The sequence below is a fragment of the Acidimicrobiales bacterium genome, assembly GCA_035630295.1.
In the GTDB taxonomy this organism is placed as follows: Bacteria; Actinomycetota; Acidimicrobiia; order Acidimicrobiales; family Iamiaceae; genus Iamia.
Genome location: DASQKY010000043.1, coordinates 1 through 57,671, shown reverse-complemented (window position 1 = coordinate 57,671; position 57,671 = coordinate 1). Strand labels below are relative to the sequence as shown.

At 74.4% G+C, this 57,671-nt stretch carries 47 protein-coding genes and 1 pseudogene (1 of these 48 running past the window's edge); 31 read left to right on the top strand and 17 right to left on the bottom strand.

The window, feature by feature from the left end; translation table 11 throughout:
• Positions 1 to 820, top strand: partial view of a hypothetical protein gene (locus tag VEW93_12675; protein ID HYI62646.1) — the 3' portion only. The gene continues 593 nt to the left of window position 1, outside the view; 820 of the gene's 1,413 nt are visible here — the last part of the coding sequence; the start codon falls outside the window, past its left edge; its stop codon occupies positions 818 to 820.
• 6 nt (positions 821 to 826) lie between these two features.
• Here the strand turns inward: VEW93_12675 and VEW93_12670 are convergent, their stop codons facing one another.
• On the bottom strand, positions 827 to 1,765 hold the full coding sequence (locus VEW93_12670; protein ID HYI62645.1) for a GGDEF domain-containing protein: 939 nt from the start codon (positions 1,763 to 1,765) through the stop codon (positions 827 to 829).
• Positions 1,766 to 1,982: 217 nt separating this feature from the next.
• On the opposite strand from VEW93_12670, the gene VEW93_12665 reads away from it, so the two are divergent.
• Positions 1,983 to 3,176, top strand: coding sequence for a M23 family metallopeptidase (locus VEW93_12665; GenBank protein HYI62644.1), 1,194 nt, complete (start codon positions 1,983 to 1,985; stop codon positions 3,174 to 3,176).
• Positions 3,177 to 3,194: 18 nt separating this feature from the next.
• Here the strand turns inward: VEW93_12665 and VEW93_12660 are convergent, their stop codons facing one another.
• Genes VEW93_12660 through VEW93_12650 form a run of 3 tightly spaced genes read right to left on the bottom strand, consistent with a single transcriptional unit; the run spans position 3,195 to position 5,943 of the window.
• Positions 3,195 to 3,767 (bottom strand): J domain-containing protein, encoded by a 573-nt coding sequence (locus VEW93_12660; GenBank protein ID HYI62643.1) that lies wholly within the window; start codon positions 3,765 to 3,767, stop codon positions 3,195 to 3,197.
• A gap of 38 nt (positions 3,768 to 3,805) precedes the next feature.
• Entirely contained in the window at positions 3,806 to 5,089 is a 1,284-nt protein-coding gene (locus VEW93_12655) for a M18 family aminopeptidase (protein ID HYI62642.1), read from the bottom strand.
• A complete protein-coding gene (locus VEW93_12650) occupies positions 5,086 to 5,943 on the bottom strand; it encodes an NTP transferase domain-containing protein (protein ID HYI62641.1) in 858 nt (285 codons plus the stop codon). The genes VEW93_12655 and VEW93_12650 overlap by 4 nt, the downstream gene beginning before the upstream one ends.
• Before the next feature lie 262 nt (positions 5,944 to 6,205).
• Between VEW93_12650 and gltB the strand changes: the two genes are divergently transcribed.
• Positions 6,206 to 10,807: a glutamate synthase large subunit gene (gltB, locus tag VEW93_12645; GenBank protein ID HYI62640.1), complete on the top strand. Its 4,602-nt coding sequence runs from the start codon at positions 6,206 to 6,208 to the stop codon at positions 10,805 to 10,807.
• 10 nt (positions 10,808 to 10,817) lie between these two features.
• Entirely contained in the window at positions 10,818 to 12,269 is a 1,452-nt protein-coding gene (locus VEW93_12640; protein ID HYI62639.1) for a glutamate synthase subunit beta, read from the top strand.
• 60 nt (positions 12,270 to 12,329) lie between these two features.
• Here the strand turns inward: VEW93_12640 and VEW93_12635 are convergent, their stop codons facing one another.
• Complete coding sequence (locus VEW93_12635; GenBank protein ID HYI62638.1) at positions 12,330 to 12,842, bottom strand: RDD family protein; 513 nt, start codon at positions 12,840 to 12,842, stop codon at positions 12,330 to 12,332.
• A 177-nt stretch (positions 12,843 to 13,019) separates the two neighbouring features.
• Between VEW93_12635 and VEW93_12630 the strand changes: the two genes are divergently transcribed.
• The 5 genes from VEW93_12630 to VEW93_12610 are packed head-to-tail and all read left to right on the top strand — an operon-like array spanning position 13,020 to position 18,203.
• On the top strand, positions 13,020 to 15,845 hold the full coding sequence (locus tag VEW93_12630) for a nitrate- and nitrite sensing domain-containing protein (protein HYI62637.1): 2,826 nt from the start codon (positions 13,020 to 13,022) through the stop codon (positions 15,843 to 15,845).
• Positions 15,845 to 16,264, top strand: coding sequence for a roadblock/LC7 domain-containing protein (locus VEW93_12625; GenBank protein ID HYI62636.1), 420 nt, complete (start codon positions 15,845 to 15,847; stop codon positions 16,262 to 16,264). Before VEW93_12630 ends, VEW93_12625 begins: the two co-directional genes overlap by 1 nt.
• On the top strand, positions 16,261 to 16,617 hold the full coding sequence (locus VEW93_12620; GenBank protein HYI62635.1) for a DUF742 domain-containing protein: 357 nt from the start codon (positions 16,261 to 16,263) through the stop codon (positions 16,615 to 16,617). The genes VEW93_12625 and VEW93_12620 overlap by 4 nt, the downstream gene beginning before the upstream one ends.
• On the top strand, positions 16,598 to 17,206 hold the full coding sequence (locus VEW93_12615; GenBank protein HYI62634.1) for an ATP/GTP-binding protein: 609 nt from the start codon (positions 16,598 to 16,600) through the stop codon (positions 17,204 to 17,206). The genes VEW93_12620 and VEW93_12615 overlap by 20 nt, the downstream gene beginning before the upstream one ends.
• Before the next feature lie 46 nt (positions 17,207 to 17,252).
• A complete protein-coding gene (locus VEW93_12610) occupies positions 17,253 to 18,203 on the top strand; it encodes a glycosyltransferase family 2 protein (protein HYI62633.1) in 951 nt (316 codons plus the stop codon).
• On the opposite strand, the gene VEW93_12605 is transcribed toward VEW93_12610, so the two are convergent.
• The 3 genes from VEW93_12605 to VEW93_12595 all read right to left on the bottom strand — a co-directional run bounded on the left by VEW93_12605 (position 18,200) and on the right by VEW93_12595 (position 25,672).
• Positions 18,200 to 19,843 carry a bifunctional diguanylate cyclase/phosphodiesterase gene (locus VEW93_12605; protein HYI62632.1) on the bottom strand — a complete coding sequence of 548 codons (1,644 nt, stop codon included), beginning with the start codon at positions 19,841 to 19,843 and terminating at the stop codon, positions 18,200 to 18,202. The two genes, VEW93_12610 and VEW93_12605, sit on opposite strands and share 4 nt — an antisense overlap.
• 141 nt (positions 19,844 to 19,984) lie before the next feature.
• Positions 19,985 to 24,412, bottom strand: coding sequence for an alpha-(1->3)-arabinofuranosyltransferase family protein (locus tag VEW93_12600; protein ID HYI62631.1), 4,428 nt, complete (start codon positions 24,410 to 24,412; stop codon positions 19,985 to 19,987).
• Positions 24,413 to 24,454: 42 nt separating this feature from the next.
• Positions 24,455 to 25,672, bottom strand: coding sequence for a glycosyltransferase family 4 protein (locus VEW93_12595; protein HYI62630.1), 1,218 nt, complete (start codon positions 25,670 to 25,672; stop codon positions 24,455 to 24,457).
• A gap of 178 nt (positions 25,673 to 25,850) precedes the next feature.
• Between VEW93_12595 and VEW93_12590 the strand changes: the two genes are divergently transcribed.
• Entirely contained in the window at positions 25,851 to 26,639 is a 789-nt protein-coding gene (locus tag VEW93_12590; protein HYI62629.1) for a class I SAM-dependent methyltransferase, read from the top strand.
• A gap of 1 nt (position 26,640) precedes the next feature.
• Positions 26,641 to 27,372: a glycosyltransferase family 2 protein gene (locus VEW93_12585; protein ID HYI62628.1), complete on the top strand. Its 732-nt coding sequence runs from the start codon at positions 26,641 to 26,643 to the stop codon at positions 27,370 to 27,372.
• Between the two features lie 17 nt (positions 27,373 to 27,389).
• Here the strand turns inward: VEW93_12585 and VEW93_12580 are convergent, their stop codons facing one another.
• Both VEW93_12580 and VEW93_12575 read right to left on the bottom strand, forming a co-directional pair.
• Entirely contained in the window at positions 27,390 to 28,550 is a 1,161-nt protein-coding gene (locus VEW93_12580) for a hypothetical protein (protein ID HYI62627.1), read from the bottom strand.
• A gap of 32 nt (positions 28,551 to 28,582) precedes the next feature.
• The gene (locus VEW93_12575; protein ID HYI62626.1) at positions 28,583 to 29,671 is read right to left on the bottom strand and encodes a DNA cytosine methyltransferase; all 1,089 of its coding nucleotides are present in this window, start codon (positions 29,669 to 29,671) and stop codon (positions 28,583 to 28,585) included.
• A 178-nt stretch (positions 29,672 to 29,849) separates the two neighbouring features.
• On the opposite strand from VEW93_12575, the gene VEW93_12570 reads away from it, so the two are divergent.
• The gene (locus tag VEW93_12570; protein ID HYI62625.1) at positions 29,850 to 30,311 is read left to right on the top strand and encodes a very short patch repair endonuclease; all 462 of its coding nucleotides are present in this window, start codon (positions 29,850 to 29,852) and stop codon (positions 30,309 to 30,311) included.
• Between the two features lie 11 nt (positions 30,312 to 30,322).
• Here VEW93_12570 and VEW93_12565 read toward each other — a convergent pair whose 3' ends face one another.
• Together VEW93_12565 and VEW93_12560 are read right to left on the bottom strand one after the other, a co-directional pair.
• Positions 30,323 to 32,269 (bottom strand): hypothetical protein, encoded by a 1,947-nt coding sequence (locus VEW93_12565; protein HYI62624.1) that lies wholly within the window; start codon positions 32,267 to 32,269, stop codon positions 30,323 to 30,325.
• 13 nt (positions 32,270 to 32,282) lie between these two features.
• Positions 32,283 to 34,403, bottom strand: coding sequence for a hypothetical protein (locus VEW93_12560; GenBank protein HYI62623.1), 2,121 nt, complete (start codon positions 34,401 to 34,403; stop codon positions 32,283 to 32,285).
• A 104-nt stretch (positions 34,404 to 34,507) separates the two neighbouring features.
• Here VEW93_12560 and VEW93_12555 point away from each other — a divergent pair, with 104 nt between their 5' ends.
• Complete coding sequence (locus VEW93_12555) at positions 34,508 to 35,275, top strand: polyprenol monophosphomannose synthase (GenBank protein HYI62622.1); 768 nt, start codon at positions 34,508 to 34,510, stop codon at positions 35,273 to 35,275.
• On the top strand, positions 35,272 to 36,630 hold the full coding sequence (locus VEW93_12550) for a hypothetical protein (protein ID HYI62621.1): 1,359 nt from the start codon (positions 35,272 to 35,274) through the stop codon (positions 36,628 to 36,630). Before VEW93_12555 ends, VEW93_12550 begins: the two co-directional genes overlap by 4 nt.
• On the opposite strand, the gene VEW93_12545 is transcribed toward VEW93_12550, so the two are convergent.
• Genes VEW93_12545 through VEW93_12535 form a run of 3 tightly spaced genes read right to left on the bottom strand, consistent with a single transcriptional unit; the run spans position 36,591 to position 39,274 of the window.
• Entirely contained in the window at positions 36,591 to 37,742 is a 1,152-nt protein-coding gene (locus VEW93_12545) for an FIST N-terminal domain-containing protein (GenBank protein HYI62620.1), read from the bottom strand. The two genes, VEW93_12550 and VEW93_12545, sit on opposite strands and share 40 nt — an antisense overlap.
• Before the next feature lie 11 nt (positions 37,743 to 37,753).
• On the bottom strand, positions 37,754 to 38,140 hold the full coding sequence (locus VEW93_12540) for a hypothetical protein (protein ID HYI62619.1): 387 nt from the start codon (positions 38,138 to 38,140) through the stop codon (positions 37,754 to 37,756).
• A 39-nt stretch (positions 38,141 to 38,179) separates the two neighbouring features.
• Positions 38,180 to 39,274 (bottom strand): amidohydrolase family protein, encoded by a 1,095-nt coding sequence (locus tag VEW93_12535; GenBank protein HYI62618.1) that lies wholly within the window; start codon positions 39,272 to 39,274, stop codon positions 38,180 to 38,182.
• Between the two features lie 89 nt (positions 39,275 to 39,363).
• Between VEW93_12535 and VEW93_12530 the strand changes: the two genes are divergently transcribed.
• From VEW93_12530 to VEW93_12490, 9 genes are all read left to right on the top strand, one after another.
• On the top strand, positions 39,364 to 39,984 hold the full coding sequence (locus tag VEW93_12530) for a TetR/AcrR family transcriptional regulator (protein ID HYI62617.1): 621 nt from the start codon (positions 39,364 to 39,366) through the stop codon (positions 39,982 to 39,984).
• A gap of 33 nt (positions 39,985 to 40,017) precedes the next feature.
• Positions 40,018 to 42,270 (top strand): acetate--CoA ligase family protein, encoded by a 2,253-nt coding sequence (locus tag VEW93_12525; protein HYI62616.1) that lies wholly within the window; start codon positions 40,018 to 40,020, stop codon positions 42,268 to 42,270.
• A 141-nt stretch (positions 42,271 to 42,411) separates the two neighbouring features.
• Complete coding sequence (locus VEW93_12520) at positions 42,412 to 42,765, top strand: hypothetical protein (GenBank protein HYI62615.1); 354 nt, start codon at positions 42,412 to 42,414, stop codon at positions 42,763 to 42,765.
• Positions 42,765 to 42,983 carry a hypothetical protein gene (locus VEW93_12515; protein ID HYI62614.1) on the top strand — a complete coding sequence of 73 codons (219 nt, stop codon included), beginning with the start codon at positions 42,765 to 42,767 and terminating at the stop codon, positions 42,981 to 42,983. The genes VEW93_12520 and VEW93_12515 overlap by 1 nt, the downstream gene beginning before the upstream one ends.
• 31 nt (positions 42,984 to 43,014) lie before the next feature.
• Positions 43,015 to 43,326, top strand: a complete 312-nt coding sequence (locus tag VEW93_12510; GenBank protein HYI62613.1) for a hypothetical protein — start codon at positions 43,015 to 43,017, stop codon at positions 43,324 to 43,326.
• Between the two features lie 47 nt (positions 43,327 to 43,373).
• Positions 43,374 to 43,574, top strand: coding sequence for a MoaD/ThiS family protein (locus VEW93_12505; protein ID HYI62612.1), 201 nt, complete (start codon positions 43,374 to 43,376; stop codon positions 43,572 to 43,574).
• Positions 43,571 to 44,527, top strand: a complete 957-nt coding sequence (locus VEW93_12500; protein HYI62611.1) for a tRNA(Ile)-lysidine synthetase — start codon at positions 43,571 to 43,573, stop codon at positions 44,525 to 44,527. The genes VEW93_12505 and VEW93_12500 overlap by 4 nt, the downstream gene beginning before the upstream one ends.
• Positions 44,524 to 45,294 (top strand): tRNA (adenine-N1)-methyltransferase, encoded by a 771-nt coding sequence (locus VEW93_12495; protein HYI62610.1) that lies wholly within the window; start codon positions 44,524 to 44,526, stop codon positions 45,292 to 45,294. Before VEW93_12500 ends, VEW93_12495 begins: the two co-directional genes overlap by 4 nt.
• Positions 45,295 to 45,308: 14 nt before the next feature.
• Positions 45,309 to 46,463, top strand: a complete 1,155-nt coding sequence (locus VEW93_12490; GenBank protein HYI62609.1) for a MarP family serine protease — start codon at positions 45,309 to 45,311, stop codon at positions 46,461 to 46,463.
• A gap of 1 nt (position 46,464) precedes the next feature.
• Here VEW93_12490 and VEW93_12485 read toward each other — a convergent pair whose 3' ends face one another.
• Positions 46,465 to 46,704 (bottom strand): ferredoxin, encoded by a 240-nt coding sequence (locus tag VEW93_12485; GenBank protein HYI62608.1) that lies wholly within the window; start codon positions 46,702 to 46,704, stop codon positions 46,465 to 46,467.
• Positions 46,705 to 46,970: 266 nt separating this feature from the next.
• Here VEW93_12485 and arc point away from each other — a divergent pair, with 266 nt between their 5' ends.
• From arc to VEW93_12450, 7 genes and pseudogenes are all read left to right on the top strand, one after another.
• The gene (arc, locus tag VEW93_12480) at positions 46,971 to 48,743 is read left to right on the top strand and encodes a proteasome ATPase (protein ID HYI62607.1); all 1,773 of its coding nucleotides are present in this window, start codon (positions 46,971 to 46,973) and stop codon (positions 48,741 to 48,743) included.
• Positions 48,744 to 48,766: 23 nt separating this feature from the next.
• Complete coding sequence (dop, locus tag VEW93_12475) at positions 48,767 to 50,284, top strand: depupylase/deamidase Dop (GenBank protein ID HYI62606.1); 1,518 nt, start codon at positions 48,767 to 48,769, stop codon at positions 50,282 to 50,284.
• Positions 50,285 to 50,314: 30 nt separating this feature from the next.
• A complete protein-coding gene (locus VEW93_12470) occupies positions 50,315 to 50,509 on the top strand; it encodes a ubiquitin-like protein Pup (GenBank protein HYI62605.1) in 195 nt (64 codons plus the stop codon).
• A 21-nt stretch (positions 50,510 to 50,530) separates the two neighbouring features.
• Positions 50,531 to 51,370 carry a proteasome subunit beta gene (gene prcB / locus VEW93_12465; protein HYI62604.1) on the top strand — a complete coding sequence of 280 codons (840 nt, stop codon included), beginning with the start codon at positions 50,531 to 50,533 and terminating at the stop codon, positions 51,368 to 51,370.
• A 2-nt stretch (positions 51,371 to 51,372) separates the two neighbouring features.
• Positions 51,373 to 52,224: a proteasome subunit alpha gene (gene prcA / locus VEW93_12460; protein HYI62603.1), complete on the top strand. Its 852-nt coding sequence runs from the start codon at positions 51,373 to 51,375 to the stop codon at positions 52,222 to 52,224.
• A 76-nt stretch (positions 52,225 to 52,300) separates the two neighbouring features.
• On the top strand, positions 52,301 to 52,780 hold the full coding sequence (locus VEW93_12455) for an AzlC family ABC transporter permease (GenBank protein ID HYI62602.1): 480 nt from the start codon (positions 52,301 to 52,303) through the stop codon (positions 52,778 to 52,780).
• Between the two features lie 99 nt (positions 52,781 to 52,879).
• Positions 52,880 to 53,080, top strand: a pseudogene (locus VEW93_12450) (AzlD domain-containing protein).
• 155 nt (positions 53,081 to 53,235) lie between these two features.
• On the opposite strand, the gene VEW93_12445 reads toward VEW93_12450, so the two are convergent.
• On the bottom strand, positions 53,236 to 55,764 hold the full coding sequence (locus tag VEW93_12445; protein ID HYI62601.1) for an NACHT domain-containing protein: 2,529 nt from the start codon (positions 55,762 to 55,764) through the stop codon (positions 53,236 to 53,238).
• Positions 55,765 to 56,361: 597 nt separating this feature from the next.
• On the opposite strand from VEW93_12445, the gene pafA reads away from it, so the two are divergent.
• A partial coding sequence (gene pafA, locus VEW93_12440) for a Pup--protein ligase (protein ID HYI62600.1) occupies positions 56,362 to 57,671 on the top strand: 1,310 nt, incomplete at its 3' end.

Sequence of the window (57,671 nt, the reverse complement as noted above, 5' to 3'; positions counted from 1 at the left end):
GCGGACCCCGCCGAACCCCGCCTTCGACCCGGTGGGAGCCCACGACGACCCCTGGTCGCCCGGCCCCGTCACCGAGGGCCCTGCGGCCGGGCCGCCACCCGACGCCCCCGGGCCGGAGCCGGCGAAGGGCTCCCCGCCCCCGCCGACCGGCGGCCGCTTGCCGATCCTGGGCGACGCCGCCCGCTTCGACGCGCCGCCGTCGGCGGCCGCCGGGCCGTCCGCTCCCGCCGCCCCGTCCCCGGCCGCGGCCCCGCCGGCCCCCGCCGGGCCGCCGCCGGCCGAGGAGGCGCCGGCCCCCCGCTCCTACTTCGATCCGATCCCCATCCCGGTGCCCGACCCGCGGGCCGGCGCGGACGAAGACCTGGCCATCCCCGAGCCGGGCCGGCGGGGCCTGGTGGTCGTGGTCATCGTCCTGGTCGTCCTGGCCGCGGTGGTGGGGGCCATCGTCCTCAGCGGCGACGAGCCCCGGTCGGCCCCGGCCTCCGACGACCCGGCGCCCCTGGCCACCGGCTCCGAGGCCACCGCCCCCCCGGGGGACGCGGCCCCGGCCGAGGCCACGCTCCGGTCGTGCCAGGGGGGCGCCAGCGGGTACGTGGCCGAGGGCGTGGTGTCCGGCGGTGGCCCCGACGCCGATCGCTACGACGTGGTGGTCGGGGTCCAGGACGTGGCCGGCGAGGTCTACGCCGAGAAGACGGCCACCGTGGCCGTCGGGCTCGACCCGGGCGTCCCGGTGGCGTGGACGGCCGATCTGGCCCTGGCCGCCGACCAGGTCCGCCCCGACTCCGAATGCCTGGTGGTCGAGGTCGCCGCCCGCCCCTAGGTGTGGTCAGGCGTGGGGGTCGTCCCCCACGATCACCGCCCCCGACCCGTCGCGCTTGGCCCGGTACATGGCCTCGTCGGCGTGGTGCAGGAGGGCCTCGACCCGCTCCGACCCGGTGGCCACCACGGCGCCGATGCTCGGGCTGGCCCGGCACTCGGCGCCGTCGGGCAGGGCGATGGGCGTGTCGAAGGCCGCCCGCAGGCGCTCGATCACCCGGCGGGCGGCGCCCCGGGAGCCGAGCTCCACCACCAGCACGAACTCGTCGCCGCCCCACCGGCCGCAGGTGTCGCCCTCGCGGACGGCGGAGGACAGGCGCCGGGCCGCCTCGACCAGCACGGCGTCGCCGGCGGCGTGGCCGTGGGCGTCGTTGACGGCCTTGAACCCGTCGAGGTCGACGAAGACCACCAGGGGCAGCAGGTGCAGGCGCTGGGCCCGGATGAGGGCCATGCGGATGCGGTCCATCAGCAGGCCCCGGTTGGGCAGGCCGGTGAGGTCGTCGTGGAAGGCCAGGTCAGCCAGCACGTCGTTGACGCTGTGGTGCACGGTGGTCTCGGTGCGGGTCATCACCAGGCCGCCGTGGGGCAGGCGCTCGGCCGAGAGGAGGAACCAGCGCACCTCGGTGGGGTCCTCCGCCCCGTGCACCTGGTACTGGACCTGGAAGCTGCTGCCCCGGCCGTCGAGGAGCCGGCCCAGGCCGTCGGCGGCGTGGTCGGCCACCGCGGCCAGGTCGCCGCGGGCGGCCCGCAGGGCCAGGGGCAGGTCGGTGTCGACAGGCACCGTGACCACGTCGCCGTCGCCGCCGGCCAGGTCCCACAGGCGGTTGGTGGCCACCACCACCCCCCGCTCGTCGACCAGGGCCAGCCCGTGGGGCAGGGCGTCGACGATGGTCTCCAGGCTGAGCGGGGGGCCGCTGCCCAGGGTGGGGGGGTGGGAGGTGTGGTGCACGGGCGAGGACCGGGGGAGAGGGAAGCCTGGCCGCACCGTACCCAACGCCCGTGTGCCCCGCCGCCACCCTCCGTGGTGAGCCCACCACAAGGCATCCGCCGTAGACTCCGGCACCGGTAGGGGGCACGTCTCGACCATGCGCAGAACCACACCACCCGCCACCGGCACCGGCCCTCGCCGCCACCGTGGGTGGGCCGCGCTCGCCGCGCTGGCCGCCGTGGCCGCCACCGTGCTGGCCACCCCGACCAGCGCCCAGGACGGCGATCCCGGCCCCGTGGACGCCGAGGCCCTCCGCCGCCAGTACGAGGACCTGGCCGGCGCCGAGGCCGACACCCTGGTGGCCTACGACCAGGCCACGGCGCGCCTCACCGAGTTGCTGGGGCAGGTCCAGGCCGCCCAGGAGGCGGTGGCCGCGGCCGAGCAGGGCCTGCGCGACGCCGAGGCCGCCCTGGCCCGCGACCGCGAGGCCGAGACGGGGGCCGAGGCGGCCCTGGACCGGGCCCGGGAGCGGGTGACGGTGGCCGAGGGACGCCTGCGGGCCCACGCCGTGGAGTCCTACATGGGCGAGGGCGGGGCCACGTCGCTGGCCACCTTCCTGGCCGTGCTCGACGGCGACGACGGGGCGGTGGCCCGGCGCGGCTACCGGGAGAGCATCAGCGACCAGCAGAAGGCCCTGGTCGACGAGCTGGTGGCCGCCCGGCGGGAGGCCGACGCGCGGTCCCGGCAGGCCACCGGGGCCCGCCGGCGCTCCCAGACCCGCCGCGACGACGTCGACCGGCTCCGGGCCGCGGCCACCGACGCCCTGGCCGAGCAGGCCCGCCTCACCGGCGAGGCCGTCGACGAGCAGGCCCTCCAGGGGCTCCTGCTCAGCGACATCCGGGCCCGCAAGGTGTCGATCGAGGCCCGCATCGTCAGCCTGGACAAGGCGGCCGACGGGGTGGCCCAGCTCCTGGCCGCCTACCAGGCCGGGGACCCCGACTGGCAGCCCGGCGCGGTGGACGTGGCCAGCCCGTCACCGGGCTCGGCCATCGTGTCGGAGTTCGGCCAACGGGCCCACCCCATCCTCAACCTCACCCGCCTCCACGCCGGGTGCGACATCGACGCCCCCAACGGCTCCCCGGTCCGGGCCGCGGCCGACGGGGTGGTGCTGCTGGCCAGCGAGCGAGGCGGCTACGGGCTCACGGTGGTGGTGGCCCACGGGAGCTCGCTGGGCACCGTGTACGCCCACAACTCGTCGATCTCGGTGGCGGTGGGCGACCGGGTGGCCCAGGGCGACGAGCTGGCCAAGGTGGGCAGCACCGGCCTCTCGACCGGCCCCCACATCCACTTCGAGACCCGCCTCCGGGGCATCCCCGTGAACCCCCGCAACTTCCTGCCCCCCGAGCAGGGCGGCACCGCGCCACCCCGCTGACCACCGGCCCGGTGCCGTTCAGGCCGGGCCGGCCATCTCGGCGGCCAGGGCGGCCACCAGGGGGGCGACGGGGGGCGCGGGGTGGCCGTCGAGGCGCTCGACGGTGCAGAACACCTCCACCGCGTCCTGGCGACGCTGGAGCGAGGCCACCAGCGACACCGCGGCGGGGGCCGGGTCGCCCTCGTCCTGGACCAGGAGCAGCAGCTCCACGAAGCCCGACGACCGGTCCAGGTAGGTGATCTCGCCCAGGGCGTGCCCGGCCTCCACCAGGCGGGCCATGACGGTGGCCGGCTCCGCGTCGACCAGCAGGGCGTCGCCGTCCACCCTGGTGTCGACCGGGGTGCGGGCGGTCCCGGGTCGACCTTCGTCCCGCCGGCCCTCCGGCGGGGGCGGGCCCGGCCGAGAGCCCGGGGCCGGCCCGGTGCGCAGGACCCGGTGGGCCTCGATGAGGCGGGCGGCGTCGGCGGTGGCCCCGGTGCCGGCCCGGTCGGGGTGGCGGGCCCGGATCAGGGCCCGGAAGGCGACGCGGGCCTCCTCCGGGGTGGCCGAGGGGGCCACGCCCAGCAGCCGCGCCGCCTCCTCCCGGTCCACCGGTGCGCCCTACCGGCCCGAGACGCCGGCGCCGGGGCTCACCCGAGGAACCACTGGCCCAGGGCGGCGGCCATGCGGAGCGGGTCCTCCCGGCCGCACAGCTCCCGGGCCGAGTGCATGGCCAGCTGGGCCACGCCCACGTCCACCGTCGGCAGGCCCAGGCCGGCGGCGGCCAGGGGACCGATGGTGGAGCCGCAGGGGACCTCGTTGTGGCCCACGAAGTACTGGAACGGCACGCCGGCCCGGTCACAGGCGGCCTCGAAGGCGGCCTGGGTGGCCGGCTCGGTGGCGTAGCGCTGGTTGGCGTTGACCTTGACCACCGGGCCGCCGTCCACCGCCACCCAGTGGCCCGGCTCGTGGCGCTCGGCGTGGTTGGGGTGGGTGGCGTGCGCCATGTCGGCCGAGGCCAGGGCGGAGGCGGGGAGGGCGGCCAGGAGGTCGGACCGGGTGCCGCCCCGGGCCGCCACCAACCGCTCCAGCACGTCGGCCAGCAGGGGCCCGCCGGCCCCCCGGGTCGAGGTGCTGCCCACCTCCTCGTGGTCGAACAGCACCAGCACCGCGGCCCGGTCGCCCTCGGGCTCGATCCCGGCCAGGGCCACCAGGCCGGCCCAGCAGGCGCACAGGTCGTCGAGGCGGCCGCTGGCCACCAGGCTCCGATCGGTCCCCACCACCGCGGCGGGGGTCAGGTCGTGGACCATCAGGTCCCAGCCCCCGATCCGCTCCGGGGCCACGTCCAGCCGGCTGGCCAGGTCGCGCCGGAAGGCCCCCGGCTCGGGCGTGCCCACCCCCCACACCGGGGTGAGGTGGCGCTGGCGGTCGAGCTTCAGGCCCTGGGTGGAGAGCTCCCGGTCGAGGTGGATGGCCAGCTGGGGCACCCGCAGCACCGGCTCGTCGACGCGGACCAGGTGGGTGGCCACCGACCCGTCGTCGCTCCGCACCGCCACCCGGCCGGCCAGGCCCAGGTCGCGGTCGAGCCAGGAGTTGACCAGGGCGCCGCCGTAGACCTCGACGCCGAGCTGGCGCCACCCGGCGGCCCCGGTGTCGGGGCGGGGCTTGATCCGCAGGCCGGGGCTGTCGGTGTGGGCCCCCACCAAGCGGAGGGACGGGGCCGGTGGGCCGCCGTCGGGCAGGATCCAGGCCACCAGGGCCCCGTCGGCCCGGATGTGGCCCCGGGCCGGGGCCCCGGTCCACGGCCCGGCCAGGGCCACCTCGACCGAGCCGGCGGCGGCCAGCCGGCGGGCCGCCTCGGCCGCGGCGTGGTACGGGGTGGGGGAGGCGTCGAGGTAGGCCAGCAGGTCCTCGACGGACGGGCCGGCGCTCACCGGACCGGGACCGGGGCCAGCCGGGCCATGGCCGCCTGGGCCGGGACCAGGTCGTCGGGGTGGGTGATGCCGACCCAGGAGGTCCCCACGGGCAGGGCCTCGACGGTGAGCCGCCCGGCCGCCCTCAGGGCGTCCAGGGCGGTGGGCAGGGGCAGCTCGGCGTCGGGCTCCCCGGCGTGGTCGGACCGGAAGGCGGCGACCGGGCCGGCCAGGACCGGTCCCAGGTCGGCGGGCAGGCCCCACAGGTTCATCGATGCCGGGGCGTCGGGGTCGAGGGCCCCCCGGGTCGAGGCCACGGCGCCGTCGGCGGTCCGGGCCACGCCCTCGTGCTCGACCATGCCGGTGACGGTGGACCCGTCGTCGCCCAGGCGGCACACGGCCCGGGTGACCGGGCCGCGGGGCGACAGCGTGGCGGCCAGCGGCCAGGTGACGAGGGCGGCCCGCCCCGGGCCGGCGGCGGGGGAGCGCAGCCAGCTCACCAGGGCGGCGACGGCGTCGGCGCCGTAGTGGTCGTCGGCGTTGGCCACCACGGCCGGGCCGGGGCAGGCGGCCAGGGCCAGGGCGACGGCCTCGGCCGCCCCCCACGGCCGGGAGCGCCCGGGGGCCGGGCCGGGCTGGTCGACCACGACCAGGGGGGCGGGGGCCCGGCGGCCCAGGTGGCCCACCACCTCGGCCCGGACCTCGGGCCGGGTCACCACCACCACCTGCTCGACCCCGGCGGCCACCGCGTCGGCGATGGTGTGGTCGGCCAGGGCCTCGTCGCCCGGCCCCACCGGGGCCACCTGCTTCAGGGCCCCGAAGCGGCGGGCCATGCCGGCGGCCAGCACCACGAGCGACAGCGGGGGAGCGGGCATCCCCCGACCGTACCCGGCACGAAAGTGCCCGCATGTCGGGTCGTTTCGTGCTGGGTTCGGGGTGGGCGCCGGCTCCTCGTCATCCTCGGCACGGATGGGCCGGACATCGGGCGGTTTCGTGCTCGGTCGGGGGTTGGCACACGGTGCCGGGAGCGGGAAACCGCGTTGGAGGGGGGCCGGGCCGGACCGGTAGAGTTGTCGGACCCCACGGGCCAGCGACGTCCCGGTACCCCCGACCACCATCTGACGATGGAAGGGACGCATGCGCAGGACTCCGGCCCGCCAGGGCCTCTACGACCCCGCCCTCGAGCACGACGCCTGCGGCGTCGCCTTCGTCGTCGACATGCACGGCCGGGCCAGCCGCGACATCGTGGACAAGGGCCTGCTGTCGCTGTGCCACCTCGACCACCGGGGCGCCTCGGGGGCCGAGGTCAACACCGGCGACGGGGCCGGCATCCTGATCCAGGTCCCCGACCGGTTCCTGCGCGAGGTGGTGGGCTTCGCCCTGCCCCCGGTGGGCGCCTACGCCACCGGCATCGCCTTCCTGCCCCAGGGGGCGGACGCCGCCGACACCGCGGTCGAGGCCATCGACAAGGTGGTGGCCAGCGAGGGGCTGGAGGTCCTGGGCTGGCGCGACGTCCCCGTCGACGCCTCGTCCCTGGGCACCATGGCCCTCGACGTCATGCCCACGTTCCGGCAGGTCTTCATCGCCGCCCCCGGCGGCGCGCTCACCGGCATGGGGCTGGAGCGCCGGGCCTACATCGTCCGCAAGCGCATCGAGCACGAGGTGGGCCGGTCCGAGGGCTCCGCCGCCGGAGACGTCGGCGACAGCGAGGTCTACTTCCCGAGCCTGTCGTGCCGGACCCTCTGCTACAAGGGCATGCTCACCACCGGCCAGCTGGAGGAGCTCTACGCCGACCTGCGCGACCCCCGGCTGGAGAGCGCGGTGGCCCTGGTGCACTCGCGCTTCAGCACCAACACGTTCCCGGCCTGGCCCCTGGCCCACCCCTACCGCTACATCGCCCACAACGGCGAGATCAACACGGTCAAGGGCAACCGCAACTGGATGCGGGCCCGCGAGGCCCTGCTGGCCAGCGACGCCTTCCGGGGCGAGGACGGCGCCACCGACCTGGAGCGCGCCTTCCCCATCTGCACGCCCGACGCCAGCGACTCGGCCAGCTTCGACGAGGTGCTGGAGCTGCTGCACCTGGCCGGGCGCCCCCTGCACCACGCGGTGCTGATGATGATCCCCGAGGCCTGGGAGAACAACCCGGCCATGGACCCGATCAAGCGCGCCTTCTACCAGTTCCACGCCTCGGTCATGGAGCCCTGGGACGGCCCGGCCTCGGTGGCCTTCACCGACGGGTCGGTGGTGGGCGCCGTGCTGGACCGCAACGGCCTGCGCCCGTCCCGGTACTGGGTCACCACCGACGGCCTGGTGGTCATGGCCTCCGAGGTCGGCGTGCTCGACATCGACCCCACCACCATCGTCCAGCGGGGCCGGCTCCAGCCCGGCCGCATGTTCCTGGTCGACACGGCCCAGGGCCGGATCATCGCCGACGAGGAGATCAAGGCCACCCTGGCCTCCGAGCACCCCTACACCGACTGGCTGCGCGGCGGCCTGGTGCCCCTCGACGAGCTGCCCGACCGGCCCCACATCCGCTACCCCCACGCCGAGGTGGTCCGCCGGCAGGTCACCTTCGGCTACACCACCGAGGACCTCGACATCCTCATGGCCCCCATGGCTCGCACCGGCGGCGAGGCCCTGGGCTCCATGGGCACCGACACCCCGGTGGCCGTGCTCTCGGAGCGGCCCCGGCTGCTGTTCGACTACTTCACCCAGCTCTTCGCCCAGGTCACCAACCCGCCCCTCGACGCCATCCGCGAGGAGCTGGTCACCAGCCTGCTGGGCACCCTGGGCCCCGAGGCCAACCTCCTCGACCCCAGCGCCGAGTCGTGCCGGCAGATCCTCCTGCGCCACCCCATCCTCGACAACGACCAGCTGGCCAAGCTGGTCCACATCAACGACGAGGGCGACATGGCGGGCTTCGCCTCGGTGGTCGTCCCCGGCCTGTTCCCGGTGGCCGAGGGGGGCGAGGGCCTGCGCCGGGCCCTGGAGGAGGTCCGCGCCCGGGTCTCGGCCGCCATCGCCGAGGGGGCCCGGATCATCGTGCTGTCGGACCGGGGCGCCAACGCCGAGCTGGCCCCCATCCCGTCCCTGCTGCTGACCAGCGCCGTGCACCACCACCTGGTGCGGGAGCGCACCCGCACCCAGGTCGGCCTGGTGGTCGAGGCCGGCGACGCCCGCGAGGTGCACCACATGTGCCTGCTGCTGGGCTACGGCGCGTCGGCCATCAACCCCTACATGGCCTTCGAGACCCTGGAGGACATGTGCGCCCGGGGCCGCCTCCCGGGCACCGGCATCGACGAGGCCGTGGCCAACTACATCAAGGCCTGCGGCAAGGGCGTGCTGAAGGTGATGTCCAAGATGGGCATCTCCACGGTGGCGTCCTACACCGGGGCCCAGGTCTTCGAGGCCCTCGGCCTGGGCCAGGAGCTGGTGGACGAGTACTTCACCCTCACCCCCAGCCGCCTGGGCGGCGTGGGCCTCGACGTGCTGGCCGAGGAGGTGGCCGCCCGCCACCGGGTGGGGCACGCCCCCCGGCCCAGCGAGCGGGCCCACCGCGAGCTGGAGGTGGGCGGCGAGTACCAGTGGCGCCGCGAGGGCGAGCACCACCTGTTCAACCCCCAGACGGTGTTCAAGCTCCAGCACGCGTCGCGGGCCAAGCGCTACGACATCTTCAAGGAGTACACCACCCTGGTCGACGACCAGGCCCACCGGCTGGCCACCCTGCGGGGCCTGTTCGACCTCAGGGCCGGGGACCGCACGCCGGTGCCCCTCGACGAGGTGGAGCCGGCCTCGGCCATCATCGCCCGCTTCTCCACCGGGGCCATGAGCTACGGCTCCATCTCGGCCGAGGCCCACGAGACCCTGGCCGTGGCCATGAACCGGCTGGGCGCCAAGTCCAACACCGGCGAGGGCGGCGAGGACCCGATCCGGTTCACGCCCCTGGCCAACGGCGACTCCAAGCGGTCGGCCATCAAGCAGGTGGCCTCGGGCCGCTTCGGTGTGACCTCGGAGTACCTGACGAACTCCGACGACATCCAGATCAAGATGGCCCAGGGGGCCAAGCCCGGCGAGGGCGGCCAGCTCCCCGGCCACAAGGTGTACCCCTGGATCGCCAAGACCCGGTTCTCGACGCCCGGGGTTGGCCTCATCAGCCCGCCCCCGCACCACGACATCTACTCCATCGAGGACCTGGCCCAGCTCATCCACGACCTCAAGAACTCCAACCCGTCGGCCCGCGTCCACGTGAAGCTGGTGTCCGAGGTCGGGGTGGGCACCGTGGCCGCCGGGGTGTCCAAGGCCCACGCCGATGTGGTCCTCATCTCCGGCCACGACGGCGGCACCGGGGCCAGCCCCCTCACCTCGCTCAAGCACGCCGGCGGGCCGTGGGAGCTGGGGCTGGCCGAGACCCAGCAGACCCTGCTGCTCAACGGCCTGCGGGACCGCATCGTGGTCCAGGTCGACGGCCAGATGAAGACCGGCCGCGACGTCATCATCGGGGCCCTGCTGGGGGCCGAGGAGTTCGGCTTCGCCACCGCCCCGCTGGTGGTGTCGGGCTGCATCATGATGCGGGTCTGCCACCTGGACACCTGCCCGGTGGGCATCGCCACCCAGAACCCCAAGCTGCGCGAGCGCTACACGGGCCAGCCCGAGTTCGTGGAGACGTTCTTCGAGTTCATCGCCGAGGAGGTGCGCGAGCTGCTGGCCGCCCTGGGCTTCCGGACCCTGGCCGAGGCCATCGGCCACGTCGAGCTGCTCGACACCCGGGCCGCGGTCGACCACTGGAAGGCCTCGGGCCTCGACCTCACGCCCATCCTGGCCCAGCCCACCTCCGGCTTCCCCGACCAGGACCTGCACTGCACCAAGGCCCAGGACCACGGGCTGGACCGGGCCCTGGACGTGGAGCTGGTGGCGGCCTGCCGCCAGGCCCTCGACCAGGGCACGCCGGTGCGGCTGGAGCGGCCCATCCGCAACGTGAACCGCACCGTGGGCACCATGCTGGGCCACGAGGTCACCAAGGCCCACGGCGGGCCCGGCCTGCCCGACGGCACCATCGACATCAGCTTCACCGGCTCCGCCGGCCAGAGCTTCGGCGCCTTCCTGCCCCCGGGCATCACCCTCCGCATCGCCGGCGACGCCAACGACTACGTGGGCAAGGGCCTCTCCGGGGGCCGGCTGGTGGTGCGCCCGCCCCAGGAGGTCCACCCGGGCTTCGTGGCCGAGGACAACGTCATCGCCGGCAACGTGATCCTATACGGGGCCACCGCCGGCGAGGCCTACATCCGGGGCCTGGTGGGCGAGCGCTTCTGCGTGCGCAACTCCGGCGCCACCGCGGTGGTGGAGGGCGTGGGCGACCACGCCTGTGAGTACATGACCGGCGGCCGGGTCGTGGTGCTGGGCCCCACCGGTCGCAACTTCGGGGCCGGGATGTCGGGCGGCATCGCCTATGTGTGGGACCCCGACCGGGCCCTCGACGCGCTGCTCAACCGGGACATGGTCGAGCTGGAGCGGCTCGACGAGCTGGATCGGACGTGGCTGGTCAGCACCGTCTTCCAGCACCGCGAGGAGACGGGCTCGGCCGTGGCCGACCGCCTGCTGGCCGACTGGCAGTTCAGCGTCGACCAGTTCACCAAGGTCATGCCCCGCGACTACAAGCGGGTGCTCACCGCCATCAAGGCCGCCGAGGAGTCCGGCGCCGACATCGACGAGGCCATCATGGCCGCGGCCCAGGGCTGAGGACGGAGACATGGGAGACACGCAGGGGTTCCTGAAGCACGGCCGCGAGCTGCCCACCCGCCGGCCGGTCCCGGTCCGCCTCCGGGACTGGAAGGAGGTCTACGAGCCGTTCCCCGACGACCACCTCCAGAGCCAGGCCAGCCGGTGCATGGACTGCGGCATCCCGTTCTGCCACCAGGGCTGCCCCCTCGGCAACCTGATCCCGGACTGGAACGACCTGATCTACCGGGACCGCTGGCGCGAGGCCATCGACCGCCTCCACGCCACCAACAACTTCCCGGAGTTCACCGGCCGGCTGTGCCCCGCCCCGTGCGAGGCGGCCTGCGTGCTGGGCATCAACCAGGACCCGGTCACCATCAAGCAGGTCGAGGTCTCGATCATCGACCACGCCTGGGACCAGGGCTGGGTCACCCCGGTCCGGCCCTCGGCGCCCACGGGCAAGGCCGTGGCCGTGGTCGGCTCCGGCCCAGCCGGGCTGGCCGCCGCCCAGCAGCTCACCCGGGCCGGCCACCAGGTCACCGTGTTCGAGCGGGCCGACCGCATCGGCGGCCTCCTCCGCTACGGCATCCCCGAGTTCAAGATGGAGAAGCGCCACCTGGACCGGCGCCTCGACCAGATGCGCCAGGAGGGCACCACCTTCCGGGCCGGCGTGGACGTGGGCACCGACGTCACCGCGGCCGACCTGCGCCAGCAGTTCGACGCCGTCGTCCTGGCCGGCGGGGCCACCCAGGCCCGCGACCTGCCCATCCCCGGCCGCGACCTCCAGGGCATCCACCAGGCCATGGAGTTCCTGCCCCTGGCCAACCGGGTGCAGGAGGGCGACACCTTCACCTCGGCCATCTCGGCCCGGGGCCGCAAGGTGGTCATCATCGGCGGCGGTGACACCGGGGCCGACTGCCTGGGCACCTCCCACCGCCAGGGGGCGGCGGCCATCCACCAGTTCGAGATCATGCCCCGGCCGCCCGACCAGCGGGCCGTGGCCACCCCCTGGCCCACCTGGCCGTTGATGTACCGCACGTCCTCGGCCCACGAGGAGGGCGGCGAGCGGGTCTTCTCGGTCAACACCGAGGAGTTCCTGGGCGACGCCGAGGGCCGGGTGCGGGCCCTGCGCTTCCACGAGGTGGAGATGGTCGACGGCCGGTTCCAGGAGGTGGAGGGCACCGACGTCGAGTTGGAGGCCGACCTGGTCCTGCTGGCCATGGGCTTCACCGGCCCGGACAAGGGGCCGCTCCTCGACGAGCTGGGCGTCGACCTCGACGCCCGCAGCAACGTGGCCCGCGACCAGGGCTGGGCCACCAACGTGGACGGCGTGTTCGTGGCCGGCGACATGGGCCGGGGCCAGAGCCTGATCGTGTGGGCCATCGCCGAGGGCCGGGCCTGCGCGGCAGCGGTCGACCGCCACCTGGTGGGCGAGACCCTCCTGCCCGCCCCCGTGGTCCCCAGCGACGCGCCCCTGCGCTGAACCCGGACGCGACGGAGCCCCCGCCCGGCGGCGGGGGCTCCGGTCAGCGCGAGCCGGCGATCAGGCCGACTTGACGACCACCGACTTGGCGATCTTGTCCCGCAGGGTCTGCTTCTTGGCGTCCCACAGCGGGAACAGGTTGTCGACCAGGCCGACGATGCCGCAGCAGCACCCGCTCACGACGAAGAGCAGGTTGCGGACCAGGCCCTGGTTGCCGCCTATGGGCTGGCCGGTCTGCTCGCCCACCAGGCGCAGGCCGGACTGCTTCATGCCGATGCTCTGGCCCGTCTGCCCGGCCAGGTAGCCGTTGTAGAGGGCCCAGCCCACGGCGGCCAGCTGGATCAGGGACCCGAGCCAGTAGAGGCCGCCCAGGTCGGTGCGGGAGAACGGGTTGATGCCGCCGCCGACCGTGCTGATGAGCCAACCGAGGAGCCACGGCCCGAAGAAGTCGATCACCCCGGAGAGGAGGCGGTCCTGCCACTCGGCCAGGGGGCCGGGGACGCCGGGCGGGGGGCCGCCGGCCGGGGGTGGGAACCCTCCGCCCGGGGGAGGGGGTGGGGGCAGGTTGGACATGGTGGGACCTCCTGGGATCGGCGGCGAGCGTAGATCGTGGCGACGGGCCGCGGGTGCGCCCGGCCCCGAACGCTTGAATCCGGCCGGCACCGGCCGACAGGGGCCGAGACCTCACCCGGGGTCGGCCGACACCGGCCGCCACACGCCGCACCACCACCGACGGGACGGACCCGCCCTGTGTTCGACCGGATCAGCATCCGCAGCAAGCTCATCGCCATCGTGGCCGCCCCGCTGGCCGTCATCCTGGCCCTGGCCGCGGTGGGCTTCGTCCAGCGCCGGGCCGAGGCCAGCGACACCCGGGCCGACGTCCGCCGCCTGGAGGCCATCGCCGCCACCCAGCTCCTCCAGTACGAGCTGCAGCGCGAGTCGCTCTACAGCGTGACCTTCGTGGCCTCCGACGGCGAGCGGGGCCGGGCCGGCCTGAAGGCCCAGCGGGCCCGCACCGACCGGGCCGCCGCCAGCCTGACCCGGGCCGTCGACCGCCTCGCCGCCGACGAGGGGGCCGTGCCCGGCGCCCGCGCCGCCCTGCGGCAGATGCAGTTCTCCGACGACACCCTGCGGGGCCAGGTCGACTCCCGGAGCCTGGAGTGGCAGTGGGCCATGGAGCTCTACCGCCAGATCGAGGCCTCACTGCCCCAGGTGGGGGACCGGCTGGCCTCGGCCATCGACGACTCGTCGCTGTCCGAGGGGGCCCAGAGCGTCATCGCCCTGGGCGAGTACTCGTCGTGGCGGGCCCGCACCGGCGCCCTGCTGGCCGGGGCGGTCGAGGCCGGCGGCTTCCCGCCGGCGGCGGCCGGGATCGACCTCAAGGCCCTGTTCGACCAGGCCGTCGAGAGCAGCGAGGTGCAGCTGGCCGTGGTGGGCTCCGAGTCCGGCGCCTCCACCCGGGCCCGCCTGCGCAACCAGATGGCCGGCGACGACCTGTCCTACTTCGCCGACCAGGTGGAGATCGTCCACGACCTGCCGGAGCGGGCCCTCGAGATGGAGATCCCGCCCGAGCGCTGGACCCGGGCCGTGACCGCCACGCTGGGCCAGCTCCGGGACATCTCCCTGTCGGAGGCCGCCCTGGGCCTGGACGCGGCCGAGGACCGGGTGGCCGAGGCCGAGGACTCGGCCCGCCTGTACATGGCCGGCGCCCTGGCCGCCGTGCTGCTGGCCCTGGGCCTCGCCGTGGTGGTGGCCTCCTCCATCGCCCGGCCCGTCCGCCACCTCACCACCGCCGTCGACCGGGTGGCCACCGAGCAGCTCCCCAAGCTGGTCGAGGGCATGACCAACCCGGCCGAGACCGACCTCGAGCACCTCCGCACCGGCATCGACCAGCTGGAGGTCAAGGGCGGGGCCGAGCTGGCCCGCCTCACCGCCTCGGTCAACGCCATCCAGGAGGTGGCCGTAGAGGTGGCCACCGAGCAGGCCACCATGCTCCGCAAGGGCATCGGCGACATGTTCGTGAACCTGGCCCGCCGCAACCAGGGCCTCCTCGACCGCCAGCTCGAGTACATCGACGACCTGGAGGCCCAGGAGGAGGACCCCGACCAGCTGGAGCACCTGTTCAAGCTGGACCACATGGCCACCCGCATGCGCCGCAACGCCGAGTCGCTGCTGGTGCTGGCCGGGGCCGAGCCCAACCGCCGGCGGGGCCAGCCCGTGCCCCTGACCAAGGTGGTCCTGGCCGCGGTGGGCGAGATCGAGCACTTCGCCCGCGTCGACCTGCTCGACCTCGACCAGGCCGACGTGGCCTCCAACGCCGCCGCCGACCTGGCCCACCTGCTCTCCGAGCTGATGGAGAACGCCACCCAGTTCTCACCGCCGGAGGCCCGGGTCGAGGTGGTCGGCCACCGGGGCGGCGAGGGCTACACCCTCTCGGTCACCGACTCCGGCATCGGCATGTCCCCGGAGCAGATGGCCGAGGCCAACGACCTGCTGGCCCGCCCCCCGCTGCTCGGCCTGGCCCTGTCCCGCAGCCTGGGCTTCATCGTGGTCAGCCGCCTCTCGGACCGCCACGGCGTCACCGTGCGGCTGGTCCCGGCGGCCAACGGCGGCGTGAGCGCGGTGATCCTGGTGCCGGCCTCCATCCTGGTGGCCGGCCCGCCCTCCGACGGTGACCGGGCCGAGCCCGTCCCCGCGGAGGGGGCCGTGTCCTCGATCCTGCCCCCGCTGGTGCTGGGCGGCCCCGGAGCCGACCTCGAACCGGAGGAGCCCCCGGCGCCGGCCGCCACCCCGGAACCCGCCCTGGCGCCCGGCGCGCCGGCCACGCTGGAGGAGGCGGTGCCCACCGGCCGGGCCCTGGCCGACGGCCTCGACCAGGTGGCCGCCGGCGCCGAGGTGGCGCCCCTGGCCCGCCGCACGCCCGCCGGCCCCACGGGCCCCACCGGCCCGGTGCCCCACGTCCCGGCCGGGGCCGCGACCCCGGGCGCCCTGCCCACCCGCCGACCGGCGGCCCGGGCCGGGGCCTCGCCCGCCGCCCCGCTCCCGGCCGACGGCGTGCCCCCCGCGGCCCCGCTGCCGGTCGACGGCGTGCCCCCCGCGGCCCCGGCCCCCCGTCCCGCTCCCGTCCCGCCCCGCGCCCCCGTGGCCGCGGCGCCGGTGGCCCACGTGGCCCCCCCGGCCAGCGCCCCCGAGCCGCTGCCCGCCGGCCTGGTCGCCCCCCCGGCCGCCGCTCGGCCCGACTCGGCCCCCCTCTTCGGCGCCAGCCCCATCGGCGGCTCCGGCCCGGCCCCGCTGGCCGTCCGGGCCGACGACGGCCCGCCCGCCGCCACCGGGCCCGCCCCGGCGCCCGTCCTGCCGGCCTCGCCCGAGGTGACGGCGGCCGGGCTGGTCCGGCGCGTGCCCCGCCGGGCCGGCGGCGACCGGGCGGTGCCCGGAGGCGACGGCGGCCGGGGTGGGGCCACCACGTCGAGCCGATCGCCCGACGAGGTCCGCTCCATGCTGTCCCGGTTCCACTCCGGCCGGCAGGCCGGCCAGACGCCGACCCCGACCCCGACCGTCGACGAGAAGGACACCTGATGCAGCTGAGCACCGATGCCCGCAACGTGAACTGGCTCCTCTCGAGCTTCGTCGACCGGGTCCCGGGCGTGAGCGAGGCCGTGGTCGTCTCGGCCGACGGCCTGCCCATGGCCGTGTCCCAGGGGCTCGACCGGGACGCCGCCGACCGCTTCGCCGCCGTGGCCTCGGGCCTGATCGGCCTGGCCTACGGGGCCGCCGGCCGCTTCGGCGGCGGCCAGGTCACCCAGATCATCATCGAGATGGAGCACGCCTTCCTGTTCGTGACCGGCATCAGCGACGGGAGCTGCCTGGCCGTGGTGGCCGACGCCGGCTGCGACGTCGGCCTGGTCGGCTACGAGATGGCCGTCCTGGTCGAGCGGTGCGGCGCGGTGCTGACGCCCGAGCTGCGGGCCGAGCTCCAGGGGCTCCTGCCCCGATGAACCGGCGTGGCGACGGCTCCGGCCTCCGGGTCCGGCCCTACGCCCTCACGGGCGGGCGCACCCGCGCCGCCACCGACATCGCCATCGAGACCATCCTGGTCCTCACCCCCGAGGGCGCGGCCCGGGCCGAGCACCGGCCGATGGAGAAGGGCGACATCCTCCGCCTGTGCCGTGCCCCGTCGTCCCCGGCCGAGATCTCGGCCCACCTCCACCTGCCCCTCGGCGTCGCCCGCGTGTTGGCCGGTGACCTGGTCGACGAGGGCCTCCTCGACTTCAACCGGGAGGCCGCCGCCGGCGACCCCCCCAGCCTCCGACTCCTCGAAAGGGTGTTCGATGGTCTCCAGGCCCTCTGACCTCACCGCCGACCCCGCCGGGGCCGCCGGGCCGGCCCCGCTGCCGGTCAAGATCGTCATCGCCGGGGGCTTCGCCGTCGGCAAGACGACCTTCGTCGGCTCCATCTCCGAGATCGAGCCCCTCACCACCGAGGCGGCCCTGACCGCGGTGAGCGAGGGCATCGACGACACCAGCAAGGTCAGCGCCAAGACGGCCACCACCGTGGCCATGGACTTCGGTCGCATCGGCCTGGGCTCGGACCTGGTGCTGTACCTGTTCGGCACCCCGGGCCAGGACCGGTTCTGGTTCATGTGGGACGACCTGGTGCGGGGGGCCATCGGCGCCGTGGTCCTGATCGACACCCGCCGCCTGGAGGAGTGCTTCCCGGCCGTCGACTACTTCGAGGAGTCCGGCATCCCCTTCGTGGTCGCCATGAACTGCTTCGACGGCGTCGTCACCCACCCGCCGGAAGCGGTGCGGGAGGCCCTCGGGGTCTCGCCCGACACCCCCATCCTGCTCACCGACGCCCGCCACCGCGACGCCACCAAGGCCACCCTCATCGAGCTCGTCCAGCACGCCCTCAGCCGGGCCACCGCCGCCCCCGTCTGACCGGCCCCGATTTCGGGGCCGGGGGGCCGCGGCCCACCATGGGGCGGTGACGAGCGAGCCGGCCGTGGCCGTGGTGCTGGTGCACTGGAACCAGCCCGAGCGCTGCGCCACCGCGGTGGAGGCCTGGCGGGCCCAGACCGTCCCCGTCGCCCTCACCGTGGTCGACAACGCCTCGCGCCCCGAGGCCCGGGCGCGGCTGGTCGCGCTGCTGCCCGGCGGCGTGGCCGTGGTCGACGCCGGGGCCAACCTGGGCTTCGGGCCGGGGGCCAACGTGGGGTTGCACCGGTTCCTGGCCGACCCGTCGGCGGGGGAGTGGGTGGTCGTCGCCCCCCACGACGCCCTGCCGGCGCCGGACTGCCTGGAGCTGATGACCGCCGTCCTGGCCGACCGGCCGGCCACCGGCCTGGCCTGCGCGGATGTGGGCGACGGCCACGTGCCCATCGTGGACCCCTACTTCGGCGGGATGATGGTCCCCGTGGCCGCCGGCGCCCTGCCCTGGGCGGTGGCCCCGGCGGACCGGGCCGGGGTGCCGGCCTCGGCCCCGCCCCGGCGCCAGGTCGAGGCCCGTTGGGAGCCGGCCGGCTACCCGCACGGCACCCTGCTGCTGGCCCGGAGGGCCTGCCTGGAGGCGGTGGGCACCTTCGACGAGCGGTACTTCTCCTACTGCGAGGAGGCCGACCTGGGCGAGCGGGCCCGCCGGGCCGGCTGGGACGTGGCCATCGTGCGGGGGGCCGAGGTCCGCAACCCCCACATGGGCAGCGGGGCCGGCGTCTCGGACTACCTCATGCTCCGCAACACGCTGCTGTTCGTGCGGGAGCACTTCGGCCGGTACCACGCCACCGTGCGGGCCGCCCTGGCCCTGGCCGACCTGGCCCGGGGGCTGCTGCGCCCGGCCACCCGGCCCTGGATCTTCGTGCCCGCGGCCCGCCTGCGGGCCCTGGCCGACGCGGCCCGGGGCCGGTTCGGCCCCCCGCCCCCCGGTCTGGGGGGCGGTTAGCGCTCGGCCCGCCAGGGCGGGGCGCCGGAGGCCACGCCGGCGGGGGCCACGCCCGCGGGTTGGACACCGACGGTTTGGTGGGTGGCGCCGCCGAGGGCGGGAGCGACGCGGGGCGGGAGGCCGTCGCTGGGGCTGGGGCCGGGCCGGCCGAGGGGGAGCCCGGCAGCCAGCATGGCGTCGATCTCGGCCGCCTCGACCGGGCGGCTGAGCAGGAAGCCCTGCGACAGGTCACAGCCCAGGCGGTGCAGCTCGCCCAGCTGCTGGGGCGTCTCCACCCCCTCGCCCACGGTGGTCATGCCCAGGGCCCGGGCCATGCCGATCACGTGCTCCACGATGGCGGTGTCCTCAGCCGACTGGCCCAGGCCCTTCACGAAGGAGCGGTCGATCTTGAGCATGTCGAGGCTGAAGCTGCGGATGTAGGACAGCGACGAGTAACCGGTGCCGAAGTCGTCCAAGGCCAGCTTCACCCCCATCCGCTTCAGCAGCCGGAGCGAGCTCCACGCCGCCTCGATGTCGACCATCAGGGCGCCCTCGGTGATCTCCAGGCACAGGCTGCCCGGGGGCACCGGGATGGACGAGAGGGTGGCCCGGACGTGCTCCTCGAAGCCGGTCTGGGCCAGCTGCCGGGCCGACACGTTGACCGCCACCCGCAGGGGCGGCCGGCCCGGGTGGTCCTGGTGCCACCGGAGGGCCTGGCCGAACGCCTCCTCGATGATCCACGCCCCCACCGGGACGATGAGGCCGGACTCCTCGAGCACGGGGATGAACTCGACGGGCGACACCGGGCCCCGGTCGGGGTGGTCCCAGCGCAGGAGGGCCTCCACCGAGACCAGGTGGCCCGTGGCCGTGTCCACCACCGGCTGGTAGAGGAGGCGGAACTCGCCCTGCTCGGCCGCCCGGCGCAGGTGCGGCTCCAGGGTGGTGGGGCTGAACCGGCGGCCGTGGACGGCCACGTCGTAGAGGACGGGCCGGCCGTCGTCGCGGGCCTTGGCGTCGTACATGGCCGCGTCGGCCTGGCGGATCAGGTCCTCCCCGGCCATCAGCTCCCGGCCGTCGCTCAGGGCCACGCCGATGCTGGCCGCCACCCGCAGGGTGTCGGGCCCGACCTGGAAGGGCTCCTCCAGGGTGGTGAGGATGCTTCGGGCCAGGCGGTCGGCCGAGAGGCGGCCCGGGTCCTCGCGGCTGATGACCAGGAACTCGTCGCCGGCGTAGCGGACCACCCGGTCGCTGTCCCGGTCCGAGACGCACTGGCGCAGACGGGACGCCACCTGGGCCAGCACCGCGTCGCCCACGTCGTGGCCGTGGGTGTCGTTGATGACCTTGAAGCGGTCCAGGTCGACGAACAGCACGGCCACCCGGTCGCCCCGGCGGCGGGCCAGGCGCAGCTCCCGGTCGAGCCACTCGGAGAGGAACAGCCGGTTGGGGAGGCCGGTGAGGTTGTCGCGCAGCGACAGCCGGGCCAGCTCCTCACGGATCTCCATGGCGTCGCGGTAGCGGCGGACGGCGTAGATGGTGGTGGCCGCCGGCACCAGGACGGCCATGGCCAGGATGCCGTTGACGTCCAGGGCCTCGACCTGGCCGGCGGCGCCGATGACCCAGTCGGCCACCCGGAAGCGGATGGAGGCCACGGCCAGCAGCACGCAGACGACGACCAGGAGAGCCAGGTCGACCCCGGCCTGCCCGTCTCTCCCGGTGGGTTCCCGTGTGCGGCTGATGATCGGCCCCGATCGCGAACGTCGTGCGGGGGGCCCATCGGCACCGGGCCGCCACCTGTGAGCGGTTCAGGGACCGGCGTCACCCCTCCGGGTCCGGAGGCGGCGGACGACGACCTCCACCACCAGGAGCAGCACGCCGGCATAGACCAGCCCGTGGGCCCCCTGGGACTGCTCGGGCCACCGGAACCCGGCCGGGAACCGGTACCCCACCTGGCGCACGGCCACGTAGGCGGCGGCCCCGGCCAGCACCGCGGCCGGCCCCAGGGCCAGCAGCGGGCGGGCCCGGTCGGACCGGAGCCCGGCCAGGGTGACGACGGCCAGGAGGAGCCCGGCCGGGGCCCCGGCCAGCACAGCCCCGGCCAGGCCCAGGGCCACGGTGGTGGCCCCGGTCACCGGCCACGACGGAGCCGTCCCGGGGCTGCGGAGGGCCCAGGCCAGGTCGAGGGGCAGGGGCCGCTCGTCGGGGCCGGGGTCCGTCGCCGTCGCCGGGGTGGGGGCCGGGGTCGGGGCCCGCCGGGCCGCCCACCAGCGACGCCACCGCCACGGCCGCAGCACCAGCACCAGGCAGCCGAGGGCGGCCAGGAGCGACAGCCACAGCCCCCCCAGCACCACCCGCTGAGGCGCCCACACGACCTCCACTGTGGCCGGGTCGGCCCCCGGGGGGAGCAGGAAGCCCGACGAGTAGCCGTCGACCAGCTGGGGCGGGCCCAGGTCCTCGCCGTCGAGGGTGGCCCGCCACCCCTCGTTGTGGCTCTGGCCGACGACCAACCACGTCGGCTCGGCCCGGGGGCCCACGTCCGCGGTGACCCGCCAGCGGTCGCGGTCGATGACGGTGGTGGTGACCGGGGCCGGGTCCTCGACCAGGGGCGTGGTGGCCGTGTCGGCCTCGCCCCCGGCCGCCGAGCGCAGGGCCAGGCGGTCGATCTGGAGGCCGGTGTCGACGCCCTCGGCCGTGCGGAGCTGCGACGGGCCGGCCGGCAGGTCGAGGGGGGCGCCGTCGCAGGCGGCCAGGTCGAGGGCCTCGCCGTCCAGGGCGGCCCGGGTGGTGCCGGTGATGCGGACCGGCACGGGATCGCCGTCCAGGGTGAGCAGGTCGTCCCGGCACCCGCTGTCGAAGGCTTCGGGCAGGGGGTCGACCCGCAGGCCGGGGATGCCCCACTCGGCGATGCCCACCGGCATGACCACCGGCTCCTTGGAGATCCAGTCGTTGGTCTCGACCTCGCGGGAGTCCACCACGTGGATCGAGATGTCCCGCCCCGTGACCTCGGGGAAGGTCAGCCGCACCTCGGTGGTGGCGTCCTTGCCCGGCCGGTCGGCGATGGCCGGCACGTCGACGGTGGCGGCCGTCTCGCCGTCGGCCTCGATCCGCAGGCGGGTGGGGACGGTGTGGCGCCCGTCGGCCACCACCCGGAGGTCCATGTGGTCGAAGGTGACGGGTTCGGCCAGCCGGTAGCCGGCCCACTCCCCGTCCTGGCCCAGGAAGCCCGGGCTCCAGTGGGTGCCGGGGTCGCCGTCGACGGCCGCCGCGGCCTGGGCCGACACGTCACCGGGCAGGCGACGGCTGGAGGCCGGCTCGACCCCGCCCTCGGCCACCGTCGGCCGCCCCAGCAGGAGGTCGATGAGGGAGTCGGTGGCCGCCGCCGAGAGGCGGGCGGTGCCGGCCAGGGCGAAGGCGCGGGCCCCGGGCAGCTCCAGGTCGCGCACCATGCCGGGCTCCTCGTCGGTGCGCAGCGGGGCCGACGACCGGGACCGCAGGCGGGTCAGGACCAGGGCCAGCGGGTGGTCCAGGGCGTCGTCACCCAGGGCGGTGAGCAGGTCGAGCGGGGGCCGGACGGACTCGTCGATGCGCACGTCGCCGTGGCCCAGGCGGATGTCGGAGAACCCGACGCCGCTCAGCTCGTCGTAGGCCGGCAGCTGCCCGGGCTCGGTGGCCAGGATCTCGACCGACAGCTCGCGGAAGGTGCGGCGGGGGAAGGGGATCTCCTGCCCGGGGGCGGCCCGGGAGGCGAAGTTGAGGTCGACGTCCACGGGGTCGCCGCCGTCGAAGCGGAGCCGCACCCGGGTGATCCAGCGGTTCTGGATGCCCCGGCCGGCCTGGAGGAGCCGCACCGAGTCGGTGGTGCGGGGGCTGGCGTAGGTGGCCTCCAGCCGCTCGCCCCGGGCCGAGGCGAAGGCCGAGGTGTACCAGCCGGTGAGCGGGTCGTCGTCGAAGGCCTGGGCGGCCCGGTCCTCGGGGGTGAAGGTCACGCTGTTGCCGTAGCTGGTGGCCCGGACCGACAGCTCGCCGCCCTGGACGGCCACCGTCTCGGTGGCGGACCCGGCCCCCGGGAACAGCGGGAGCCGGTTGTCGCTGGGGTCGACGACCATGGGCTCCTCCCCGGCCTGCTCGGTGAAGCCGTCGGTCTCGTGCACCGAGCCCCAGCGCTGGCCGGAGCGCCGGTTGGTGTCGGTGACCACCAGGGCCCCGCCGTCGGCCAGGGCCCGGCGCAGGGCCGCGGCCCCGCCCCCGCCCTCGGCCGCGAAGGAGGCCGAGTAGCGGATGAGCTCGTCGCCGTCGATCAGCCCGGCGGCGGCCGCCGCCACCAGGCCGTCACCGTTGCCGGCCACCACCACGGTGGACGACACCGGCTTGGCCGCCAGGAGGTGGGGGTCGCCCTCGACCGGGTACAGGGCCACCGGCGGGGGATCGGGCAGGTCGGGGTCGGCCCCCAGCTCCAGCTCGTCCTCCAGGGGCAGCCGGGGGTCGGGCACGTTGGGGACGGCCGGGCCGAAGCCCTGGGCCGGGCCCAGCCCCGGCGCCCGCTCCAGCAGGTCGTAGGCCTGCCGGGGCCGGACCAGGTTGAACCGCTCGTAGGCCAGGTCGCCCCGCAGGACGATGTCGCCGGCCCCCATGAGCCGGGCGATGGGGGCGATGGCCTCGGGGTCGAGGACCGCCTCCTGCATCTGGTGGTCGAGGGCGTTCAGCAGGTCGGCCGACGCCGGGGTGCCGTAGGGGATCAGCTCCCGGGCCACGTAGGGCCGGTCGACCAGGCCCGGGGTGATGGGATCCACGGTGTTGCCCCACCGGTAGGCGGCGAAGTCCGAGCCCGGCACCTCCAGGACCCGCGACTCCCACCCGTCGCCGTCGCGGCCCCGGCCGTCGATGGCGGCGGCGGCCTCGGTCCAGTAGGCGGGCAGCTCCTCGTCGCGCTGGAGGTTGTCGGCCACCATCTGCCCCAGCCACAGGGGCGGCAGGCCCACCAGGGCCAGGGCCACCAGGGCGGTGGCCGACGGCCGCTCCCACCGCGGCCGCCACCGGCCCACCGCGGTCACGGCCATGCCGGTGGCCACCGACAGGCCCAGGGCGATCAGCGGCACCGTGCGGGGCAGGCTGCGCATGGCCAGGCCGGCCTGGGACTGGAGGAAGGCCTTCACCCCGGAGCCGGCCACCGTGGGGTCGTCCCAGGGGTGGGCGCCCACGGCCACGGCCAGGCCCAGCACCACCAGGCCCACGAAGAAGCCGCGGTAGCGCCATCGGACCAGGCCGGCGGCCAGCAGGCCGAGGACCGGCAGCCCGTAGGTCAGCAGGATCAGGGCCGGGTTCTCGGTGTAGGCCGACGACGGTTCGATCCACTGGCCCAGCTTGTCGTCGCCGTAGAAGTACCAGTACCCCAGGCCGCGCAGCAGCTCGGGCGCGGTGGAGGCGTCGGCCACGGTCCGGGCGGTCTCGGTGTAGCGGAGCACGTCGATCCCGAACCCGCCCTGGCACCACAGGCCGACGACCCACCACAGCGAGGTGGCCACCGTCAGCACCCCCATGCGGCCCACCACCCCCAGGGCGGCCCGCAGGCGGACCTCCTTCAGGACGAAGGTGGCGTACGGCACCCACAGGGCCGGGGCCAGGCCCACCAGCAGCAGGGCGGTGGCGTTGCTGGAGCCCACGGTGGGCACGGCCAGGGCGAAGAGGGCGGGGTGGAGCCAGTCCCGCTGGCGCACGGCCCGCACGGTGAGGCCCAGCAGCCAGCCCAGCGCCGCGAAGGGCAGCAGCAGGGCCGAGATGCGGGCCCCCAGGGTGAGCACGTACGGCGACAGGGCGTAGAGGAACATGGCCACCGTGACGCCGGGCCCGGATTGGCCCAGCGCCCGCAGCAGGTAGCGGACGCCCAGCCCGGCCCCGAACAGGATCGACCCCAGCCACAGGCGCTGGGCCACCCAGTCGGGCAGCCCCAGGTGCTCCGACGCCCAGTAGAAGGGCCCCATGGGCCACAGGTAGCCGATGTTCTGGTGGGGCACGGTGCCCAGCCCCACGTTGGGGTCCCACATCGACCAGGCCCGGCCCAGGAGCCGGTCGGGGTCCAGGTACAGGTACGACTTGGTGTCGGCGCCCACCTGGCCCCGGTGGGTGAGCAGCAGGGGCAGGTAGCACACCGCGGCCAGGAGGCCGACGGGGGCCCAATGGGGGAGGTGGCGCCGGCCCGCGCCGGGGCGCGCCGCGACGGCGGGCGGGGGCGGCACGGGGTCAGCCGGGCCCGAGGGGGCGCCGGGGCGGGGTGCCGGTCACCGGCGGCGCCAGGTCCGCCAGGGTCGGTCCTGCCACCGCTCGGCCTCCTCGGCCAGGGCCTCCAGGATCGAGCGGGCCGTGGCCTCCCACGTGAAGCGCCGGGCGTGGGCCAGCGCCCCCGACCCCAGGCGGTCGCGGGTGGCGGCGTCGGAGGTGATGGCCACCAGGTGGCGGGCCAGCTCGGCGTCGTCGTCGGCCAGCAGGCCGCTGCGGCCCTCGTCCACCGCGTCGACCTGGCCCGGGATGCGGGTGGCCACCACCGGGGTGCCCGCGGCGCCGGCCTCGGTGAGGGTCATGTTCCACCCCTCCCGCACCGACGACGAGGCCACCACCCAGGCCCGCCGGTACAGGTCGAGCTTCTCCTCGTCGGAGATGCGCCCGGCGAAGGCGACCCAGTCGCCCGCCCCCAGCCCGGCCACCAGCTCCTCCAGCTCGCGGCGCAGGGGCCCGTTGCCGGCCAGGACGAGCTGCAGGTCGGGGGTGGCCTCGCGGGCTGCGGCGGCGGCCCGGATCAGGCGGTCGATGCGCTTCACCGGCACCAGGCGGCCCACGTGGACCACCAGCGGCACCTCGGAGCGGGTGCCGCCCGGCGTGTAGAGCGGGTCGACGCCGGGGGGGACCACGTCGATGCGCTCGGGCCGGAAGCCCAGCTCGACCATCTCCTCCTTGGACGACGGCGACAGGGTGATCATGCGGCTGCGCCGGTAGATGCGGGGCGCCACCTGGCGCTCCATGGCGTCGCCGACCTGGGCCAGCCGGGGCGGCAGCACCATCTTCCACATGTCGGCGTGGACGTGGTGGAGGACCACCACCCGGGGCACCGTGGCCCACAGCGGCGAGAAGAAGGGCATGCCGTTCCAGATCTCGACCAGGCCGTCGGGCCGGCCGTGGGCCCGGCGCACCTCGGCCAGGGCGGTGCGGGGGAAGGCCATGTAGCGGCCGGCCTTGCGCACCACCTCGTAGCCGTCGCGGCGGTCGTGGTTGGGGTGGCCCTGGGCCCACGAGGTCCGCATCATCACGTCCAGGCCGGCCTCGGCCCAGTGCCGGGCCACCTCGGCGGCGTGCACCTCGGAGCCGCCGGCCTCCACGTCGTCCAGGTCCCGCCAGGCGATCATGTGGACCCGTTGGAGCCCGGCGGCGGCGGCGATGTCGCCCAACTTGGGCCGCAGCGCGCCCAGCGGCGGAGGGGTGGGGGGACGGGGCGCGTCGGTCAACGGATCACGGGGTCGGAAGGGGCCTCCGAGTAGGGTGGCCGGCTGTGCCTCCCGGCCTCCGGGCGGCGCTCGCACGATAGAGCACCGGCCCCCGCGACGGCGGATCATCGGGCCGCCGCGCCGCCCTCCTTCCCCCGGCCCACGCCTCCGGGCCCCGACCGAGCTGAGCCCCGCACCGATGACGTCCTCCGCAGTTCCCGCCCCCGGCCCGACCGACGGGCCCACCGGCCTCGACTTCGCCACCACCCTGGCCGACGTGGCCGACGTCGAGGGGTGGATGACCGACGGCCAGGCCCGGCTCCTGTGGGACGCCGCCGGCCGGGTGGCCGACGGGGGCCGGGTGGTGGAGATCGGCAGCTTCCGGGGCCGGTCCATGGTGGTGCTGGCCCGCTCGGCGGCGCCGTCGGTGGAGCTGGTGGCCATCGACCCCCACGCCGGCAACGACCGGGGTCCCCAGGAGATCGACGGCTTCGTGGAGGAGGCGGCCGAGGACCACGACGTGTTCCGGGCCAACCTGGACAAGGCCGGGGTGCTGGACCGGGTCACCCACGTCCGCAAGATGTCCGACGAGGCCCACGGCGACGTGGCGGAGCCCATCGACCTGCTCTACATCGACGGCGCCCACCGCTACGGCCCGGCCCGGGCCGACATCCGCGACTGGGGGGCCCGGGTGGCCGACGGCGGCACCATGCTCATCCACGACTCGTTCAGCTCCGTGGGCGTCACCCTGGGCATCCTGCGCGAGCTGTTCCTCGGGGGCCGCTTCCGCTACGTGGGCCGCTCCGGGTCCATGACCGAGTACCGGCGGGAGCGCCTCGGCCCCAAGGCCCGGGTGGCCAACGCCGTGCACCAGGCCCTGGAGCTGCCCTGGTTCGCTCGCAACCTGCTCATCAAGGCCCTGATCGTGGCCAAGCTGGGCCGGGCCACCCGGCTCCTGGGCCACGACGCCAGCGGCTGGCCGTACTGACGTGGCCCCCGACACCGGCGCCGCCTACCAGCGGCTGACCATCGTGATGCCCGTCTACAACGAGGCCGCCACCCTGCGGCGGGCCGTCGAGCGGCTGCTGGCCGTGGACATGCCCCTGCCCACCGAGCTGGTCATCGTGGACGACGGCTCCCGCGACGGCTGCACCGAGCTCATCGCCGACCTGGTCGACGGCGACCGGGTGCGCCTGGTGCGCCAGGAGCCCAACCAGGGCAAGGGGCGAGCCCTGGTCCGGGGCTTCGCCGAGGCCCGGGGCGACCTGCTGACCATCCTGGACGCCGACCTGGAGTACGACCCGGCCGACATCCCGCTGCTGTGCGCGCCGGCCCTGCGGGGCGAGGCCCGCGTGGTCTACGGGGCCCGCTCCTACGGGGGCCACGCCGCCTACTCGTTCTGGTTCGTGATCGGCAACAAGCTGGTGGCCTACTGGGCCAGCATGCTCTTCGACGCCTGGCTGACCGACGTGGAGACCTGCCTCAAGCTGGCCCCCCGCGACACCTGGCGCGAGCTGGGCATCACCTCCTCCGGCTTCGGCATCGAGGCCGAGGTCACGGGCAAGCTCCTGGCCCGGGGGGAGCGCATCTTCGAGGTGCCCATCTCGTACACGGCCCGGGGCCGCGAGGAGGGCAAGAAGATCCAGTGGACCGACGGCGTCGAGGCCCTCTGGATCCTGGCCCGCATCCGCCTCCGCTCCCGCCGCACCTCGCCCCGCTGACCGCCCTCGACGAGCCATCAGCGGACCAGGTCGCCCAGCGACTCGGACCAGGTGCCGTCGATGCGCTGGATGGCGCCGATCCGGTGGGGGTCCTTGGCCCAGGGGGTGAGGTCGCGGCTCCACCTGAACCGGAAGGTCCACCGGCCGGTCACCGAGAACATGCAGGCGGCCAGGACGTCGAAGGCATGGAAGGGGTACTTCCGCCCCGCCCCCGAGTCGCGGGTCTTCTGGGCTTCGACCTTGGCGTCGCCGTCCCTGTACGTGTCCCGCAGGGCGTTCTTGCACTCGATGGTGATCTCTCGCCCGTCGACCAGCCGGACCCGGAAGTCAGGCTTCCCGTCCTCGTCGATGGGCTCGTGGGAGGCGACCGCCGGCTCCCGGTCCAGGACCACGCCGAGGTGGTGCTCGGCCACGCTGCCACGGACGGCGACCCCGAGGCGGAAGTTGGCCTCGATGATGTCCAGGATGGTGGCGGCGTCGACGCCGAACAGGTGCTCGAGGTCGTGGCGGGCGACGTGGCCGGTGGCGAACCGCTCGGCGAGGGCGATCCGCAGCCCGGTGTCCAGGCCCAGGCCGGTGGCCAGCGCCTCGAAGCGGGCGTAGTCCAAGAACCGGTCGGGGGCGAAGCCCACCATCGACTCGAGCCCATCCCAGGTCGGCCCCAGGTCGGTCCGAGGCTTGGCCTTCTCCTTGGCCCAGGCTGACCAGCCGGTGGCGGCGACCGCGTCAGCCTGGGCGTCCCGGTAGTAGCCGGACACGCCCATCGGGAGTTCGGCGTAGACGAGTGGGTCGAGCCCCACGATGAGGTCGCGCTCGGCGTCGACGGCGAGCACCAGGGTCACGTCGACCCCCGACGGGTCGTGCCCCAACGGGTTGGCCTCCTGGCGCACACGGGTGGGGTCCCCGAAGCGGATCTGGAATCGATGTTCGGCGTGAGGGCGGTTCCTGATGGCTCGACGCGTGGTCGTGAACGGGTAGAGCAGCAAGCCGTAGCGGTGGCCCTCCCCGTCCTCGGCCCCCATGAAGATCGGAGCGACCGCCTCTCGGGGGAACGAGCAGGAGACGACCCGCCCGCCGCTGGCCTCCACGGCCCCGGCGAGGAGGTCGATCACCGGTGCCCGCGAGGTCGAGATCCGGTAGGTCTTCGGGACGTAGCTGCGCCCGGCCAGCTCCGTCACCGGACCGGACCTCGGCGCGGGCCCCCGGAGGCTCACGCGACGTCGGCGACCTGGCGTGCCACCCTCTCGGCGAGCAGGGGGGGCACGGAGTTGCCGACCTGGGCTTGGACCGATGCCCGACGCCCGACGAAGGCGTAGTCGTCCGGGAAGGTGAAGAGCCGCCGCAGCTCCGGGACCCGGAGCCGGCGGTTCTCCCAGTGGAAGGGACCGACGTTGGGGCCGGGCTGGGCTTGGATGGTAGGGGAGGGCCGGTCCGGGTCGAGCTTGAGGAGGAAGGACCAGTAGCGGGAGCGCCACTCGAACACCGGATCGGGGTGCCCTCGCTTGGCCGTCAGGTGCAGGTAGTTGTCGCCCGGGGGGATCTCGGGCAGCAGGTGGCCCCAGCGCCCCCCGACCACCTCCTCGCGCTCTGGCTCGGTGATGAGGCCGGCGAGGGCTTCGCCGGTCGTCACGTGGGGGAGCGGCCCACCCTGGCTGGCGCGCCGCTCCCACCTGCCGTGGTGGGTCGGGGCCGGCAGCTCGGGCAACGGCTCCCGCTTGCGGGCGCCGACGATGAACAGCCGGGGCCGCGCCTGGGGGATGCCGTGGTCGGCGGCGTTCAGCACGTCCCACCGGGCGCGGTAGCCCGCCGCCTCGATCTCGTGCAGGAGCCGTGTGAAGGCAGGTCTGCTGGCCCGGTTGTCGAAGGTCAGGGCGTAGACGTTCTCGAGGATGAAGAACCGCGGCCGGGCTTCGGCCAGAACCCGCGTGTAGGCCTGGAGGAGGCTGGCCGCCGGGTCCACCCCGTCCCGCTTCCAGCCCAGCCAGAACCCCGACTTCGAGAAGGCGACGCACGGCGGCCCGCCGACCAGGAGGTCCGGGCGCTCCCGGGGGCCGAGGCCGCCCGCTCGGAGCAGGTCACGGGTCGTGACCCCACCAGAGGAGCCGGCGGCCAGGGGGTAGAGGTCTTCCCGAACGACCTCCCGCAAGCCCGGGAAGGCGGTCGGCGCGTTCTTCTCCATGGTGTCGGACGCGTCCTCGTCCCACTCCACCGCCGACACGGTCTGGAACCCCGCGGCTTCCACCCCGAGGTCAAGGCCTCCGGCGCCGGAGAAGAGGGAGAGGGCAGAGCCGACAGGCACCGGGCCAGTCTGGCTCGCGGGGTCTGAAGGGGCGCGCACCCTGGGCCGGGGGAAGAGGTCGAGCCGAGGGTCGCCGCCGCGATGGAGGCCGTGCTCCGAGGACATTCGGGCAGTAGACCAGGTCCCTGTGACAGCGAAGCCGGTGGCCGGCCCTCCCGGTGCCGCAGCCCCCCTGACCGTGAACCTCGGCGGAGGGGTCATCGTCCCCTACCCTGAGCCCAAGGACGAGGCCGCCACCAAGATCGGCAAGGCCAACCGCCGCAAGGACACGAAGCTCGAGGTCCGGCTCCGTTCCGCCCTCCACCGCCGTGGCCTCCGCTTCCGGAAGGATCACCTGTTGCGCAGCGGCGACCTGCGGGTCCGGCCCGACATCGTCTTCTCCCGGGCCCGTGTGGCGGTGTTCGCGGACGGGTGCTTCTGGCACGGGTGCCCGGAGCACCAGCACGTCCCCCAGCGGAACCAGAGCTACTGGGTCCCGAAGCTCCAGAAGAACGTGGAGCGGGACCGGCGGGTGGACGCCGCTCTGACCCAACAGGGGTGGGAGGTCATCCGGGTGTGGGAGCACGCCGACCTCGAGGGCTCGGTCGACCTGGTCGAGCAGGTCGTGCGCAAGCGGGCGGGAGAACGAGCCCGCCGGTGACGGCGGCCGTCTCAGCTCCGGGTGGGGGGGGTGACGAAGACGGCGACGGCGGCGCCGATGTCCAGGACGCGGAGCATCTTGTCCCGCGTGGGCTCGGGGACCTCGGCGTGCAGGGTGGCGGTGAACAGGTTGCCGACCCACTCCTCGGCCACGGCCGGGAGCCCGGCGGCCCGGAGCTCGGTGTCGACCTCGGCGGACAGGGCCTCGGCCTCCTGGCGCTCCTCGGGGGTGCGCTCGTCGGCGTAGGCCACCTGGTCGGCGTCGGGGCGGGCCTGCCACTCGGCGATGGCCGGCCCCACCACCAGGGTGACCACCGCGGTGGCCTCGGCCTCGGGCAGCACCCGGTAGCGGACCGCGCCGGCCCCGAAGCCCTCGTCGACACCGACAGTGAACCCGGCCCGCTCCAGCTCGTTGACCAGGCCGATGCCCTGGGACCCGATGCTGACCGGGTCGATCCACCGGACCAGGTAGCGACCGGAGCGGCCCCCGCCCACGACCTCGCCCCGGCCCAGGGCCTCGGCCGTCCCGTCGGCCACCACGCCCAGGGTGGCCGACAGGTCGGGGCGTGACGGCTCGGCGTCCACCGTGTCGGTGGTGAAGGCGCCGGCCGCCACCACGGCCACCAGGGCGGCCACCCCCACGGCGGCGCCCCGCAGGGCGGTCCGCCGGCCGGGGCCGAGCCGCGGGGACAGGGCGGCCCAGCCGGTCCAGGCCACGGCCAGGAGCATGAGGACGCCCAGGCCCCACGTCCACAGGAACAGGTAGTACCAGAGGGTGCCGTAGACCCGGCTGATGGACAGCCAGCCCAGGGCCAGGGCCGCGGCCAGCACCGCGTGCAGGCGCAGCAGCGGGCGGTGCCCGAGGCGCCAGGCCCCGGCGGCCGCCGCGGCCCAGGCCAGCACCAGCACCGTCCCGGCCACGTTCCAGCGGGTCGCCCCCTGGGCCGTCAGCTCCGGGCCCCACCCCACCAGGCGACCGGGGTCGAGTTGGAACAGGAGCTGGCGGATCCCGGTCCCGAAGCCGGTGACCGGCTCGACGGGGTCGGACAGGGACTCCCGGATCTTGGTGACGTTGCCGGTGCCGAACAGCTCGTCCAGCACCGTCGGGGTCCACAGCGCCACGCCCACGACCACCGCCGCGGCCGTCCACCGGGCCAGCCGGCCCCGGTCCACCTCCTCGATGCCCCCCGGGGCCCGGGCCGCCCGCCGGGCCCGCCACCGGGGCCACAGGGACAGCGCCACCGGCACGGCCAGGAACCCGGTCAGGGCCCCGACCAGGCCCAGGTAGGGCAGGTGGGTCTGGGCGCAGAAGGAGCCGGCCACCACCGCCACCACCAGCAGGGGCGGGTCGCCGTCCAGCACCGACCACAGGGCCAGCAGGAACACGATCCAGGCCATGACCGGCAGGTGCGGGTTCCAGGGCTCGATGAAGACCTCGACCCCGTAGGTGCGCACCAGCAGGGCCAGGGCGGCGGCCACCCCGGCCACCAGGGGCAGGCCGGCCCGTCGCCCGGCCGTCCACAGGGCGGTGCCGATGGCCGCCGCGTGCAGGGCCACCGAGGACACCACCAGGGCCCAGGCCGAGCCGCCCAGCAGGCGGTAGATCGGGGCCAGGGCCCAGAAGCTCAGCGGCCCGGGGTGGCTGCCCGGGTCGGAGAAGTCGCCGATGCGCCCGGCCAGGCCGATCAGCGGGGTGTGGCGGCCGCCCACGTCGCGGACCCGGAGCTCGCCCTGGGCCAGGTCGGCGATGGGGTACCAGCGGGGGTGGCGCATGGCCACCGCGGCCACGGCCAGGGGGGCCACCACCACGGCCCACAGGCCGACGGCGGCCAGCGACGGCCGGCGGCGCCGACCGGTGGGGGCGCTCGGATCGGCCTCGGGGGCCGGGGGGCCGTCAGCCCGGTCCCCGGCGGTCTCGGCCACCGCCGGCGCGGGGCGGGTGTCGCCCGGTTCGCTCACCGCGGCCCGGGCCTCATCCGGGGGCCCCGGCCGGGTCGGGCTGCTCGGTCACCGCCTCCAGCTCCTTGCGGCCCAGCAGGAAGGCGGCGCCGTAGGCCACGGCCACCACCAGCAGCAGGTTGCGATAGCCGGTGACCAGGGCCAGGTACTCCAGGATGCCGCCCACCATGCTGCCCACCAGGTTGGCCCCGAAGGCGGTCATGGAGCTGCTGGTGGCCTTGAACCGCTGGGTGAAGACCAGGTTGGCGGTGAAGATGGGGAAGAAGGCCAGGGTGACGGCGGCCAGGAAGCGGGGCACCACCGGCAGGTCCAGCAGGGTGGCCGGCGGGACCAGCCAGGCCACCACCAGGGCGGCCAGCAGCACCCCGTAGAGGCGGGTGGGGTGCCGGAACGAGACCCGGCGGGACACGGCCACGGCCACCAGCACCGAGAGCAGGACGCCCATGAACACCAGGGCGTTGACCAGCCAGGTGGTGCCGAAGTAGAGGGCGAAGCCCACCACTCCCTTGGTCTCCAGCAGGAGGAAGGCCACGCCCATGGCGAAGAGGTCCATGTAGGCCCGGAACGAGTCGGCCCGGTCCCGGCCCCCGACGCCGAGGGTCCCGCCCAGGGGGCCGCCCACGAGGCGCAGGGCCACCAGCGAGAAGGCCAGGATCAGCAGCGACGACACCACGTAGATGCTGGGGATGCCGCGGTCGCGCAGGTACGGGAAGGGGTGGTCGTCGGTGGCCGGTTCGGGGGCGTCGGTGGCCTCGGCTCCGGCCCACCGCGACTCGGGCGGGCAGTCGATGGCGCTGGGGTCCTCGGAGGCGATGAGCACCGAGAGGTTGAAGGCCCCGACCTTGGTCACGCACGGGGCCGTGCCGAAGGCCTGCTCCAGGGTGTTGGCGTAGCGGTCGACCAGCCAGTCCTGCCGGTAGAAGTTGTACATGGCGAACACGCCGCCGGGGGCCAGCCGGTCCCGGGCCGTCTCGGCCGCCTCCCGGGTGAACAGGTACGACTCCAGCCGCACCGACGACGCCCCCTGCACCAGGGTCAGGGAGTCGGGCAGGGCCAGCAGGATCTTGTCCCACGTCTCGTCGGTGCGCTCCAGGAAGGCCCGCCCGTCGTCCACGTGGACGTCCACCCGGGGGTCGCTCCACGGGTCGTCGGGGTGGCTCTCGCGGGCCAGGTCGAGCAGCTTCTGGTCGATCTCCACCGCGTCGACGTGGGTGGCGCCCCGGCGCAGGGCGGAGGCCACGTCGTTGCCCGAGCCGGCCCCGATGACCAGGGTGCGGCCGCCCTCGGGCCGGGTGCTGTTCTCGTAGACCAGCTCGTAGAGGTAGTTGTCCTCGATGGGGATCTGGGTCCAGTGGGGGCTCTGGTTGACGGTGGTGTCGATCCCCCCGAACTCGTTGCGCTCGTGCTGGATCCGGTAGTAGGGCGACCAGACCACGTCGCCCCGGGTGGCCTCGGCCGCGAACGGCACCAGCAGGCCCAACAGGCCGACGGCGGCCACCACCGCCCGCCAGCGGGGACGGGGGGCCACGGTCAGGGCCACGATGGCGGCGATGATCACCCCCCACACGATGGGCCGGGCCCCCAGGAACGACAGGGCGGCGAAGCTGGCGATGCCGGCCACGCTGCCCACCAGGTCCAGCTTGTAGGCCTCGAGGGGGGCGAAGGTGCCGAACGTGCGGGCCACGCCGTCGCCGATGGCGGCCATCACCGCGGCCACGGCCACGAACAGCACCACCAGCACCACCTCCCGGGGGATGGGGCTCTGGGGTTCGATGGTGTCGAAGAAGATCAGCCCCGTGGTCTGCACCTTGAGGGGCACGGGGAAGATGTCGACGTAGAGGATCAGCGCCCCCAGCAACGCCGGGGCGAACGGGAACAGCGACCGCCCGCCCCGCCCGGCCCACAGGAAGCCGAGCCCGATGCCCAGGAAGCTGCCCAGCAGCACGAAGTTCGAGAAGTAGGAGAGGTAGAAGACCTCGGCCCCCAGCCAGCGGATCAGGGCCAGCTGGGTGAACAGCATGAGGAAGGTCAGGGCCACCAGCCGGGCCCGGGGGCCGAGCACGCCCTCGCGGGCCGCGGCCGCCTCGGGCGCGGGGGCGTCGGGCACGGGGGCGTCGTCGGCGCTCACGGTCATGCCGGGGCGAGAGTAGCGGCCGGCCTCCCGGGCGGCGGAACCCTCCGGCCCGGCCCCGCGGCGGCGTCGAGGGCTGCGGAGCCCCGGGGATAGTGTCGCCCGCCATGCGCCCCGTGGTGCTCGTCCCGACCTACGACGAGGCCGACAACATCGAGCCGGTGCTGCGCGCCATCCGGGCCGCGGCGGCCGACGCCGGCATCGTGGTCATCGACGACGCCAGCCCCGACGGCACCGCGGACGTGGCCGAGCGGGTGGGGGAGGAGCTGGGCGGGGTCGACGTCCTGCGACGGGCCGGCAAGGACGGCCTGGGCAACGCCTACCGGGCCGGCTTCGCCCACGCCATCGCCCGCGGCCACGACGTGCTGGTCACCATCGACGCCGACTTCTCCTTCGACCCCGCCGTCATCCCCACCCTCCTGGCCGGGGTCGAGGAGGGCCACGACCTGGTGGCCGGCTCCCGCTACATCCCCGGCGGCAGCACCCCCAACTGGCCCCTGCACCGCCGGGCCCTGTCCCGCTACGGCAACCGCTACACGTGCTGGGTGCTGGGCCTGCCCCTGCGCGACGCCACGTCGGGCTTCCGGGCCTATCGGGCCTCGGTGCTGGAGGCCATCGGCTACGACACCACCCGGGCCAACGGCTACGCCTTCATGACCGAGCTGGCCTTCCGGGTCACCGCCGCGGGGGGGCGGATCTCCGAGGTGCCCATCGAGTTCCGCGACCGCGAGCGGGGCACGTCGAAGATGTCGGGCCGGATCATCGTGGAGTCCATGGCCCGGGTGACCTGGTGGGGCGGGCGCGAGGCGCTCCGGCGCCTCCGGGGCCGCCGCCGGTCGGAGCGCTCCGCGGTGGCGGGATCACCGGGCTCGTGAGCGCCCCGGCGGCGCTGCGGTCCCGGGCCACCTCGGCCGCCGCCGCCCTCCGCGCCGAGCGGGCCCTGGCCGTGGTGGCCGGGGCCACCGCGGTGGGGGCGGCCCTGCGGGTGGCCTGGGTGCTGGTGGCGTCCCGCCCGCCGACCAACCTCTACGACCCGGCCCGCTACGTGGGCTACGCCGAGGGCATCGCCCGGGGCCACGGCATGGTCGAGCCCCTCACCGGCCAGCCGACCGCCTATTTCCCGCCCGGCTACCCCTGGTTCCTGGGGGTGATCGACGCCGTGCTGGTGCACACCCCCCTGCCCGACGACCTGCCCCTGGCCGCGGGCCTGGCCCAGGCCGTCCTGGGCACGGCCAGCATCGTCCTGGTGGCCGTCCTGGCCCGCCGGCTCCACTCGGCCGCGGCCGGGGCGGTGGCCGCGGTGGGCTTGGCCCTCTACCCCAACCTGGTGCTGCACACCGCGGCGCTGCTCAGCGAGACGCTGGCCATCGCCCTGCTGCTGGGCCTGCTGGTGGCCCTGGTCCCGCCCCCGGGGGACGGCCCGTGGCCGGCCGGCCTGGGGGGGCGGCGCCTGGTGGCCGCCGGCCTGCTCCTGGGGGGCGTGCTGCTGGTGCGGCCGGTCTCCGCCGGGGTGGTGCTGGCCCTGGCCGTGTCCCTGCTGGTGGCCCGGGCCGGGCTCCGGCGCACGGCCGCGGTGGTGGGGGCGGTGGCCGGCATCGGCGTGCTGTGCGTCCTGCCCTGGACGGCCCGCAACGCCGTGCGCATGGACGCCTTCGTGCCCCTGTCCACCAACACCGGCGACAACCTGTGCATCGGCCACGGGCCGGGGGCCACCGGGGGCTTCCGCCTGGCCGAGGACGAGTGCGCCACCGGCACCGGGGTCCAGGACGGGACCGAGGGCGAGCTCCGCAACGACGAGGAGAAGACCCGCACGGCCCTCCGCCTCATCCGGGAGGGGTGGCGCGACGAACCGGGCCTGGTGTGGGACCGCTTCGTGGCCACCGTGGACCGCGACGACGACGCGGTGCGGGCCGTGCAGTCCTACGGCGACGACCCGTGGATCAGCGAGGACCGGCAGCTCCTGCTGCGCCGGGCCTGCGGGCTGGCCTGGCGGGCGGTGGCCGTGCTCGGGTTGGTGGGCCTGGTCCGCCTGGCCCGGGGTCGCCGGGGCGACCGCCTGCTGGTGCCCCTGGCCGCCCTGGGCCTGCTGGCCGCGCCACTGGTGACCTTCGGCGACGCCCGGTTCAAGGTGCCCATCGTGCCCCTGCTGATCGTGGCCGCGGCGGTGGCCGTGACCCGGCGGGACGGCGGTCAGGGATCGGAGCGGACCAGGAGCACCGAGGCGGTGTAGCCGTGCAGGTGGCTCCGGGGGCCGATGGGGCCGATCTCCCCGGCGCAGGCCATGCCGGCCACCGCCGGGCCGGCCAGGCCCGCCACCAGGCCGGCGTCGTGGTCGGGCTCGCCGAAGAAGGCCCGGCCCCGGCCGCTGCAGCTGAACAGGAGGGCGCCGGTCACCGGGGGGTCGTCGTCGACCTCGGCCAGGAGCCGCCGGAGGTCGTCATCGGCGCTGTCGGCGTCGCGGACGTGGAACTGCACGGTGGTGCCCACCTCGACCCGGGCGCCGACGGCCACGCCCCGGCGGTCGGCGTCGGCCCCCACCACGTCGCGGATCAGGAAGTCGCCGGTCCCGAAGGTGGCCTTGGCCTCGTCGACCACCACCCCGACCTGGGGACCGGCCTCGAACAGGTGCCGGTCGTCGGGGGCGATGGCGCGGGCCACCTCCACCAACCGGTCCAGGGCCGGTTGCCCGGCCAGGCCCAGCAGCACCGACCCGTCGACCTCGGTGACGATCATGGGCCCGCCCACCGGCCGGCAGCCGTGGGACACCAGGGACGTCACCGCCGCCCCCGGCGGGAACAGGACGCCCACCGCGCCGTGGGACCGGACCTCGCCGTCGAGCACCAGCCGGTTGCCGCCCGGGCCCCGGGCCGCCGAGGCCAGCCCGCCGACGACGGCGAGCTCCGGCAGGTCGCGGCCCATGCCCTCGAGCAGGCCGTCGGTCGGCAGCGAGAAGGGATCGGCCAGCAGCAGGAGGGTGCGGGGGCCGCCCTCGCCGGCCGCGGCGGGCAGGCCCCGGACCTGGACCCCGCCGGGGGCGGTGACGGCGTCGAGCCGCACCGCCTGGGCGCCGGGCGCCGGGCCGGCCCACAGGGCCAGAGCGGGCCCGTCGTCGACCTCCCGACCCCCGCCGATGACGGTGGAGGCGGTGGCCCCGACCAGGACGCCCGGGGTGAGGATGGCCCGCACCGTGGCCGCGATGTCCTCCATGGCCCCGGCCAGGCCGGGCGAGGCGAACAGGACGGCCACGTCGGGGCCCGGGCCGACCTGGTCGAGCACGCTGCCCACCACCTCGCCCACGGCCTCGGCCGGGACCGGGTGTTGGGACAGGGCGGCCGCGAACACGACGGGCGGCGTCAGCCCACCGGGGGCAGCAGGGTGAGGGGCACGGCGATGATGGGCCCGGCGTCGAGCCGGCAGTGGGCCTCGACCACGCCGTAGTCGGCGAACTCCAGCTGGGCCCGGACCAGGCGGTAGTTGAACTTGCCCGGCTCGACCTGGAGGGGCTGGACGTTGCGGGCGATCTGCTCACCGTCGCGGTGGTAGGTGACCTCCAGGGCCCCCTGGCCGGCCTCGTCCTCCCGGCACCGGACCAGCACCAGCAGGTGGGGCTCGATGGTGACGGGCACGGGGGAGGGGGCGGCCAGGGAGAAGTGGACCCCGGTCAGGTCGATGCGGGTCGACGGCCCCGGCACCGACCGCATCTCCATCTCCTCGATGAACACGGCGGCCACGATGTCCATGGCCCCACCGTAGGCCCTGGCCCCCTCGGTCCCCGACGGTCAGCCGTGGACCTGGGTGGCGGCGATCCAGGTGGCGGTGCAGCGCAGGGAGGCGGGGTCCAGGGCCACGACGTCGGCCCGGCGGCCGGGAGCCAGGGCGCCGCGGTCGGCCAGGCCCAGGAGGGAGGCGGGCGTGGTCGAGGCGGCCCGCACCGCCCGCTCCAACGGCACCCCGACCACCTGGACGACGTACGCCACGGCCTGGTCCATGGCCAGGCTGGAGCCGGCCATGGTGCCGTCGGCCAGGCGGGGGACGGTGCCGTCGTGGGCCAGGCCGATCTCCCCGACCCGGCCGGCCCGCCAGGCCACCGAGTCGGTGACCAGCACGATCCGGCCGTCGGGCTTGCACCGGAAGGCCACCTCCAGGGCCGCCGGGTGCACGTGGGCCCCGTCGGCCACCAGCGACACGGCCACCCGGTCGTCGGTCAGGAACGCGCCCACCAGGCCCGGCTCCCGGTGGTGGAGGGGCGACATGGCGTTGTAGCCGTGGGTGACCAGCCGGGCCCCGGCGTCGACGGCCGCCCCGGCCTGGGCCAGGGTGGCCGCTGAGTGGCCGATGGCGGCCAGGCCCCGCCGGGCGGCCACGGCCCGGACGGCGTCCAGGGCCCCGGGGGGCTCGGCCCCCAGGGTCACCACCCGCACGATGGGCGGGAGGGTGGCGATCCACTCCGGGTCCGGGGGGCGGACCAGGTCCGGGGGGTGGGCGCCGGGCCGGTCGCCCAGGAACGGGCCCTCCAGGTGGGCGCCGGCCACCTGGGGCCGGGGCCCGGGCCGCTCGGCGGCGGCGGCGATGGCCGCCAGGCGGCCGGGGTAGGCGTCGAGGGGAGCGGTGACCAGGGTGGGGCACCAGGTGGTGGTGCCCTGGGCGGCCAGCAGGCGGTCGAGGCGCTCCCAGCCCGCGGGGTCGGCCCCGGCCACGTCCACGTCGTCGATGCCGTTGACCTGGAGGTCGACGAAGCCCGGGGCCAGCACCCGGTCGGGCACGGGGCCGGTGGTGGGCGCCACCGAGACGATGCGGCCGCCGTCGACCTCCACCAGGCCGGGGGCCAGGACGCCCGTCGGCGTCACCACCCGGGACCCGGCCAGCACCGTCACGCAGCAACAGTACGGGTCGGCGCAGCCGACACGCTCAGGGTGGCGGGTGGGGTCGGAGGGCGTCGTACCCGGGCGGTACCCTGCCGGCCGTGGCCAAGGCGACGCTCTCGACGCGGGAGGCGATCCTGGTCGAGGCCCGGCGCTGCTTCGCCGAGAACGGCTTCGACGGGACGTCCCTGAACGACATCGCCGCCGGGGTGGGCATCCGCCGGCCCAGCATCCTCCACCACTTCCCGTCCAAGGACGCCATCTACGCCGAGGTGTTCCTCGGGGTCATGGCCGAGTGGTCGGCCCGCGTCGAGCAGGCCGTGGAGGAGCCCTCGGCCGAGGGGTGGAACAAGGTCGACCAGGTCATCACGGCCGGCTTCCGGTTCTTCCAGGAGAACCCCGACTTCGTGCGCATGGCCCGCCGGGAGGCCCTGGAGGGCGGCCAGCACCTGCCCATCGACCTGGGCAAGGTGCTGCGGCCCCACTTCCTCCGGGCCGTGGGCTACTTCCAGCGGGAGATGGACGCCGGCCGGTTCCGCCAGCACGACCCCGAGCAGCTCATCCTCTCCGGCTACGGCGCCCTGCTCTCGTACTTCAGCGACGGCCCGTTCCTCCAGGGCCTGCTGGGCCGGGACCCCTTCAGCGCCGAGGTGCTGGAGGGCCGGCTCGACCACGTCCGGGCCCTGTTCCGCACCGCCCTGCTGCCCGGCGCCGAGGCCTGAGGCCCGGGGGGCCGCCCCCTAGTGTCGGGCGCCGTGCCCGTCCCCACCTCACCCGCCCCGCCCGCCTCCCGCACCCTGTCGGAGGCGGCCTCCAAGCGCCTCCTGGCCGGCCACGGCGTGCCCCTGCTCGACGAGCGGGAGGCGGCCACGGCCGAGGAGGCGGTGGCCGCCGCGGCCGAGCTGGGCCTGCCGGTGGTGGTGAAGCTGTGCGGGGACGCCATCGCCCACAAGACCGAGCGGGGCCTTGTCCGCCTGGGCCTGGCCGACGACGAGGCGGTGCGGGCCGCGGCCACCGACCTGCTGGGCGCGGCCACGCCGGCCGACGGGGGCGTGTCGCTGCTGGTGGCCCCCATGGTGCGGGGCAACCGGGAGCTGATCGCCGGGGTGGCGGTGGACGAGCAGTTCGGCCCCACCGTCCTGCTGGGCGTGGGCGGCATCCTGGCCGAGGCGGTGGGCGACGCCGTGGTGCGCCTGGCCCCGCTGCGGCGGGCCGACGCCGAGGACATGATCGACGGCCTGGCCACCCAGGCCCTGCTGGGCCCGTTCCGGGGCGAGCCGGCCGTCGACCGCGACGCCCTGTGCGCCGTCCTGCTGGGCCTGTCCGCCGCGGTGGAGGCCGACCCCACCATCCGGGCCATCGACCTCAACCCCCTGATCGTGGTGGACGGCCGCCCGGTGGCCGTCGATGCCCTGGTCGAGCTGTCCGGTTCTGAGGCGCCAGCGCACGCTCCCACGAGCGGAGCCGCCTCAGAACCGTCGGCTGGCGACGGCGACGGGGTTCCGAGGCGCCACGGTTCGCCATCACGTGCGGAGGCGCCTCAGAACCGACCGACGGCCGAGCAGTTCCGGGCCCTGTTCGAACCCCGGGGGGTGATCGTGGCCGGGGCTTCCAGCCACCCCGGCAAGTTCGGCTTCGTCACCCTCCACAACATCCTGGCCGCCGGCTACGAGGGCCGGGTGTTCGGCACCAACCGGGACCGGGCCGAGGTGCTGGGCGTCCAGACCGTGGACGACGTGGCCCAGGTTCCCGACGGCTACGCCGACCTGATCTTCCTGTGCACCCCGGCGGCGGCCAACCCCGAGCTGCTGCGGGCGGCGGCGGCCAAGGGGGTGCGGGCCGCCTTCGTGACCTCGGCCGGCTACGGCGAGGCCGGCCCCGAGGGCCAGGTGGCCCAGGACGAGCTGGTGGACCTGTGCGCCGAGCTGGGCGTCCTGCTGGCCGGGCCCAACGGGCAGGGCGTGGTGTCGACCCCCGTGTCGCTGTGCGCCCAGATCGTGGCCCCCTACCCCCCGGCCGGGAGCATCGGGGTGGCCAGCCAGTCCGGCAACTTCGTGTCCAGCTTCGAGAACCTGGCCGTGGCCACCGGCATCGGCATCAGCCGGGCGGTCAGCGCCGGCAACGCCGCTGCCGTCACCGTGGCCGACTACCTGGAGCACTACGCCGACGACGCGGCCACCACCGTGGGCCTGGCCTACGTGGAGGGCGTGGCCGACGGCCGGGCCTTCTTCGACCGTCTCCGGGGGGTGGCCGCCCGCCAGCCCCTGGTCCTGCTCAAGGGGGGCGCCACCGCCGGGGGCCAGAAGGCCGCGGCCAGCCACACCGGGTCGCTGGCCACCGACGACCGGGTCTTCGACGGGGCCTGCCGCCAGGCCGGCGTGACCCGGGCCTCCTCGGTGGAGGACGCCTTCGAGGCCGCCGCCACCTTCGCCACCCAGCCGCTGCCGTCCGGCCCCCGCATCGTGGTGATGACCACGGCCGGGGGCTGGGGGGTGGTGTGCGCCGATGCCATCACGCGCTCGGCCCTGGAGCTGGCCGTCCTGCCCGACGACCTCCGGGCCGCCATCGACGAGAAGCTGCCCCCCCGGTGGAGCGGGAGCAACCCCGTCGACCTGGCCGGCGGCGAGACCCGCGACACCATCCCCGAGGTGCTGGAGCTGATCGCCGCCCACCCCGAGGTCGACGCCGTGATCTACCTGGGCCTCGGCATCCAGGCCAACCAGGGCCGGCTCATGCGCCACGGGCCCTACTTCCCGGACCACGGGCTGGGCCGCATCGTCGAGTACCACGAGCGCCAGGACGCCCGCTTCGCCCAGGCCGCGGCCGACATCAGCGCCGCGGTCGGCAAGCCCATCCTGTGCGCCACCGAGCTGGCCGTGGCCGACCCCGAGAACCCGGGCCCGGCCACCGTCCGGGCCACCGGCCGGCTGTGCTACTCCTCCGCCGACCGGGCGGTGCGGGCCCTGGAGCACCTGTGGCTCCGCCGCCGCCACCTGGATCGGGCCTGAGCGGGGCCGCGGGCCCGGGCACCGGCCCCCGACCAGGCGCGGCGTCCTTGCGTCGACCCGGTGCGACGGGTAGGAAGGTCCGACCCCAGGGGCCCCCCGGGCCCGTCGCCGCCCCCGCGGCACGACCCCCACGGAGACGCAGTGGCCACGTCCGACAAGGCCCAGGGCGGCGATCGCAGCCCCAAGGAGAGCGCCACCGAGATCTGGGCCCTCGTCCGCGACTACGCCAAGCAGGAGACCCTCGACCCCCTGAAGGGCCTGCTGGCCTTCGCCAAGTGGGGCCTGATCGGCTCGGTCCTGGTCGGCATCGGCGTCATCGAGCTCACCGTGGCCGTCCTGCGGGCCGTGCAGGCCGAGGGGGGCGACGCCGTCGACGGCCGGGTCAGCCCCGTGCCCTACCTGGTGACCCTGGTGGTGGCCGGCGTGGTCCTGCTGCTCACCCGGCGGGCCATGACGTCGCGCCAGGACCCCGCCGCCCCGAAGGGAACCCGTTGATGCCCCCCACCGCCACCGACACCAGGATCAGCCGGGCCGACATCGAGTCCAAGTTCCGCGAGCTGCAGGGCGAGGTCGACGAGACGGCCGAGTCGGCCAAGGGCGTGGCCCTGGCCGTCGGGGCCGCGGTGGCCGTGGCCGCGGTGGTCGTGGTGTTCCTGCTGGGCCAGAAGCGCGGCCGGCGCAAGACCACCATCGTCGAGGTGCGGCGGTTCTGATGGCCGCCACCCCGTCGGCCCGGGAGGGCTCGTGCCCCGGAAGGTGACCCCCGGCCCCCGCGGCCTGTGGAAGCTGGTGGTCCGGGTCCAGCGCTTCGGCTTCGCCCAGGGCCTGCGGGGCAAGGGCGGCCACTGGCTGGCCCTCGGCGTGGGCGCCTGGGGCCTGCAACGGCTCCGGGCCATGAGCGTCAAGGACGCCGAGATCCTCATCAAGGAGCCCCTGGCCCCCGGCGAGCGCATCGTCATCACCAACGAGACGATCACCCGGGCCGCCGAGGACGAGGGCCGCCGCCGGGCCGGCAAGGCGGCCAAGGCCGCGGCCCGGGCCTCCCGCCGGAGCTGAACCCACCGGGTGGGGAGCCGGTGGTCGGCTCTGCCACCATGGGCGCCGTGCAGGTCCGCCTCCGCAACCCCAGCCGCACCATCGAGGTCGACGGCCCGGTCATGGTCTCGGTCCTGGTCGACCGCCTGGGCCTGAACCGGGAGTCGGTGCTGGTCATCCGCGACGGCACCCTGGTGCCCGGCGACAGCGTGCTGCCGGCCGAGGCCGAGGTGGAGATCCGGCCCGTCATCTCCGGGGGCGCGTCGTGAAGTGCCGGGTGTGCCGGGAGCCGGCGGTCATCGACGTCCGTCGCCACAACGCCAACTTCTGCCCCGAGCACTTCCTGCGCCTGTGCCGCGACCAGGTGGCCAAGGCCATCGACCGCTTCGCCATGCTGGCCCCCGGCGAGCGGGTGCTGGTGGCGGTCTCGGGCGGCAAGGACAGCCTGGCCCTGTGGGACATCCTGGGCGAGCTGGGCTACCTGGCCGACGGCCTGTACCTGGGCCTGGGCATCGACGGCTACAGCGACGTCTCCGGGGGCTACGTCCACCGCTTCGCCGAGGCCCGGGGCCTCCACCTGGTCGAGGTGGACCTGCGGGCCGACGAGGGCTTCGACGTGCCCACCGCGGCGGCCGCCACCCGCCGGGTGCCGTGCTCGGCCTGCGGCCTGTCCAAGCGCCACATCTTCGACCGGGCCGCCCGGGAGGGCGGCTACGACGCGGTGGCCACCGGCCACAACCTGGACGACGAGGCCGCGGTGCTGTTCGGCAACCTGCTCAAGTGGCAGGCCGAGTACCTGGGCCGCCAGCGCCCCGTGCTGGCGGCCCGGGACGGCTTCCCCCGCAAGGTCAAGCCCCTGGTCCGCCTGACCGAGCGGGAGACGGCCGCCTACTGCATCCTGCGGGGCATCGACTACCAGGTCGAGGAGTGCCCCATGGCCGCCGGCAACAAGCACCTGGGCTACAAGGAGACGCTCAACGACCTGGAGCGCCGGACGCCCAACGCCAAGCACGACCTGTACTTCGGCTTCCTGGAGCGCGCCGTCGACCGCTTCGCCGACGACGGCCGGCCCGGCGACGAGGCCCAGGGGCCCCTGGCCCGCTGCGCCGAGTGCGGCGCCCCCGCCTCCGGCGAGGTGTGCGCCTTCTGCCGCCTGGCGGCCAAGGCCCGGCAGGCCGAGCCCGTGGCCCTGGGGCCGGCCCGCAAGGGGCGCCGCCGATGACCGCGCTGGCCGCCGGCGACCTGGTCCTGCTGGTCGACGCCAAGAAGCGGCGCTACCTCGTCACCCTGGAGGAGGGCGGGGAGTTCCACTCCCACGCCGGGATCGTGGCCCACGACGCCCTCATCGGGCAGGGACCGGGGCGCGAGGTGCGCTCCAGCCGCCACTCCCGCTACACGGTGCTGCGCCCCACCCTCAGCGACTACGTGCTGAAGATGCCGCGGGGGGCCCAGGTCATCTACCCCAAGGACATCGGGCCGATCCTGATGATCGCCGACATCGGGCCCGGGGTCCGGGTGCTGGAGTCCGGCGTGGGCTCCGGCGCCCTGTCCATGGGGCTGCTCCGGGCCGGGGCCGAGGTGGTGGGCTACGAGCTGCGGGACGACTTCGCCACCCGGGCCCAGCGCAACGTGCGGGACTTCCTGGGTCCGGAGGTGAGCGAGCGCTACCGGGTCCAGTTGCGGGACTGCTACGAGGGCATCGACGAGAGCGACGTCGACCGGGTGGTGCTCGACCTGCCCGAGCCGTGGCGGGTGGTGGCCCCGGCGGCCGCCGCCCTCCAACCCGGGGGGCTGCTGGTGGCCTACACGCCGCAGATCACCCAGGCCAGCCGCCTCCGCCAGGAGCTGGAGCGCAGCCCCTTCGCCATGGCCGAGACCGTCGAGGTGCTCCAACGGGGCTGGTACATCGAGGGCGAGGCGGTGCGACCCGACCACCGCATGGTGGCCCACACCGGGTTCCTCACCCACGCCCGGCTGCTGGCGCGCTGAGGCGGATCGCGTCCGTGCTCGACCTGCTCATCGTCGCCCTGCTGATCGGGGCGGCGGTGGGCGGCTACCGGCTGGGCTTCGTGGCCCGGGCCGCGTCGTGGGCCGGCATGGTCATCGGGGTGGTGCTGGCCGCCCGGCTCATGCCCCGGGTCATCGAGTCCCTGGGGGAGCGGGCCGACCGGGGCGAGCTGCTCCTGGTGGCGGCCGGGCTGCTGGTCGGTGGCGCCGCCGTGGGCCAGGCCCTCGGGGTCCTGGTCGGCACCCGGGCCCAGGTGGGCATCACCAGCACGAGGGGAAAGCGGGTCGACGCCCTGGGCGGGGCCGCGGCCGGGGTGGTCGGGCTCCTGGCCCTGGTGTGGCTGCTGGTCCCGGCGGTGGCCGATGTGTCGGGCTGGCCGGCTCGCGAGGTGCGGCGCTCCCGCGTCGTCGAGGCCCTGGCCGAGGGCCTGCCCGCCGCCCCCGACGCCACCCGGACCCTGCGTCGCCTGCTGGGCGACGGCTACCCCCAGGTCTTCGACGGCCTGAACCGCAGCCCGGACGTGGGCCCCGTGCCCGAGGGCACCGGCATCGACCGGGCCCAGGCCCAGGCGGTGGCCGGCTCGGTGGTCAAGGTGGTGGGCGAGGCCTGCGACCGCATCCAGGAGGGCACCGGATGGGTGGTGCAGCCCGGCGTGGTGGTCACCAACGCCCACGTGGTGGCGGGCGAGCCGGCCACCGAGCTGGAGGCCCAGGACGGGGAGCGGGTGCCCGCCACCCTGGTGGCCTTCGACCCCGAGGTGGACCTGGCCGTCCTGCGGGCCCCGGGCCTCGACGCCGAGCCGCTGGCTGTCGTGCCGTCCGAGGTCGGCCAGCGCGGCGCCGTGTTCGGCCACCCCGGGGGCGGCCCCCTGGAGCTGTCGCCGTTCGAGGTCCGCCAGCGGGTCGACGCCGTGGGCTCCGACATCTACGGGCGGCCCGGCGTGGACCGCGAGGTCCTGATCCTGGCCTCCGAGCTGGCCCCCGGCGACTCGGGCTCGCCGCTGGTCGACGGCGAGGGCCGGGTGGTGGGCGTGGCCTTCGCCATCGCTCCCGACCGCCCGGGCGTGGCCTACGCCGTCTCGACCGCCGAGGTCACCGCCATCGTGGCCCGGGCCGCGGGGCCCGTCGCCGCCGGCCCCTGCGCGGCCTGAGTCACTCGGGCGGCTCGATGAAGATGCACTCGCCCGGGCACTCCTCGGCCGACTCGATGGTGGCCTCCAGCTGCCCGTCGGGGATGACGGCCAAGCCCTCGGCCCCGCCCGGGTCGGCGTAAACCTTGTCGCCCTCCTTGACGTAGGCCAGGCCGTCGTCGAGGAGCGTGAAGACGTCGGGCGCGATCTCCTCGCAGAGGCCGTCCCCGGTGCAGAGATCCTGGTCGATCCAGACCTTCATCGTCGTCTACGCCTCCCTGAGCGGGCGCTCGTGGAACCTCGGCCGGGCTGGTCCCGGCGCTGCGGGGTCCAGGGTAGTCCCCGACCCGATAAACACGGCAACATCCAGGGAAAGGTCACCCGTCACGTGCCCGAGACCGAGGCTGGCGCCTCGGAGAAACCCGGCCGTCCCGCCCGCTCCCGGCGTCGCGCCGAACGGGGACGGCACCCGGTTAGGGTGCCGAGGGAGGCTTCCCGGCCCGCTCGGGGGGCGACACCGCCCGGGAGGTGGTCACCGTCGAGGAGCACCGAGACCCTCACCCCGACAGCGCCGAGGGCATCGAGGACCTGCGCGAGCAGGCCACTGCCTTGGAGGAGGAGGTCGTCGTCCTCCGCCGCCGCCTCCAGGACGCGCCCAAGCGGGTCCGCACCCTGGAGGAGCGGCTGCTGGAGACCAAGGGCCAGCTGGCCCACGCCGTCAGCCAGAACGAGAAGCTGGCCTACACCCTGCGCGAGGCCCGCGACCAGATCGCCGCCCTGCGCGAGGAGGTCGACAAGCTGACCCAGCCCCCGGCCGCCTACGGGTCGGTGCTGGGCCTCAACGACGACGGCACGGTGGACGTCATGTCCGGCGGCCGCAAGATGCGGGTGGCGGTGCTGCCCGAGGCGGCCGAGGAGCTGGAGCGGGGCAGCGAGGTCGTCCTCAACGAGTCCTTCACCATCGTGCTGGCCCGGACCGCCGACGGCACCGGTGAGCTGGTCACCCTCAAGGAGGTCATCGACCACGGCTCCCGGGCCATCGTGGTGGGGCGGGCCGACGACGAGCGGGTGTGCGAGATCGCGGCCTCGCTCAAGGGCGTGCCCCTCCGCTCGGGCGACGCCCTGCGCATGGACCCCCGCTCCGGCCTGCTGCTGGAGCGCCTGGCCCGGCCCGAGGTGGAGGAGCTGGTGCTGGAGGAGGTGCCCGACATCTCCTACGAGGACGTGGGCGGCCTGGACAGCCAGATCGAGCAGATCGCCGACGCCGTCGAGCTGCCGTTCCTGCACGCCGACCTGTTCGCCGAGCACCGCCTGCCCGCCCCCAAGGGCATCCTGCTCTACGGCCCCCCCGGCTGCGGCAAGACCCTGATCGCCAAGGCGGTGGCCAACTCGCTGGCCAAGAAGGTGGCCGACTCGGCCGGGGACAGCGAGGCCCGCAGCTACTTCCTCAACATCAAGGGCCCCGAGCTGCTCAACAAGTACGTGGGCGAGACCGAACGCCAGATCCGCCTGGTGTTCCAGCGGGCTCGGGAGAAGAGCGAGGAGGGCTGGCCCGTCATCGTCTTCTTCGACGAGATGGACTCCATGTTCCGCACCCGCGGCACCGGCATCAGCTCGGACATGGAGTCGACCATCGTGCCCCAGCTGCTGGCCGAGATCGACGGGGTCGAGGCCCTGCGCAACGTCATCGTGATCGGCGCCTCCAACCGTGAGGACCTGATCGATCCGGCCATCCTGCGGCCCGGCCGCCTGGACGTGAAGATCAAGATCGAGCGCCCCGACGAGGAGGCCGCCACCCAGATCTTCGGCCAGTACCTGACCACCGACCTGCCCCTGGACGCCGAGGAGGTGGCCAGCCTGGGCGGGGGCGACCGCCACAAGTGCGTGCAGGGGATGATCGAGGTCACGGTGGCCGAGATGTACCGGGTGGACGAGGCCAACCAGTTCCTGGAGATCACCTACCAGAACGGGGACAAGGAGGTCATGTACTTCAAGGACTTCTCGTCCGGGGCCATGATCGAGAACATCGTCCGCCGGGCCAAGAAGCTGGCCATCAAGCGCCACCTGGCCGGCGCCCCCAAGGGCATCCGCACCGACGACCTCCTGGCCTCCATCCACCAGGAGTACAAGGAGCACGAGGACCTGCCCAACACCACCAACCCCGACGACTGGGCCAAGATCTCGGGCAAGAAGGGCGAGCGCATCGTCTACGTGCGCACCATCGTCACCCACGACGACACCGACGGCGAGGTGGCCGGGGGTCGCTCCATCGAGCGGGTCGCCACCGGGCAGTACCTGTAGCCCGCCGGCTCCGGGGGACGTCCATGGCCATCGGCAAGATCTGCGGCATCGAGACCGAGTACGGCATCGTCCACCGGGGCCTGGCCGAGTCCAACCCGGTCACCGCGTCCAGCTTGCTCATCAACGCCTACGTCTCGGAGCTGGCCGTCACCGCGGCGGCCGGCAGCCCCCCCGTGGGCTGGGACTTCGAGGACGAGTCACCGGGGCGCGACGCCCGGGGCCGGGCCCCGGCCGACGCCGCCCCCCCCGAGGTGGAGACCCACCTGGTCAACGCCGTGCTCACCAACGGGGCCCGCTTCTACGTCGACCACGCCCACCCGGAGGTCTCCACCCCGGAGTGCGCCGATGCCCGGGCCGTGGTGGTCTTCGACCGGGCCGCCGAGGTCATCGTGGCCCGGGCCATGGCCGCGGCCGGGCGCATGCTGCCCCCGGGCCAGGACATCGTGGTCCACAAGAACAACTCGGACGGCAAGGGCAACTCCTACGGCTGCCACGAGAACTACCTGATGGACCGGGCCGTGCCCTTCGGGCGCATCGTCACCGCGGCCACCACCCACTTCGTCACCCGCCAGGTGTTCACCGGGTCGGGCAAGGTCGGGGCCGAGGCCAGCGGGGCCGGGCCCGGGGCCCCCGAGGTGCCGTACCAGCTCAGCCAGCGGGCCGACTTCTTCGAGGCCGAGGTGGGCCTGGAGACCACGCTCAAGCGACCCATCGTCAACACCCGGGACGAGCCCCACGCCGATGCCCAGCGCTACCGGCGCCTGCACGTCATCGCCGGCGACGCCAACCTGGCCGAGGTGGCCACCTTCCTGAAGGTGGGCTCCACCGCCATCGTGCTGGCCATGGTCGAGGACGAGGCCCTGGACCGCAGCCTGGCCCTGCGCAACCCGGTGGCCGCGGTGCGGGCCGTGTCCCACGATCCCACGCTGGCCACGGTGGTGGAGCTGGCCGACGGGCCGTCCATGACCGCCCTGGAGGTCCAGTTCGAGCTGCTGGCCCGGGCCCAGAAGTGGGCCGAGGAGCACGGCCTGGACGCGGTGGGCGGCGACGCGGTGGGTGGCGAGGTGCTGCGCCGCTGGGAGCAGGTGCTGACCGGCCTGGAGGCCGACCCCGACTCGGTGGCCGGCCAGGTCGACTGGGTGGCCAAGCGCCGCCTCATCCAGGGCTGGGTCGATCGCCACGACGCCACCTGGGCCGACCCCCGGGTGGCGGCCCTGGCCCTCCAGTACCACGACCTCCGGCCCGAGCGGAGCCTGGCCCGCCGCCTGGGCCTGGAGCGCATCACCGGTGACGACGAGGTGGCCCGGGCCGTGACCGAGCCCCCCACCGACACCCGGGCCTACTTCCGGGGCCGTTGCCTGGCCAAGTTCGCCTCCAGCATCGTGGCCGCCAACTGGGACTCCCTGGTCTTCGACGTGGGGGCCGAGCCGCTGCGCCGGGTGCCCATGATGGAACCGTCGCGCGGGACCGAGGCTCACGTCGGTAGGTTGTTGGACGAGTGCGCAACCCCGGCCGAGCTGGTCGCCCGACTGTCGTCGTGACCGGGGGGCGTCGAGACAACGGAGAGCGACATGGCTGAACGGGAGCAGAAGAAGCGCAGCGCCCCCCAGCGGGAGGCCGAGGAGGTCGCCGACGCGCCGCAGCCCAGCGAGCGGGGCGAGGAGATCAAGGCCGACATCGACGACATCCTCGACGAGATCGATGACGTGCTGGAGACCAACGCCGAGGACTTCGTCCGCTCCTACGTCCAGAAGGGCGGGCAGTAGACGGCCGCTAGGGTCCACGCCGTGACCCTGCCCCTCTTCGGTCCCCACGACGACCCGGGCCCCGACTTCGCCGGCCTGGTGCGCCGCGCCGGCCGGGCCTCGGAACCCCCGCTCACCCCGTTGGCCGATGCCCTGCGCATCCCGCACGGCACCACCGTGGTCGCCGTCCGCTACGCCGAGGGCGTGGTCATGGCCGGCGACCGGCGGGCCACCTCCGGCCACCTCATCAGCCACCGCACCATCGAGAAGGTGTTCCCGGCCGACCGGTTCTCCGGGGTGGCCATCGCCGGCGCCGCCGGGCCGGCCATCGAGATGGTCACGCTGTTCCAGCTCCAGCTCGAGCACTACGAGAAGGTCGAGGGCTCGCACCTGTCGCTGGAGGGCAAGGCCAACCAGCTCAGCCAGATGGTGCGCAACCACCTGCCGGCGGCCATGCAGGGCCTGGCCGTCGTGCCCCTCTTCGCCGGCTACGACCTGGCTCGGGGCTCGGGGCGGCTGTTCCAGTACGACGTCACCGGCGGCCGCTACGAGGAGCAGGACTACGCGGCCTCGGGCTCCGGCATGCTCCACGCCGGCACCGTGGTGAAGCTGGGCTTCCGGCCCGGGCTGGACCGGGCCGCGGTGGTCGACCTGGCCCTGCGGGCCCTGTGGACGGCGGCGGACGAGGACTCGGCCACCGGCGGACCCGATGCCCTGCGGGGCATCTGGCCGGTGGTGGCCACCATCAGCGACCAGGGCTACCAGCGGGTGCCCGACGTCGAGCTGTCCGAGCGCTTCGCCACCCTGCTGGAGGCCGAGCGGGTCAGCCGGGGCACCACCGCCCCCGCCGGCGGCCAGATCTCGGGTGGTGACGCACGATGAGCATGCCCTTCTACGTCGCACCGGAACAGGTGATGAAGGACCGGGCCGACTACGCCCGCAAGGGCATCGCCCGGGGACGCAGCCTCATCGCCGCCATCTGCTCCGACGGCATCCTGCTGTGCGCCGAGAACCCGTCGGCCACCCTGCGCAAGATCAGCGAGATCTACGACCGCATCGCCTTCGCCGGGGTGGGGCGCTACAACGAGTTCGACCAGCTCCGGGTGGCCGGGGTGCGCCACGCCGACCTCAAGGGCTACTCCTACAGCCGCGAGGACGTCGATGCCCGCAGCCTGGCCAACGCCTACGCCCAGGCCCTGGGCCAGGTCTTCACCCACGAGATGAAGCCGCTGGAGGTCGAGATCCTGGTGGCCGAGGTGGGCCACGAGGCCGCCGGCGACCAGATCTTCCACATCCTCTACGACGGCACCGTCATCGACGAGCCGTCCCGGGCCGTGCTGGGCGGCGACGCCGAGGCCATCGCCGGCCGCTTCGAGGCCGCCCACGACACCGGCGCCACCACCGTCGAAGTGCTGGCCGCCGCGATGGGCGCCCTGGCCGGCCCGGACCGCACCCTGTCGGCCGGCGAGGTGGAGGCCGCGGTGCTGGACCGCAACGGCACCCGCCGGGCCTTCCGCCGCCTCACCGACGACGAGATCACCGCCGCCCTGGCCAGCACCCCCGCCGCGCCGGCCGAGGCCGACGACACCGGCGGCGGCGCCGGGGCCGACGACGAGACCTCGGGCCAGGGCCGGGCCGAAGGGTCGGCCGGAGCCCCCGGACCCGACGCCGCCGGTGCGCCGGCCTCCGAGCCCGACGGCGACGAGCCCCTCGAGGGTGACGAACCCGACGCCTGAGCCACCCGGCCGGCGGGGAGGCCGGCCGCCCAGCGCCGTCCCGGCAGGGGAGCGGCGGACCGTCCTCCGCGACGCGGTGGCCATCGGGGCGGTGACCGGGGCCTACGGCACCTCGTTCGGTGCGGTGGCGGTGGCCGCCGGGCTGTCGCCCGCCCAGGCCTGCGCCCTGAGCGTGCTCATGTTCACCGGCGGGTCGCAGTTCGCCATGGTGGGCACGGTGGCCGGCGGGGGCCACCCCCTGGCCGGGGCGGCCACCACCGTCCTGCTGGGGGCGCGCAACGCCTTCTGGGCTGCGGCTCTCGCCCCTGCTCCAGGTCCGGGGGGCGCCGGCGGCTGGCCGCCGCCCACCTGGTCATCGACGAGAGCGGCCATGGGGGCGGCCCAGGACGACCCCGGCGCCCTGGGCCTGGACGTGGCCGGGCCGGCCGCCTTCGTGGCCCTGCTGGCCCCCCGCCTCCGGGGCCGGGAGCCGTGGACCGTGGCCCAGGCCGGCGTCCCCGTCCTGCTGGCCGCCGCGGTGGCGGTGGCCGCCGACCTCCGCCGGGGGGCGGGATGATGTGGACCGCGGTGCTGGCCGGCTCGGCGGCCTGCTACCTGCTCAAGGTGGCCGGCCTGTCGGTCCCCGAACGGGTGCTGGCCGACCCCCGGGGTCCAACGGGTGGCCGGGCTGCTGCCGGTGGCCCTGCTGGCTGCCCTCATTGCCCTCCAGGTGCTCACCGACGGCCGGCGCCTCGTGCTCGACGCCCGCCTGCCCGGCCCGGCCGTCGCCGTCCTCGCCCAGTGGCGCCGCGCCCCCTTCCTGGTGGTGGTCACCGCCACCTGTGCCACCACCGCCCTCGTCCGCGCTCTCATCTGATCCATTCTGAGGCGCCACGGCCCACACCTATGGCCAGGGCCTCAGAATGGAGACCGGTTTCGACGATGGGTCCCATCGCCACCGTCCCAGGCACAATCGGGGACTATCCCGTTCGAGGCCTGCAAACGTCGGTGAACCGACGTACGACGGCTTGTTCACCCACCAGTGCTTCGCCACGGCTCCACCGAACGATGGGCGCGCTCTCTCCGCGCCTGTTTAATGTGCTCGTTGACCGAGCGGTCCAGGATCGGGATCAGGAGACGGCCGGGCACGTAGCGCTCGTGTCGCGTGCGGTACCGATTGAAGGACATCCCGGTCACGACCCCGAAGTAGATCTCGCGTCGGGCTCCTGGATACGTCAACAGGATCACGACACTGGAAGCCACAACCCAGATGGCGAGGGGCGAGGGCACGACAAAGAGGAAGGTTTCCGATACCAGATAGACCACGATGACGAGCACAGCAAGGAGCACGATGACCGCTTCCCGCAGTCGCTGGCGACCAGGTGGGCGGAAGTCGTAGAAGGCGGAAAGGTCGCGCAACCATCTTGGCTGCTCCGCCTCATCCAGGGCGACGGTCAAGGCGCTCTCGGCAAGCGACGGGCGTCCATAGCGTCGCTTCCACGCGTCAACGATGACCCCGAGGCGCTGCAGACGATTGCGCACCGAGAATGCCACCGTCGCCATAACGAATCGCCGGAGCGAGGGACGAACCGGGTACCAACGCCGAGACCTCGTCACCCGCCTTGCGCGCCTCAGCATCCACTCGGGGGTGTCGGCGTCCATCATCAGAATCTGGCTCTCACCCACCCGAGCGGTCGCCTCGGCAAAGACCCAGGTCCACAGCAACTGGTCATCACCGACGACTTCCGCCGCCTTCTGACGACAGAACAGGACGAAGAGGGCATCCGCCATCTGGTCCACAACTATGTCAGGTCTCTCCTTCACGAGGTTGATCCCCAAACGTTCGGAGAGCCGAAACGCAGCAGCCGCATCCGTCGAGGCGTACGACGCGAACACCTTGTTGAACTGATCGACGCGAAGGGTGACGAGTCGGGCCAAGACTTCCTCCCCGTCAATCTCCGGCCGACGCTCGGCAACGACGCACCAATCGGCGTAGTCGATGAGGGTGACGTTCAGCAGGTGAAGCCGACGCAGCCACTCGATCTGGACCTCGGGGGCCTCGTCCATCTGGCTGAGGAACTGCAGCTCGGCCTCCACGTACTCGATCCACAGCGGGTTGGAGTAGAGCTGCGTCTCGAGGAGGCAACGGCCCATCACCCCTTGCTGGCCGATCGCCCAGACTTCTCCGAGGGCAACATCGCGCTGTGACGGGGGCAGCAACGCTACGGCGAAGGGGACGACCTCGACCAATCGGCTCCTGACCTGTGGGAACTTGGACCGGACGAAGTCATTGTGCGATACCACGAGTTCCGGCCAGCCATTGACGCGCCCGAGCGCATACTCCTTTGCGGCCAGAAACTCGCAGAAGGTCAGGTGAATGAACCGTAGTGACTCGTTGAGCCGCTCGACACCGAGCACCCCCGTCTCCTTGCAGAGTTCCAGCAGTCGCCTCTCGGCATCAGACTCGAGGCAGCCCTCCATCTGCACCATCGTCTCAATGGCGTCAGCCCAGCTGATGACGTTGGCGGGCTGCCCTTCGTCCGCCAGGTTGTTCCTCGCGATCCGGCCCAGGAACGCCTCCCGTCTTAGCCGTAGGGCCTGGCGGGCCGACTGGCCGACCTGCCGACTCCGTCTGGCCACGAGTAGTTCCTCAAGCACTTGGGCGTAGAACTCGGTCCTGGTGCCAGGCGACGCCGTCTTGTCCGTCGCCTGGTCATTGGCGACGTACATGGCCAGGACCAACGGGTTACTGCACATCTCCCGCAAGGTGGGGCGATCGGTGAGTTCGGCATAGATTCGTAGAATCTGACCCGAGGCATCGCTCTTGAATGGCCATGCTCTTAGGAATCGGATGATGTCTGAGGGGTTAAACGGTTGGATCTCCCACGTGACGACGAAGGTCTGATCGAAGTCCTCCCGAATCTGCGAGTGGAACTGGCTACGCATCGTCATCACGACCTTGTTCCTGGGTGATCGGTTGGAGAGCAGGCGGCACAGCCCGAGGATCGCCTGGGAGGTGGGTCGGTAACGGTCGGACGACACCTCGTCCAGACCATCCAAGAGGACGAGGAGACCGTCTCCGGTCGAGCTGCTTTCGAAGAGCGTTCCCATGGCGAAGCCGTGGACATCGGTCACCTGGCGCCGCACTTCAGACAGGGCCCAATCAGCCAGCTCCGAGTCCTCCAGGTCCGTCGGCGGCACGAAACTCTTCAGCTCGATCACGATGGGCAGCAGCGGCGGGTGTCTCCTTGCCCATCGCCCCGAACCGACCTTCGACTGCGAGCACGCCGCCCTGAAGATGTGCTTCACCAATGACGACTTTCCCGATCCCGGGTCTCCGACGATTTGGACGAACCTCGCCGAGTCGGGCTCGTTGAGCAACGAGTAGAGGTACTCGACGTGATCTCGCTGCGAGGTCGAAGTCGAGGAAACGGTCAGGGGTACGAAGATGTCATCGGTCTCCAAGGAGATCTGGTTTCGCCCCGGCACGTGCAAGTATCGCGACTGCGGGCGAGCGAGCACCACACGGCAGTACCGGCGGAAGCTCGCCCGCCTGGACATACTCCGACGCAAAACGCGGCCGATGGCCCACGTGACTGCATCGAAGGCGAACAACGCATGCCTCTGCAGAAACGCTCCCAGGCGGCGGGCGACGAGATAGCACACAGGCGCGACCGCCAACGTGATGACTACGGTTAGCAACCGATCGCTCATGCGGACCACCTTCTACTGGCGTCTGCCCTCATACCTCTCCCCCATGCCTCTCCCCGTTTCCTGCTGGCGGCAGCCTACGACACGAGCAAATGGGATCGCGAACCAGCCGGTCAGGCCGCCATCGGTGACCTGGCGGGATCCCCTGGACAGGGGCGCCAGGGCTCCGTAGCCGGCACCCCGACGGGGCCCGAACCCCTTGCCTCCAGCTAGAGAAGAGTGGTGGCAGACGGCCGTAGCAATGTCTCGGTCACCCGATTCTGAACGCCGCGAACAGATCAGCGCCTTGGTGCCCCAGGAAAGGCCAGCTCCCTGACACGGGGGCTTCTGAGGCGCCACCGCATATGACCAGGAGCGGTGACACCTCAGAACAAGTTGAATTGGGCGGCCGCTGCGGCCGATGAGGAGGTCGGCCCGGGGTGGGAGGGGCGCCGGTAGGGTGCGCGCGTGGACAAGCGGATCTACGGGTTGGAGAACGAGTACGGCGTCACCTGCGTCTCGCGGGGCCAGCGCCGGCTCAGCCCCGACGAGGTGGCCCGCTACCTGTTCCGGCGGGTCGTCTCCTGGGGCCGCAGCTCCAACGTGTTCCTGGCCAACGGGGCCCGCCTGTACCTCGATGTGGGCAGCCACCCCGAGTACGCCACCCCGGAGTGCGACTCGGTCCACGACGTGGTGGTCCACGACAAGGCCGGGGAGCGCATCCTGGAGCAGCTCCTGGGCAGCGCCGAGGCCCGCCTCCGCGACGAGGGCATCCGGGGCGACATCTACCTGTTCAAGAACAACACCGACTCGGCCGGCAACTCCTACGGCTGCCACGAGAACTACCTGGTGACGCGGCAGGGCGAGTTCGGCCGGCTTGCCGACGTGCTGATCCCGTTCCTCGTCAGCCGGCAGATCGTGTGCGGCGCCGGCAAGGTGCTGCAGACGCCGCGCGGCACGGTCTTCGCGGTCAGCCAGCGAGCCGAGCACATCTGGGAGGGCGTCTCCAGCGCCACCACGCGGTCCCGGCCGATCATCAACACCCGCGACGAGCCGCACGCCGACGCCGAGCGGTACCGGCGGCTGCACGTGATCGTCGGCGACTCGAACATGAGCGAGACCACGACCCTGCTCAAGGTCGCCTCCACCGACCTGGTGCTGCGGATGATCGAGGAGGGGGTGGTGATGCGCGACCTCACCCTCGAGAACCCGATCCGCGCCATCCGCGAGATCTCCCACGACATGACCGGGCGCCGCCGGGTCCGGCTGGTCAACGGCCGCGAGGCGAGCGCCCTGGAGATCCAGTCCGAGTACCTGACCCGGGCGCGAGACTTCGTCGACCGCCGGAGTCTCGCCACCCCGGTGATCTCCCAGGTCCTCGACCTGTGGGAGCGGGGGCTGAAGGCCGTGGAGTCCGGCGACCTCTCGCTGGTCGAGCGAGAGCTCGACTGGGTGATGAAGTACACGCTGATCGAGCGGTACCGCGAGCGACACGGGCTGGCGTGGGGCGACCCGCGGATCGCCCAGCTCGACCTCGCCTACCACGACATCCACCGCGGCCGTGGTCTGTTCTACCTGCTCCAGCGGCGCGACGCGGTGAGCCGGGTGACCACCGACCCGGCCGTCTTCCGGGCCAAGTCGGTGCCGCCGCAGACGACCCGGGCCCGGCTGCGCGGCGAGTTCATCAAGCGCGCGCAGGAGCGCCGGCGCGACTTCACCGTCGACTGTGCACCTCAAGCTCAACGACCAGGCGCAGCGCACCGTGCTGTGCAAGGACC

What these genes read in the sequence shown, in the direction of transcription:
- VEW93_12650 (HYI62641.1), bottom strand. Translation starts at nt 5,943, where the DNA reads ATGCCCGCTCCCCCGCTGTCGCTCGTGGTGCTGGCCGCCGGCATGGCC.
- gltB (HYI62640.1), top strand. Translation starts at nt 6,206, where the DNA reads ATGCGCAGGACTCCGGCCCGCCAGGGCCTCTACGACCCCGCCCTCGAG.
- VEW93_12640 (HYI62639.1), top strand. Translation starts at nt 10,818, where the DNA reads ATGGGAGACACGCAGGGGTTCCTGAAGCACGGCCGCGAGCTGCCCACC.
- VEW93_12635 (HYI62638.1), bottom strand. Translation starts at nt 12,842, where the DNA reads ATGTCCAACCTGCCCCCACCCCCTCCCCCGGGCGGAGGGTTCCCACCC.
- VEW93_12625 (HYI62636.1), top strand. Translation starts at nt 15,845, where the DNA reads ATGCAGCTGAGCACCGATGCCCGCAACGTGAACTGGCTCCTCTCGAGC.
- VEW93_12620 (HYI62635.1), top strand. Translation starts at nt 16,261, where the DNA reads ATGAACCGGCGTGGCGACGGCTCCGGCCTCCGGGTCCGGCCCTACGCC.
- VEW93_12615 (HYI62634.1), top strand. Translation starts at nt 16,598, where the DNA reads ATGGTCTCCAGGCCCTCTGACCTCACCGCCGACCCCGCCGGGGCCGCC.
- VEW93_12590 (HYI62629.1), top strand. Translation starts at nt 25,851, where the DNA reads ATGACGTCCTCCGCAGTTCCCGCCCCCGGCCCGACCGACGGGCCCACC.
- VEW93_12560 (HYI62623.1), bottom strand. Translation starts at nt 34,403, where the DNA reads ATGACCGTGAGCGCCGACGACGCCCCCGTGCCCGACGCCCCCGCGCCC.
- VEW93_12555 (HYI62622.1), top strand. Translation starts at nt 34,508, where the DNA reads ATGCGCCCCGTGGTGCTCGTCCCGACCTACGACGAGGCCGACAACATC.
- VEW93_12540 (HYI62619.1), bottom strand. Translation starts at nt 38,140, where the DNA reads ATGGACATCGTGGCCGCCGTGTTCATCGAGGAGATGGAGATGCGGTCG.
- VEW93_12515 (HYI62614.1), top strand. Translation starts at nt 42,765, where the DNA reads ATGCCCCCCACCGCCACCGACACCAGGATCAGCCGGGCCGACATCGAG.
- VEW93_12495 (HYI62610.1), top strand. Translation starts at nt 44,524, where the DNA reads ATGACCGCGCTGGCCGCCGGCGACCTGGTCCTGCTGGTCGACGCCAAG.
- VEW93_12485 (HYI62608.1), bottom strand. Translation starts at nt 46,704, where the DNA reads ATGAAGGTCTGGATCGACCAGGATCTCTGCACCGGGGACGGCCTCTGC.
- dop (HYI62606.1), top strand. Translation starts at nt 48,767, where the DNA reads ATGGCCATCGGCAAGATCTGCGGCATCGAGACCGAGTACGGCATCGTC.
- VEW93_12470 (HYI62605.1), top strand. Translation starts at nt 50,315, where the DNA reads ATGGCTGAACGGGAGCAGAAGAAGCGCAGCGCCCCCCAGCGGGAGGCC.
- prcA (HYI62603.1), top strand. Translation starts at nt 51,373, where the DNA reads ATGCCCTTCTACGTCGCACCGGAACAGGTGATGAAGGACCGGGCCGAC.
- VEW93_12445 (HYI62601.1), bottom strand. Translation starts at nt 55,764, where the DNA reads ATGTCCAGGCGGGCGAGCTTCCGCCGGTACTGCCGTGTGGTGCTCGCT.